The organism is Blautia acetigignens (assembly GCF_025566865.1).
Lineage (GTDB): Bacteria > Bacillota > Clostridia > Lachnospirales > Lachnospiraceae > Blautia_A > Blautia_A acetigignens.
The window spans coordinates 115343-162458 of record NZ_JAOQJM010000008.1 but is presented as its reverse complement, the minus strand read 5'-3'; the positions used below and the strand labels follow the sequence as shown (position 1 = coordinate 162458).

At 43.5% G+C, this 47116-nt stretch carries 40 protein-coding genes and 2 pseudogenes (1 of these 42 only partly in view); 29 read left to right on the top strand and 13 right to left on the bottom strand.

The features are described from left to right. Both OCV70_RS11535 and OCV70_RS20200 read left to right on the top strand, forming a co-directional pair. Nucleotides 1-1562, top strand: a pseudogene (locus tag OCV70_RS11535) (hypothetical protein); the annotation flags it as partial. A gap of 166 nt (nt 1563-1728) precedes the next feature. Beyond that, nucleotides 1729-1809: pseudogene (locus OCV70_RS20200) on the top strand (DUF6718 family protein); the annotation flags it as partial. A gap of 18 nt (nt 1810-1827) precedes the next feature. Here OCV70_RS20200 and OCV70_RS11530 read toward each other — a convergent pair. Beyond that, nucleotides 1828-2589, bottom strand: coding sequence for a PIG-L family deacetylase (locus OCV70_RS11530; protein WP_173767676.1), 762 nt, complete (start codon nt 2587-2589; stop codon nt 1828-1830). Nucleotides 2590-2841: 252 nt separating this feature from the next. Here OCV70_RS11530 and OCV70_RS11525 point away from each other — a divergent pair, with 252 nt between their 5' ends. The 4 genes from OCV70_RS11525 to OCV70_RS11510 all read left to right on the top strand — a co-directional run bounded on the left by OCV70_RS11525 (nt 2842) and on the right by OCV70_RS11510 (nt 8445). Continuing rightward, nucleotides 2842-3444 carry a hypothetical protein gene (locus OCV70_RS11525; RefSeq protein WP_173767678.1) on the top strand — a complete coding sequence of 201 codons (603 nt, stop codon included), beginning with the start codon at nt 2842-2844 and terminating at the stop codon, nt 3442-3444. Continuing rightward, on the top strand, nt 3441-4676 hold the full coding sequence (locus tag OCV70_RS11520) for a glycoside hydrolase family 43 protein (RefSeq protein WP_173767680.1): 1236 nt from the start codon (nt 3441-3443) through the stop codon (nt 4674-4676). Before OCV70_RS11525 ends, OCV70_RS11520 begins: the two co-directional genes overlap by 4 nt. Nucleotides 4677-4843: 167 nt before the next feature. Further along, on the top strand, nt 4844-6883 hold the full coding sequence (locus tag OCV70_RS11515; RefSeq protein ID WP_117849448.1) for a beta-galactosidase: 2040 nt from the start codon (nt 4844-4846) through the stop codon (nt 6881-6883). A gap of 227 nt (nt 6884-7110) precedes the next feature. Beyond that, nucleotides 7111-8445, top strand: a complete 1335-nt coding sequence (locus OCV70_RS11510; protein WP_021924779.1) for an ATP-binding protein — start codon at nt 7111-7113, stop codon at nt 8443-8445. Between the two features lie 51 nt (nt 8446-8496). On the opposite strand, the gene OCV70_RS11505 is transcribed toward OCV70_RS11510, so the two are convergent. Both OCV70_RS11505 and OCV70_RS11500 read right to left on the bottom strand, forming a co-directional pair. Continuing rightward, a complete protein-coding gene (locus OCV70_RS11505) occupies nt 8497-9618 on the bottom strand; it encodes a DUF362 domain-containing protein (protein ID WP_021924780.1) in 1122 nt (373 codons plus the stop codon). A gap of 97 nt (nt 9619-9715) precedes the next feature. Then, a complete protein-coding gene (locus OCV70_RS11500) occupies nt 9716-10255 on the bottom strand; it encodes a nitroreductase family protein (RefSeq protein ID WP_021924781.1) in 540 nt (179 codons plus the stop codon). A 316-nt stretch (nt 10256-10571) separates the two neighbouring features. On the opposite strand from OCV70_RS11500, the gene OCV70_RS11495 reads away from it, so the two are divergent. From OCV70_RS11495 to OCV70_RS11450, 10 genes are all read left to right on the top strand, one after another. Then, nucleotides 10572-11375 carry a GNAT family N-acetyltransferase gene (locus OCV70_RS11495; RefSeq protein WP_262579701.1) on the top strand — a complete coding sequence of 268 codons (804 nt, stop codon included), beginning with the start codon at nt 10572-10574 and terminating at the stop codon, nt 11373-11375. Beyond that, a complete protein-coding gene (locus OCV70_RS11490; RefSeq protein WP_021924783.1) occupies nt 11372-11908 on the top strand; it encodes a DUF3877 family protein in 537 nt (178 codons plus the stop codon). Before OCV70_RS11495 ends, OCV70_RS11490 begins: the two co-directional genes overlap by 4 nt. A 105-nt stretch (nt 11909-12013) precedes the next feature. Further along, a complete protein-coding gene (locus OCV70_RS11485) occupies nt 12014-12589 on the top strand; it encodes a hypothetical protein (protein WP_021924784.1) in 576 nt (191 codons plus the stop codon). Between the two features lie 95 nt (nt 12590-12684). Beyond that, nucleotides 12685-13077, top strand: coding sequence for a VOC family protein (locus OCV70_RS11480; RefSeq protein WP_021924785.1), 393 nt, complete (start codon nt 12685-12687; stop codon nt 13075-13077). A 70-nt stretch (nt 13078-13147) separates the two neighbouring features. Further along, nucleotides 13148-14953: a cache domain-containing sensor histidine kinase gene (locus tag OCV70_RS11475; RefSeq protein WP_021924786.1), complete on the top strand. Its 1806-nt coding sequence runs from the start codon at nt 13148-13150 to the stop codon at nt 14951-14953. Next, on the top strand, nt 14925-16538 hold the full coding sequence (locus OCV70_RS11470; RefSeq protein ID WP_173767682.1) for a response regulator transcription factor: 1614 nt from the start codon (nt 14925-14927) through the stop codon (nt 16536-16538). The genes OCV70_RS11475 and OCV70_RS11470 overlap by 29 nt, the downstream gene beginning before the upstream one ends. Nucleotides 16539-16682: 144 nt before the next feature. Further along, nucleotides 16683-17966, top strand: a complete 1284-nt coding sequence (locus OCV70_RS11465) for an ABC transporter substrate-binding protein (protein ID WP_173767684.1) — start codon at nt 16683-16685, stop codon at nt 17964-17966. A 72-nt stretch (nt 17967-18038) separates the two neighbouring features. Continuing rightward, nucleotides 18039-18923, top strand: a complete 885-nt coding sequence (locus tag OCV70_RS11460) for a carbohydrate ABC transporter permease (protein ID WP_021924801.1) — start codon at nt 18039-18041, stop codon at nt 18921-18923. Next, nucleotides 18920-19759, top strand: coding sequence for a carbohydrate ABC transporter permease (locus OCV70_RS11455; protein ID WP_021924802.1), 840 nt, complete (start codon nt 18920-18922; stop codon nt 19757-19759). Before OCV70_RS11460 ends, OCV70_RS11455 begins: the two co-directional genes overlap by 4 nt. Before the next feature lie 59 nt (nt 19760-19818). Further along, nucleotides 19819-21207, top strand: coding sequence for a glycoside hydrolase family 32 protein (locus OCV70_RS11450; protein ID WP_173767686.1), 1389 nt, complete (start codon nt 19819-19821; stop codon nt 21205-21207). Nucleotides 21208-21291: 84 nt separating this feature from the next. On the opposite strand, the gene OCV70_RS11445 is transcribed toward OCV70_RS11450, so the two are convergent. The 5 genes from OCV70_RS11445 to OCV70_RS11425 all read right to left on the bottom strand — a co-directional run bounded on the left by OCV70_RS11445 (nt 21292) and on the right by OCV70_RS11425 (nt 25177). Next, nucleotides 21292-22626 carry an amidohydrolase gene (locus tag OCV70_RS11445; protein WP_173767688.1) on the bottom strand — a complete coding sequence of 445 codons (1335 nt, stop codon included), beginning with the start codon at nt 22624-22626 and terminating at the stop codon, nt 21292-21294. Nucleotides 22627-22655: 29 nt separating this feature from the next. Next, complete coding sequence (locus OCV70_RS11440) at nt 22656-23117, bottom strand: hypothetical protein (RefSeq protein ID WP_021925173.1); 462 nt, start codon at nt 23115-23117, stop codon at nt 22656-22658. After that, nucleotides 23118-23933, bottom strand: a complete 816-nt coding sequence (locus OCV70_RS11435) for a DUF3100 domain-containing protein (protein ID WP_021925174.1) — start codon at nt 23931-23933, stop codon at nt 23118-23120. 183 nt (nt 23934-24116) lie between these two features. After that, a complete protein-coding gene (locus OCV70_RS11430) occupies nt 24117-25031 on the bottom strand; it encodes a LysR family transcriptional regulator (protein WP_021925175.1) in 915 nt (304 codons plus the stop codon). Continuing rightward, a complete protein-coding gene (locus tag OCV70_RS11425; RefSeq protein WP_243280810.1) occupies nt 25028-25177 on the bottom strand; it encodes a hypothetical protein in 150 nt (49 codons plus the stop codon). The genes OCV70_RS11430 and OCV70_RS11425 overlap by 4 nt, the downstream gene beginning before the upstream one ends. Before the next feature lie 330 nt (nt 25178-25507). Here OCV70_RS11425 and OCV70_RS11420 point away from each other — a divergent pair, with 330 nt between their 5' ends. Further along, a complete protein-coding gene (locus tag OCV70_RS11420; RefSeq protein ID WP_021925176.1) occupies nt 25508-26026 on the top strand; it encodes a nucleoside recognition domain-containing protein in 519 nt (172 codons plus the stop codon). A 20-nt stretch (nt 26027-26046) separates the two neighbouring features. On the opposite strand, the gene OCV70_RS11415 is transcribed toward OCV70_RS11420, so the two are convergent. Beyond that, on the bottom strand, nt 26047-28458 hold the full coding sequence (locus tag OCV70_RS11415) for a glycoside hydrolase family 3 protein (protein ID WP_262579698.1): 2412 nt from the start codon (nt 28456-28458) through the stop codon (nt 26047-26049). A gap of 251 nt (nt 28459-28709) precedes the next feature. Here OCV70_RS11415 and OCV70_RS11410 point away from each other — a divergent pair, with 251 nt between their 5' ends. Then, entirely contained in the window at nt 28710-29672 is a 963-nt protein-coding gene (locus OCV70_RS11410) for an AraC family transcriptional regulator (protein WP_173767692.1), read from the top strand. On the opposite strand, the gene OCV70_RS11405 is transcribed toward OCV70_RS11410, so the two are convergent. Then, the gene (locus OCV70_RS11405) at nt 29667-30407 is read right to left on the bottom strand and encodes a lysophospholipid acyltransferase family protein (RefSeq protein WP_173767694.1); all 741 of its coding nucleotides are present in this window, start codon (nt 30405-30407) and stop codon (nt 29667-29669) included. The genes OCV70_RS11410 and OCV70_RS11405 overlap by 6 nt on opposite strands. 186 nt (nt 30408-30593) lie before the next feature. On the opposite strand from OCV70_RS11405, the gene OCV70_RS11400 reads away from it, so the two are divergent. The 6 genes from OCV70_RS11400 to OCV70_RS11375 all read left to right on the top strand — a co-directional run bounded on the left by OCV70_RS11400 (nt 30594) and on the right by OCV70_RS11375 (nt 38162). Then, a complete protein-coding gene (locus tag OCV70_RS11400) occupies nt 30594-31004 on the top strand; it encodes a protease complex subunit PrcB family protein (protein WP_021925180.1) in 411 nt (136 codons plus the stop codon). A gap of 80 nt (nt 31005-31084) precedes the next feature. Beyond that, nucleotides 31085-32641, top strand: coding sequence for a DUF3794 and LysM peptidoglycan-binding domain-containing protein (locus OCV70_RS11395; protein WP_195587903.1), 1557 nt, complete (start codon nt 31085-31087; stop codon nt 32639-32641). Nucleotides 32642-32782: 141 nt separating this feature from the next. Next, nucleotides 32783-33637, top strand: a complete 855-nt coding sequence (ispE, locus tag OCV70_RS11390; RefSeq protein WP_021925182.1) for a 4-(cytidine 5'-diphospho)-2-C-methyl-D-erythritol kinase — start codon at nt 32783-32785, stop codon at nt 33635-33637. Nucleotides 33638-33649: 12 nt separating this feature from the next. Next, nucleotides 33650-34324 carry a GntR family transcriptional regulator gene (locus tag OCV70_RS11385; RefSeq protein ID WP_173767698.1) on the top strand — a complete coding sequence of 225 codons (675 nt, stop codon included), beginning with the start codon at nt 33650-33652 and terminating at the stop codon, nt 34322-34324. A gap of 242 nt (nt 34325-34566) precedes the next feature. Next, nucleotides 34567-36222, top strand: coding sequence for a spore germination protein (locus tag OCV70_RS11380; protein ID WP_173767699.1), 1656 nt, complete (start codon nt 34567-34569; stop codon nt 36220-36222). Then, entirely contained in the window at nt 36219-38162 is a 1944-nt protein-coding gene (locus OCV70_RS11375; protein WP_173767701.1) for a GerAB/ArcD/ProY family transporter, read from the top strand. The genes OCV70_RS11380 and OCV70_RS11375 overlap by 4 nt, the downstream gene beginning before the upstream one ends. A gap of 180 nt (nt 38163-38342) precedes the next feature. Here OCV70_RS11375 and OCV70_RS20195 read toward each other — a convergent pair whose 3' ends face one another. Beyond that, nucleotides 38343-38552 (bottom strand): hypothetical protein, encoded by a 210-nt coding sequence (locus OCV70_RS20195; RefSeq protein ID WP_470256049.1) that lies wholly within the window; start codon nt 38550-38552, stop codon nt 38343-38345. On the opposite strand from OCV70_RS20195, the gene OCV70_RS20190 reads away from it, so the two are divergent. From OCV70_RS20190 to OCV70_RS11360, 3 genes are all read left to right on the top strand, one after another. Continuing rightward, nucleotides 38535-38672 (top strand): DUF6783 domain-containing protein, encoded by a 138-nt coding sequence (locus OCV70_RS20190; protein ID WP_416795311.1) that lies wholly within the window; start codon nt 38535-38537, stop codon nt 38670-38672. The genes OCV70_RS20195 and OCV70_RS20190 overlap by 18 nt on opposite strands. Nucleotides 38673-38689: 17 nt before the next feature. Continuing rightward, a complete protein-coding gene (gene murI / locus OCV70_RS11365; RefSeq protein WP_021925186.1) occupies nt 38690-39511 on the top strand; it encodes a glutamate racemase in 822 nt (273 codons plus the stop codon). 118 nt (nt 39512-39629) lie between these two features. Next, complete coding sequence (locus tag OCV70_RS11360; protein ID WP_173767706.1) at nt 39630-40076, top strand: YwiB family protein; 447 nt, start codon at nt 39630-39632, stop codon at nt 40074-40076. Nucleotides 40077-40237: 161 nt separating this feature from the next. On the opposite strand, the gene OCV70_RS11355 is transcribed toward OCV70_RS11360, so the two are convergent. Both OCV70_RS11355 and OCV70_RS11350 read right to left on the bottom strand, forming a co-directional pair. Then, a complete protein-coding gene (locus tag OCV70_RS11355) occupies nt 40238-41692 on the bottom strand; it encodes a sensor histidine kinase (protein ID WP_262579697.1) in 1455 nt (484 codons plus the stop codon). A gap of 1 nt (nt 41693) precedes the next feature. Beyond that, nucleotides 41694-42398 carry a LytR/AlgR family response regulator transcription factor gene (locus OCV70_RS11350; protein WP_021925189.1) on the bottom strand — a complete coding sequence of 235 codons (705 nt, stop codon included), beginning with the start codon at nt 42396-42398 and terminating at the stop codon, nt 41694-41696. Nucleotides 42399-42781: 383 nt separating this feature from the next. Between OCV70_RS11350 and OCV70_RS11345 the strand changes: the two genes are divergently transcribed. Both OCV70_RS11345 and OCV70_RS11340 read left to right on the top strand, forming a co-directional pair. After that, nucleotides 42782-45547: a glycoside hydrolase family 3 N-terminal domain-containing protein gene (locus tag OCV70_RS11345; protein WP_173767710.1), complete on the top strand. Its 2766-nt coding sequence runs from the start codon at nt 42782-42784 to the stop codon at nt 45545-45547. 266 nt (nt 45548-45813) lie between these two features. Then, nucleotides 45814-47116: the 5' portion of a beta-glucosidase gene (locus OCV70_RS11340; RefSeq protein ID WP_173767712.1), read on the top strand. Its footprint extends 1733 nt past the window's final position; 1303 of the gene's 3036 nt are visible here — the first part of the coding sequence; the start codon lies at nt 45814-45816; its stop codon lies off the right edge, out of view.

Here is a 47116-nt window from a genome sequence, read left to right as displayed (position 1 = left end):
CTAAACAGATAAACGCTCCAGTGACCCTGCCGTCGGAAGGCCATGATTTAGTCAAGAGCGAGAGAAAAGAGGCAGGATGTACTGAAGACGGTCACGAAGAGTACTGGCAGTGCAGTAAATGCCATAGATTTTTCTCAGATGAGGAAGGAAATACAAGAATAAGCGAGCCGAAGGTAATCTCCAAAACGGGACATAGCTTAAAAAAAGTAGAGAAGAAAGAAGCAAGCTGTACCGAATCAGGCTATGAAGCTTATTGGAAGTGTCAGAACGAAACTTGCCAGAGACTTTTCTCAGATGAAGGCGGAAAGACCGGAATCAACCAGCCGAAAGAGATCAAAGCTACTGGACACAAATATGAAGAACCAGCATACATATGGAGTGCTGACAACTTGAAGTGTAACGCAGAAAGAAAATGTACCGCTTGCGATGATGTGGAAATGGAGACAGCAGATGCAACAGTTACAGTAGTACAGGAAAAGAACTGTATATTACCGGAGTTAACGATGTTCCATGTAACATTTAAAAATGATGTGTTTGAAGGTCAGACAAAAGAGAATGTAAAGACAGCAGAAGCTACTGGACATGATTTGGAAAAGGTCGAGAAGAAAGTTGCAAACTGTACCGAATCCGGCCATGAAGGCTATTGGAAGTGCCAGACCTGTGAGAAATTTTTCTCAGATGAAATCGGAACAGCGGAAATTAGCAATCCGATAGAGATCAAAGCAACAGGCCATAATCTGGAAAAGGTCGAGAAGAAGGCAGCTAGCTGTACAGAAACCGGATATGAAGAGTACTGGAAGTGTCAAACTTGCGGAAAACTCTTCTCAGATGAAGCTGGAACAGATGAAATTGCCAGCCTTGATGATATTCAGATTCCAGCAAAAGGTCATGAAGAAGGAAACGAATGGTTATCCGATGCTGAAAAACACTGGAAAGAGTGTGCTGTGTGCCAGGAAAAAACAGAAGAAGCAGATCATGTTTATGTCAACGAAACTGATACTGTCTGCGAAATCTGCGGATATGAACGAACCATAAAATCCGAGGTCCCGGAAATATTAGAAGGACATAATGGAAAATGGCAGATGAACTCAGGAAAAACACTTTCCTTCAGATCAAGTGCACCATTTGCAGAATTTATTAGTGTAACAATTGATGATGTGGTTGTCGATGAAAAGAATTATGACAAAGCAGAAGGAAGCACGATTATAACCCTGCATCCAGAATTCCTGTCAACCCTGTCAGTAGGAACACACACGTTAAGCATTGATTCAGCAAGTGGTTCCGCAGCTACAGAATTTACCATTGAAGAAGCTACGGCAGAGCCCTCCATCACAGAGACACCTTCCGTTACACCGACCACCGCACCTTCTGCAACCACCGCACCTTCTGCAACCACTGCATCTACAGCTGCCACTGTTACACCTACGCCTACAGCTTCTCCTGAAACAAAAGCTCCAAAAACTGGAGACGAAAGCAACGTGGCAATCTGGATGCTGCTCCTGTTCCTCTCAGCCGAAGGAATCATAGTAGCACTGCAGAAATCCAAAAAGAAAACCAGATAGGTAATTTCCCCACCGGGCGGGTGCTCCCAGACGAGCCACCCGCCTATTGCTATGTATTAATTTAAACTTTTTCAGATTGAGTTTACTCTCTAAGTGTGCCATAATGAATCAACAGGTAGCCACGAAAGGAATTCAATTGGTGACAATTAGCTGACCTACAGCTTATGGAGAGTATGCTCCATATACATTTATAGAGAGTGAAAAGGAATTTGAGGATTTGGTTCAAAAAATGGCAGTGGAGGGATAGCAAATATTATGCTATCCCTTATTTTTCTATGGTTGTCTCCTGCCAGTATTCATACGGCAGCATATGATACATCTTTCTTACAGTAGTCCGCTGGCTAGCGTAGAGTTTGGCTAGTTTGCGTTTTTGGATGTAGAGGTCTTTGGGCATTTCTTCAAGGTCGTAGGGGATCTTGTCGTTTACATAATATTTTCCAAAAGAATAAAAATCGGCATTGCAGTCCGTCTCTTTATAGGCTTCTTCTACAAGCTGGTGCATCATCTGGTGGTGGTGATGACCGTATTCGCCGTTTGCGTTGTGAGTGGCAACCTGTTCCCAGTTTTTGTAGTTCAAGACGGTGGCAATATCTGCTTCCATATCCTTTTTGCAGAAGTTCCAGCTGCTGCGATCTTTTCCGATTTTGTCCGGGTAGGAGAGAATCAGGTATTTGTCTCCAGTGGCTTCCATCACGGATTTAAACTCTGCGCTTCGCACAGGATCATTTCCCCGGGTCATGCACACTACCAGATAATCATCCTCAATCAAATGCCGTCCGCCCCAGAGCAGATCATCGTCCGGGTGCGCCACAAACATCACCTTGTCGTACCCGTCCAGATCAAGGGCATCCAGGTCGGCAGTTGTTACATGGGGCAGATTCAGATAAGGATAAAAAAGATAAAATTCATGTCCGGCAAAGGCAATCGCAGCCAGTATCACAATTGCAGCCAGCAGCCGTTTCCAGTGCCGCGCTAGCCAGGAAAGAATTCTGCCAGCGTTGGAACTGGCGGAAAAATGATTGTTCATGTAAGGTACTCCATTTCTGCTTTTATTAGTATGATATCAGTGTAAAAAGACCTTTTGGCATCTATATCATAACATTTATATAAACGAAATCAGATTTCATTATATTTCAAATAACTATCTCAATTATACTATATTCCCCATAAGTTACAAGGCGATGTTTGAAGTGCTCCAGCCATTTCAAAAAGATTAAGATAGTTTTTCCGAAGAAAGACTGTTATACTTAAGAAAGTACAATTTTTGAGGTAGCAGAATATGAGAAAAACGAATCTTGCATTTATAATTGGTTTTATTGTCTGCTTCGCGACGGCGTATCGGGGGATGGTGTTTAGTCCGTCTTTTACCATGATGTATGTGGTTGCGGGGATGGGACTTTGCATTCTCGGGGAAATATTGGATATGGCGCAGGCAGGGAAAAGGTTTGGCAGCAGAGAACAGAAGCTGATTGGTTTGTTAAGCAGGATATTATACATATTCGGAATGTTCTGGGCGTTCCCTGCGGTAATTATTTATGCCACAGGCGATGACTGGATGAACGGCTGTATGCGTGCGGCAGCAGTTGGAAGCGTAGTGCTGTGTGGGATTTGGCTGGGATGGATGTGGAAAACCAGAGGAATTCAGGAAGCAGTGTGGGGAAAAGCTCTGGAATTGCTGGTTTCACTGGCAGCAGCACTGTTGGCTGTATTTTGCGGAATCAATAGTGTGGCGTTGATGCCTTATGGAATTGGGCTTTTGATTCTAACAATAGCACGGCTGAAAGAAAATAACGACAGTCTTATAAGAAAAATATTGTTCTGTCTGGGGCTGGTTTTGATAGCTGCATTGCCTGTTCTGCCAGCATTGGGAGGTATATTTTGAAAAAAATAGGTGGTCTATTAGCTGTTTGTATAACAGCGTCTTTAACTTTAAGCGGCTGCGGACTCTATGACATCGCAGACCTGTTTTCCGGTTTGGGGAAGGGGAGTGCGCAGTTGTATGTAAATGAAGAATTACAAATGCCAGTGGATGGGAAAGACACAATTCTCCCTGGTGCCGCCTGGCTTGACACAGACGGTAATTCCATCCAGGCCCACGGCGGCCAGATCCAGCTCATGTCAGTGCCAGACGGCAACGGCGGAAAAACAGAGAAATACGTATGGGTAGGCGAGGATAAGTCCTCCGGCCATTTCGGCAACGATGTGGCAGTCTACACATCCGATGACCTGTACCACTGGGAATTCCAGGGCGATGTCCTTCGGGCAGTGGAATCCCGGAAACAGCTGGAGGAAGATTCCTATTTCCAGGAACTTTACCAGGATTACAGCCAGGAAGAACTGGACGAAGTCTATAACTGCATCAACAAAAATACCGTAATCGAGCGCCCGAAAATGCTGTACAACGAGAAAACCGACAAATACGTAATCTGGTTTCACAGCGATGACAGCACTGAGAAAAATTCCTACAAATATGACGTAGGAATGGCAGGCGTAGCCATCAGCGACTCCCTCGCAGGTCCTTTTCGTTTCCTTGGAAGATACCGTCTCAGTCAGTGTCCAAAAGGCCAGATCGACTGTTTCCCCTCATCCAAAGGCGAAGCTCGAGACATGAACCTTTTCAAGGATGATGACGGAATCGCTTACATTGTCTACACCAGCGAAAACAACAAAACCATGTACATTTCCAAGCTGAATGAGGAATACACATACCTGTCCGCAGACCCGGAGGAGGCAGTTTACAAGGAAGATTTCATCCGCCTTTTCCCAGGCTCCATGCGGGAAGCTCCAGTTCTTTTCAAGGGAGACAACGGGCGGTACTACTTTATGTCCTCCAGCACCACAGGATGGATGTCCAACCAGGCGCGGGTCTGGTCCGCAGATGAGATTTTCGGCGAATGGAAAAACGACGGAAACCCTTGCCTGGGAAAAGATGGAGACATTACCTTTGACACCCAGAGCACCTGCGTTTTCCAGACGAAATCCGGTCAGTGGATTTACTTCGGAGACCGCTGGAACAGCACGGATCTGGCAGATTCCAGATACATCTGGCTGCCTCTTGCTTTCAACGGCAATAAGGTAGAAATTCAGTGGGAATCAGAATTTATACTCCAATAAAGGTTCGAAGAACAGATTTTGTTCATAAAGAATATCTTGCGGCATGCGGCCAATGAACAGAAATTATATATGAGAAAAATGATAAATTGCTGAAATATATGATATAAACAGGAACCCAAATTTGTTACAATCAATAATAGCAAACGATGGAAAGATGGAGGATGAACATGAAAGAACTTCTTTACGGAGCAGCATACTACGACGAATATATGCCATATGACCGCCTGGACAAAGATGTGGAAATGATGAAAAAAGCAGGGATCAACACCGTTCGAATTGCGGAGTCTACATGGAGCACCTGTGAACCGCAGCCAGGCATATTTGATTTCTCCCACGTAGAAAGAGTAATGGACGCCATGGAAGCTGCAGGAATCAATGTGATCATTGGTACGCCTACCTACGCAGTTCCTACCTGGATGGTGAAGGCGCATCCGGAGGTGCTGGCTGAAACAGTAAGAGGAAGAGGCATTTACGGTGCCCGTCAGATCATGGACATTACCCATCCGGTGTATCTTTTTTATGCAGAACGGGTGATTCGTGAACTGATGAAACGCACTGCTCACAGAAAATGTGTTATTGGTTTTCAGGTGGATAATGAAACCAAGTATTACGGAACAGCAGGGAAAAATGTGCAGGAGCAGTTTGTAAAGTATCTTCGCGAAAAATTTCATGATGATCTGGATGCTTTAAATTATGAATTCGGCCTTGACTATTGGAGCAATCGGATCAATGCCTGGGAAGATTTCCCGGATGTACGTGGTACGATCAATGGAAGCCTTGGCGCAGAATTTGAAAAATTCCAGAGAACCTTGGTTGACAGGTTCCTTAGCTGGCAGGCAGATATTGTGAATGAATACAAAAGAGAGGATCAGTTTATTACACATAATCTTGATTTTGAGTGGCGTGGATTTTCTTATGGAGTGCAGCCAGATGTTAATCATCTCCATGCTTCCAGATGCCTGACGATTGCAGGAACCGATATTTATCATCCTACACAGGATAACCTTACAGGAACAGAGATTGCATTTGGCGGAGATCTGATCCGCTCCCTGAAGCAGGACAATTACCTGGTGCTTGAAACGGAAGCACAGGGATTTCCAGGCTGGACCCCCTATAAAGGTCAGCTGCGTCTGCAGGCGTACAGCCACCTGGCATCTGGCGCAAACTGCGTGATGTACTGGCATTGGCATTCTATTCATAATGCCTGCGAAACTTACTGGAAGGGGCTTCTCAGTCATGATTTCCAGGAAAATGCGACTTACCGGGAAGCCTGCATAATTGGAAATGAGTTTGCCCGTCTTGGAGAGCATCTGGTAAATCTGAAAAAGAAAAATGATGTGGCAGTGCTTGTGAGCAATGAAGCACTTACTGCATTGAAATGGTTTGGTATCCAAAACCAGGCACCGGGGGCAGCCGGAAACGGTGGAATCGGCTACAATGATGTAATGCGCTGGATGTACGACACTTTGTATCGAATGAATGTGGAATGTGATTTTATATGGCCGGAATCTGAGAATCTGGATCAGTACAAGGCAATTGTGGTACCTGCCCTTTATGCGGCACCGGACGAATTGCTGAACCGACTGAATCAGTACGTGGAAAATGGAGGAACTTTGATTGCGTCCTTCAAGAGTGCTTTTGCAAACGAAAATGTGAAGGTAAGCCATGAGGTACAGCCGCATATTCTGAGCAACTGCTTCGGAGTCCATTACGATCAGTTCACTTTCCCGAAAAATGTGGGCTTAACAGGGGAAATTATTCCGAAAAAAACAGATCAGAAAGGCAATGCACACCCAGCTGCGAATGTATTTATGGAGCTTCTGGTTTCGGAGGGAGCAGAAGTGCTGGCATCTTACGAGCACTATAATTGGAAAGATTACGCCGCTATCACCCGAAACCACTACGGAAAAGGCCAGGCCGTATACATCGGCTGCATGACAGATGAAGATACACTGAAGGCTGTTTATAAAGCCGTGCTTCCGGAAGCCGGTGTGGAAATCCCAAAGTATCATTACCCAATCATTGTGCGAAAAGGTACCAACGATCTGGGTAAAACTATTCGTTATTTCCTGAATTATTGTGCTGTGGAGCTGGAAATGCCCTATGAATATAAGAACGGCGAAGAACTGTTGGAAAATACATCCGTAGAAAAGGGGGCTGCCCTTCAAATGCCAGCGTGGGGCGTGAAAATTGTGGAAGAAGCATAAAAAGAAATCTTAAAAAAGTTCCGGCAAACGGTGGAAGGACATTGTTTGCCGGAATTTTTTTTCAAACACACTCTAGTCTGCTTGTGGCTGATAGGAAAGCGGATAAAGGCCTAAATAATTTAATATACATAAAACGTGATTTTTGTGCTAAAATAGTAATGAAAAACGTGATAAAACTGCGAATAAAAGCTCAAAAAACGTGATTGACTTTTTGAAGGGGTGAGGTTATGTATTTTAAAAGAAAGGTAGACAGTTACTTAAGGCAGTGGAAGGAGAAAGAAAACAGACTTCCGCTAATTATTAAAGGTGCAAGACAGATTGGAAAGACAGAATCTATTATTCACTTTGCAGATGAGAATTATGAGAATGTGGTTTCTATAAATTTTGTGCTGGAGGGGCAGTATAAAACTATATTAAGTGACGGATATAGTGTGGAAAATATTATAAAAAATATATCCCTCATTGATCCTTCTAAAAAATTTATTGCAGGAAAAACTCTGATTGTGTTTGATGAATTGCAGGAATTTCCTGATATTTCCACTTCTTTGAAGTCTTTTAAGATGGATGGAAGATTTGATGTAATCTGCAGCGGCTCTTTGCTGGGAATTAATTATAAAAAAATTCACAGTAACAGTGTGGGATATAAAACAGATTATGAAATGTTCTCTATGGATTTTGAGGAATTTCTCTGGGCAAAAGGCTACTCAGATTTACACATCGAACAAATTCTGGAACATATGTGTTCTGGGAAGGTATTCTCTGAAACGGAATTGTCTGTTTATAAAAAACTGTTTCTTGAATATTGCGTGCTTGGGGGGATGCCCGCAGTTATCAGGCAATATATAGAAACGAACACCTTTTCCGATACATTGGAAATTCAACGTCAAATTCAACTAGATTATGAAGAGGATATTAGAAAATATGCAGAAGGATTAGACCAAACGAAAATTGCCAGTGTATACAGAAGTGTTCCGGTACAGCTGGCAAAAGAGAACAAAAAATTTCAGTTAAGTAAAATTGAGAAAAATGCAAGAAGCAGAGAGTATTCGGGCTGTATTGATTGGCTGAAGGATGCGGGAGTTGTTTCTGTGTGCTATTGTCTGGATTATCCAGAATTACCGTTAAAGGGAAATTATGATGAATTGAAATTTAAGCTGTACTATCCGGATACAGGACTGCTGATTGCGTCTTTGGACGAGGAAGCCCAAGAGGACTTACGGGCAAATAAAAATATGGGTGTTTACAAAGGTGCTTTATATGAAAACTTTGTTGCAGAGGCATTTCTGAAACAGGGTTTAGGACTATATTATTACAAAAAAGAAAATGCAACTTTAGAAGAAGACTTTTTTGTCAGAACGAAAGACGAACTGGTTCCAGTTGAAGTAAAGGCAAATAATAATCGTTCAAAATCTCTAAGAAAGTTGATTGACAATGAAAACTACAGTGATATTAAGTGGGGAATAAAACTGGCTGACAGTAATGTGGGCATAGAAAATGGAATTTATACATTTCCATATTTTTGCTCATTTTTGATTAAAAGATATCTGGCAAAAAGAGGTTAAATATAAGGGGTACCGCATTGCTTAAAGTAATGCGGTACCCCTTATTAAAGTTTAAATCCTCTTCAGTTCATAATTTCTTGAACCAAGTCCAATTTTCTGTCCATGATCCAGAGTTGCTTCCCACTCAACATTCGGATTAGAATCCATAAAGTGATTGTGGTGGCAATGCCATTCCGGTTTTGCAAGGTTGTCACCAAGCTGACTGTTGCGGATTGGCTCAGCTGCAAGACATGCGTCTACACAGGCCTGGTCAAGGGCAATGGGATCAAAGCTTGCGAACATTCCGATATCCGGAAGGATCGGAGCATCGTTTTCAACGTGGCAGTCACAGTTCGGGCTGATGTCCTGAACCAGGGCAATATGGAAGCATGGACGTCCGTGACAGACTGCCTGTGCATACTCTGTCATCTTGCGGCAAAGGAGCTCATTGGAATTGCTGTGTGGATTGTGGATGGCATCAAAGCTGCAGGCACCGATGCAGCGACCACAGCCCTTACATTTATCATAATCGATAACAGCTTTTTTCTCAGGATATGTAATTGCGTCACTTCCGCATTCCTTGGCACAGCGTTTACAGCCACGGCACAGCTCTTCATTGATGACTGGCTTACCGCTGGCGTGCTGAGCCATTTTTCCCGCACGGCTTCCGCAGCCCATTCCGATGTTCTTAATTGCGCCGCCAAAACCGGTTGTCTCATGTCCCTTGAAATGGGTAAGACTGATGAATACATCAGCGTCCATAACAGCACGGCCGATTTTTGCAGTAGGACAATATTCTGCATTTTCTACAGGAACCTCCACATCATCAGTTCCTCGAAGTCCATCACCGATAATGATCTGACAGCCTGTGGTAACAGTATTGAACCCATTCAGATTAGCACAGTCCATGTGCTCCAGGGCGTTCTTACGGCTTCCCGGATAGAGGGTGTTACAGTCTGTAAGGAATGGCATTCCTCCAAGCTCTTTACAAAGATCTGCTACTACCTTTGCATAATTGGGGCGCAGGAAAGCAAGGTTTCCAAGTTCTCCGAAATGCATTTTGATGGCAACAAATTTACCATCCATGTCGATATTTTTGATTCCGGCTGCGATACACAATTTTTTCAGCTTGTCCAGCTGGCTTGTGCCAACCTTGCAGCGGAAATCAGTGAAATAAACAGTTGATTTTTCCATAATGTACCTCATTTCTGATTTTTATTTATCTTCATAATATTCTTGTAATTGCTTTAAGGTTAAGCTGTTTTGATGCTACCAGATTTTTTAATAGGCTTTAAAAAATTTTCAGAACATCCTCAAGCTCTCTGCGCTTCGGCCGACTTGGCTCTTCATCTGCTTTTCCTACTGCAATAACAGCGACAATAGTCTCAGCTTCCGGGATGGAGAGCATTTCGCGAATCTTATCTGCATTGCGAAGGCCCATGATCAGGGTGGAAAGACCAAGCTCTGCAGCCTTCAGGATCAGGTTTTCATTCTGAAGACCAAGATCATAGCAGCCCCAGCCATTACCGATTTCATTATCAGGTGTGCCGTCCTTCTGGAAGCCGGCGCGGTTATGTACAAAGGTAGTGACGATCAAAGCGGCATGCTCAGTTTTTATATCGTTATTAGCGTAACACAGACATTCCTTACGAAGCTTCTGCTTCATATCCTCTGATAAAACACAATAATAACGCCCTGTTTCAGTATTTTTCCATGATGGGGCTTCCAAGGCTGCCTTTATAAGCTGCTGGATCTGTTCTTTGGTAATATCCGTATTAGGACTGTATTTACGCACAGATCTTCTGTTCTCAATAAGTGTCTGAAATTCCATGAGAAAACCTCCTCAATCAAATTTTTTATTATTATGGCATTATTAAGAAGAAAAATCAATCAGTCAATTGAAAAAGTAATTATGAAAAGTATGGGGTTATTTTCATAACCAGAGTATTGACATTACTGACAAATTTGATGATAATAAGATTTGCTTTGTAAAGGTTACAGATGGAAAAGAGACCTTCTATTTAACTGTGAGATATAAGAACGGATACAACTTCTCCCCTGATAAGTATATAGAACCGTAGGCATTGCTTAACCAAATTAAGCAAGGAGGGCAAGGGGCAGAGCGTGATTCACGTAAGGAGTATAGCATGATTTGTGAATTAAAAGAAACAGGCAGAGCCAGTGCCCTCTTTGCAGGCTGGCAGGATAGTGTAATCTGGTCAGCGGTGCAGGGCGTAATGGGAAAAATATATGTGGATTCTCTAAAAAAGCCGGAGAGCGGTGCTGTTATGCTTGGAGATTTTTGTTTCCTGAGTGGAAGAACAAAATCGGAAGTCATTTTTGGAGTGTTGGAAAAAGGTGAATGCACAGAGCTGATTCTGGTGCCGCAAAACAATGACTGGGCACAAATGATCGAGAACTGCTATGGAGAGAAAGCTGAGAAAGCTATTCGCTATGCAATTAAAAAAGAACCAGGGATTTTTGATCTTGTCAAGCTTCAAAAGGCGGCAAACAGCTTGTCTGCGGAATACGAAATGAAACTGATCGACAAAGAGCTTTTTGAGGCTTGCAGGATGACCTCCTGGAGTAAAGATCTGGCTGCGAATTATGAAAATTACAGCAAATATGAGAAATTTGGTCTTGGCGTAGTAATTTTAAAAAATGGTGAGATAGTAGCCGGAATTTCTTCCTATTCCGGTTATGGAAGGCGAATTAACGAAAATCTGGGTTATCATGGTGGGATTGAAATTGAAGTGGTAACCAGGGAAGATTACCGCAGAAAAGGACTGGCTTATATTGGAGCCGCACGGCTTCTGCTAGAGTGTGATAAGCGAGGGCTTTATCCAAACTGGGATGCAGCCAATAAAATGTCTGTTGGGCTGGCAGAGAAGCTGGGTTATCATTTCAGCCACGAGTATGTGGTTTATAAAGTGAAAAAGGAGAAATTATGACGGGATTTGAAAAGCTGGAAAACAGTTTAATAGATGTAATAAAGGAAGAACAGGCCAAGCTTGGATTTAAAGAGGAGAAAATTCATTTATATTATCCTCTGTCTTCCCTGAATCATTTCTTTTCTGCCAAGGACAACGCAGATGAAATGGCTGCCAGATTATCACATATGCCGGAAGCGCTGGTACAGAAGCTGGGGCAGGTGACCACTACCCACAGAGGTGACCGCTTTTGCTTTTATATTCCGGAACCAGGCAGTGTGTATGTACATGAGAATATGAAAGAGAATGAGTTTATCAAGGTCCTTATCGAGCTGGTTCAGCAGCACGATTGTACGAAGGAGAAGCTGCTTAATCTGTTTGCGTCTTATTGGGAAAAAACAGAGTATCAGGATATGAATAACGGGGAGTTTGACTTTTATATCCGATTTGTGGATAAAGAGGACGATATGTATTATTATTGCTTTAAGGACGAAGGCTTTCACTTTATTTATCACAGATTTCTGCCGGAGGATTATGAGGAGTTCGGATTCTGACAGAGCAGATTTCCTGCGTATTTTCACAATTACATGTCCAAATGCATAGAAAAGTCTTCCTCACATAAACATATTATAAAATATGTTTGTGTGAGGGATTTTTTTATGATGAATTATCTTTGGGGCGGAATGCTTTTGCTTGGGGTGATTTACGGAGCATTTGCAGGAACCCTGGATGGGGTAACGGAAGCGATAATTAATTCGGCAAAGGAAGCCGTGAATCTGGTGATTGCAATTGCAGGAATCACAGCCTTTTGGACCGGTATTATGAAAATCGCAGAGCAGACGGGGCTGGTGGAAAAGCTGGCAAGGAGAATCCAGCCGCTTCTTCGATTCCTCTTTCCGGAATTAAAGAATCAGGAGAAAGCCAATTATTATATTTCATTGAATTTTCTTTCTAATTTTCTTGGGTTGAGCCACGCAAGTACCAGTTCGGGCTTGCTGGCATTTCAGGAATTGGACAGACTAAATGGCTACAGCACAATTGCCAGTAAATCCATGTGTACATTTCTGATTATCAATGTTTCCTCCCTTCAATTATTACCCATCAATATGATCGCTTATCGCGCTCAGTATGGCAGTCCGAATCCCGCTGCGATCGTAGGACCTGCCATTTTTGCCACCGGAATGAGTACGCTGGCAGCAGTGATATTTTGCAGGATTATGAATGGGAAGAAATAAATGAGCTGAATTTATAATCTTGACAAATAAGAAAACTTGTGCGTATATTGTAAAAAAGCTTTTCGAAAAAAATTTATACAAAGGGGAAATGGAAGATGGATTTGAAAAACTATTCAACAGGTGTCCAGCATATCGGAATTCCAACAAACGATATTGATAAAACCGTAGAATTTTATCATAAACTGGGCTTTGAAACTGCTTTTGAAACAGTTAATAAAGAAGCAGACGAGAAGGTTGTATTCCTGAAGCTTGGAACTCTGGTTGTGGAAACTTATGAGAATCACACAGCAGCTCTTCGTGCAGGAGCAATTGATCATGTTGCACTTGATGTTAAGGACATAGAAGAGATTTATCAGTACATTAACGAGGCTGGCTTGAATACCACACAGGACAGTATTCATTTTTTACCGTTCTGGGAAAAGGGAGTAAAGTTTTTCACTATTGAAGGACCAAATAAAGAGAAGGTTGAATTCAGTCAGTACTTATAAAGGATATTTACAACAGGAAGCCGGTACATTGCCTGAAACAATGTACCGGCTTTTATAGGGTGGATGAAAAATGAAACAGTTAAAAAAATGGTATCTGAATCTTTCAATTCAGAGAAAATATCTGTATTGTACACTTAGCATTACGCTGGTTGTGCTTTTGGCAGCCAGCTTTTTCCAGTTTATGTCTGCATCAGAAACTGTAACAGAGCAGACGGTGAAACAGTCAGCAGGAGTGATCAATGAGCTGTCTGTTAACCTTGATCATTATTTTGATATGGTGGAAAATTCATTTGAATATATCGCAAACAGCAGTATTGTACAGGAAGAACTGGAATCTGATAAACCATATAAATCCGATGGGTCCGAGCTTTATTCTTATTATTCAAGGGCCGGCCAGATCAGAAGACTGCTTTTGCAGGGCTATACAAGCATATATATAAATGATATTCAGCTGTACGGCTATAACGGTGCCAACCATCTTCTTTCCAATGACAGAGGGATTAACGAAGAAAGCTCCGAAATTTCCTGCGCAATGGCAGAAAATGCCAACGGACGCTGTGTTTACTATAATGCAGTGGACGAAAATCTGATCTATATGGCAAAACAGATAAAAGATGTATTGACTATGGAGCCTCTTGGAGTTTTGCGGGTTTCTATCAAAATCAGTTATTTAAAGAAAATGACACTGACGGCGCAGGAATCCTTGTCGGCTCATATATTTTTACTGGATCAGGATAACAATATTCTGCTGGAAAGTGCCGGGGAAAATATGGATCTGAAGGATCAGAAATGGGTGGATCAGATTAATGGAAATTCCGGAAATCTTTGGCTTGATCTGGATGGGAAAGCTTACAACCTTGTTTACCAGACAAGCTCAGAAACCGGACTTACAGTTGTCGGGATGATTCCAACCAGCTTTTTGCAGAAAACGGCCCGGGAACTGGAAAAAACCACTGTGATGTTGATAGGAATCAGTATTCTTCTGTGCATTCTTCTGGCTAATATTATGGCACGCGGAATTACAAGACCTATTGAAAAAACAAGTAATGCTATGAAAAAATTTGCAAAAGGAGATTTCTCAGTGCGCCTTCCGGAAGGAAGAGCAGATGAAATCGGAGCCATGAATTTGGTTTTTAACCAGACCATTGAGAAGGTTGAGAAGCTGCTGAAGCAGATTGTAGAGATGGAAATGGTAAATAAAGATATTGAATTTCAGGCATTACAGGCACAGATCAATCCCCATTTCCTTTATAACGTGCTGGATACAATTAACTGGATGGCCAGAAAAAAGGGGGAAGAAAATATCTGCCGGATGGTAACTGCAATCAGTAACCTTATGAGGGCAAGCATTAGCAATAAACGAAGCATGGTACGTGTGAAAGAAGAACTGAAATATATTGAAGACTATCTTTTTATTCAGGAAACAAGATACGGAGATAAATTTACTTCGTATATTGAGGTAGACGAGGAACTGAATGAACTGGAAATTCCTAAGATGGTAATACAGACGCTGGTTGAAAATGCAGTTGTTCACGGAGTCGAAAATGCCACCTGGGATTGTTTCCTCTATATTTCAGGAGAAATCCAGGATGACATGGCAGTATTTAAGGTAAAAGATGACGGTGTGGGAATTTCTGCAGAAAAGCTGGAAGCTCTTTTAAAAATGGAGGAAGAACCGGAGCATAAGGCGGAAAGAACACATACAAATCTGGGTATTTATGCAGTACAAAAACGTCTGGAATATGTATATCACGGAAAAGCCAAAATGATGATCACATCAGAAAAAGAAAAGGGAACTCTGGTTGTGCTGGAAATTCCTCTGAAAAAAGCGAAGGAGATTATGAAAGATGGAACTTCAGGTAATGATATTGGATGATGAGTATATTATTTTGGATGGTTTATGCTCTTTTCCCTGGTCTGATTATGGATATCAGGTGGCTGCTACTGCGAAAAATGGTCTGGAGGGACTGGAAAAGCTGGAACATATAAAGCCAGATCTGATTCTTACAGATGTCCGGATGCCTGGAATGGATGGTCTGGATTTTGCCGAGCGGGCTCACGAGATGTATCCAGATACAGTCATTGTAATCCTGACAGGCTATGACAGCTTTGCCTATGCCCAAAAAGCAATCAGTATTGGTGTGAAGGAATATCTGCTGAAGCCCATTGATTACGATGAATTAAAAAATATGGCAGCCAGGCTTGCTGAAGAAATACGTGCAAAAAAAGAAGAACAGCAGGAGGTTCGGGATTTACAGAAGTATTTTAATCAGTCTGTACCGGAGCTAAGGTCTAAATTTGCAGGAAATCTTCTCTATGGAAGGCTTCAGGGAAAAGGAGTGGTGCAGGAGCAGGCGAAATCCCTTAAGCTGACCATCGAAAAATACATTGTATGTGTTGGAAGAAAGGTAGTTGGGGAAAAACAACTTCACGAAGGCGACAAATGGATTGAAGAATTTGCCTGTATTAATATTTTTGAGGAAATTTTCAACAATTACAACATACAGGTGTTGAGTGATTATAATACGGCTACAGCTGAGTATAACTTCATACTTTTGTTTGCGAAAGAGGAAGAAAATCAGAAATGTATGGATCTTGCACTTCAGGCCTGTGGGAAAATCCAGGAAGAAGTGGAACGGTATTTGAATGCACGCATGAATTTTGGAATCAGTGATATTTCGGAAGACGAATATCAGGCAAATGCCCAGTACCGCAAAGCTCAGAAGGCTTGCAGACAGTGCATTTATCTTGGAATGAACATTATCCTGAAATATGAAGACCTGCAATACGAGGAACAGAAGGAGTTTGTGATCACACAAGGCGAGAGAATGCATTTCATGATGACACTGTTTCAGGAAAGCTTCGAAAAGGCGGAGGAGGAATTGCGCCAGCTTTTTGCCCAGGCACCGGAGGATGGGGCAGCTGTTAAATTTGCAGCGATGGATCTGCTGTTTGGGTGCATGAAGTTTCCATACACCTGTGCGGTGGACAGTGAAATACATAATAAAAACTGGAATTTTTCTGTACTTCAGGATGGAGTGAAACGAATTTCCCAATGTGAAACTACAGAAGAAGTCCTGAATTGTATGTTTAATCTGTTTGGAACATTGATCAAGCAGAATACAGAAGGATCAGATGAGCGGAACCGGAAGCTGGTTCAGAGTATATTATCGTATATTGAGAAAAATTATGCCACGGATATTTCAATGGATGATCTTACAGAAAAATTTCATGTGAGCCGAACCTATATCAGTCGGCTTCTAAAGAAATATGCAGGAAAAAGCTTTCTGGAATATCTGACAGATGTGCGTTTTAAGCATGTGGAGAAGCTGATAGCAGATGATCGCTATAAGCAATATGAAATAGCAGAAATGGTAGGATATAAGGATTTCGGATATTACATTAAGGTGTTTAAAAAGCGATACGGCATTACCCCTAATGAGTTCCGTAAACATATCTAAAAGCAATGGGAGATTTGTGCACAAAAGGAAACTGTGTACAAATCTCCCATTTTTACTTTTATTTCCAATTGTTTATAAAAGCACCAGAAGGTAAAATAAAATCATCAAAAGCGAGGAAACCTAAAATAAAAGGAGGAAAATGAAATGAAAAAAATGAGAAAAATGGTATCTCTGGCGTTGACAGCAGCTATGACAGCTGGTCTTATGACAGGAATGGGAGCGTTAACAGCTTCAGCAGACAGCGAGAGAACCAAGATTACTGCACTGTTAAAAGGAACGGAATCAACAGAGCAGTTTCAGACCTTTGACTATCTTCTAAAAAACTTCTGTGACGAGAAAGGCCTGGATTATGAAATTGAACTTGTAAACGATATGCAGGACTATTTCACAAAGCTGCAGATGTATATCAACAGTGATACACTTCCAGACATCTTTGGATGCCCGAATGGAACACTTTCCGCAGCCTGCAAGGATATTGATGCACTGGTTGATGTAGGTGCAGAGCTGGAAAGAAACGGATATGCAGATAAACTGAACGGAGCAATCCGCGATTTCCTTACTGATGCAGATGATGGAAATCTGTACCTGTTTCCACAGGGTCTGTACTGTGAATACTTTATGTACAGAAAAGACATTTTTGAAGATGCAGGAATTACAGATGCACCAACAACCTGGGAAGAGTTTGAAGAGGATTGCCAGAAAATAGCAGATTTAGGTGAGATTCCGGTAATTGTAGGAGGTTCCGATGCATGGCAGCTTATGAGATACCTTTCCTTCTCTCCATGGAGAGTAACAGGTCCTGAATTTATTCAGGGATATCAGGCAGGAACAGATTCCTTTAGTGAAAATGAGTCTGCAAAATATGCAGTAAATCTTCTTTCTGATCTTGGAACAAAAGGATATTTTGAGCCTGGATTTGCAAGTGTAGACTTTACATCCGCATGCAACCTGTTCTTCGGTGGTACAGGAGCAATCTTCTATACCGGCTCAGGACAGATCAGCCTGGCAGAAGAGATGTATGATAACGGAGAACTCGGATTCTTCCCGGTACCGGATACAGAAGGTATGGATAATATGGCTACCAATGTACCGATCCATGCGGGATTTGCAGAAGGCTTTAATAAAGCTACATATGATGATACAATGCAGGAATTCTTTGATTATATGTGCGAGAACTTCTCCGATGCTTGCTACAATCAGGCACATGTATTCTCTCCATTTAACGAGGATTCTCTTCCAGAAGGACTTCCGCAGCTGTACTATGACACTCAGCCAATGTTCGAGGACGCAGAAACAGCATGGACTTCCTGGGATGACAAGCTTGATTCTGATGTAATGACAAAAATTGTTGATGAACAGCAGAAGCTGGCACAGGGAATCACCACACCAGACGAATTTATTGAAACCTGTGATTCTTTTATTAAATAAAGAATTTTAAGTGTGCAGGAATGAGACTGGCGGAAAATTTGCCAGTCTCTTTTAAAGAAAGGAGAGAGTCTTATGCAGAAAGCATTTGGAAAGAAATCAGTAATTTTTATGTTTCTTTTTCCTGCATTCCTTATCTATACTGCATTTGTTATTGTGTCCATTGTATGGGCAGGTTATTACAGCTTTTTTGACTGGAGCGGTGTAGGCGAGAAAATATTTGTAGGATTCAAGAATTATGTGGAGCTTTTAACACAAGATACCGTGTTCCGCTCTACAGTATGGCATACAATTGTTTATACGATTATCAATGTGGCAATTCAGGTATTTGGAGGCTTACTGTTTGCAGTCCTTCTTTCCCGAATCAAAAGAGGCAGAGTTGCTTTACAGACTTTGTATTATATTCCGGTAGTAATTTCATCAGTTGCAATCTGCCAGATTTTTACAAAACTGTTCTCTGTAACACCAATTGGAATCGTGAATCAGATTTTATCCTTCATAAACCCTTCATTCAAGTTCATGGAGTGGATATCAAATCCGCAGATTTCACTGTACGTAACAGCGTTTGTAGAGGCTTATAAATATCTGGGACTGTATATGGTTATTTTCTATGCAGCACTGATCGGTGTACCGGATGAACTTGGTGAAGCAGCATTGATTGACGGAGCAGCAGTATGGCAGGAATATCTGTATGTGAAAATTCCATACATCAAACCGGTTATCATTGCCAACTGTCTTCTGGTATTAAATGGATCCTTAAGATCCTTTGAGTTCTCATACCTGCTGACACATGGCGGACCTGGAAATGCATCAGAGCTTATGACAACCTATATGTACAAACAGGCCTTCAGCAGTATGAAATATGGATACGGAAGTGCCGTAGCCATTATGATCGTAATTATTTGTATGGTAGTAGGATTATTATTCCGTAAATTCTCAGGAGAGGGGGAAGACGAATGAAAAAGAAAAAAGTTTCCATTCCCAGCATTATTAAATGGGTCATTGCGTTATTCCTGGTTATTATGCAGGTGTATCCCTTCTTTTATGTATTTACCTCCAGCTTTAAGTCATTAGATGACTTCAGAAAGCTTCCGGCATATGCGCTTCCATCTAAGTGGATATTAACAAACTTTATTAATGTTTTTACAAAGAGCCATATGCTGACTTATTTTAAGAACAGTATTATTGTTTTGATCGGTGTATTAGTTCCATTACTTTTATTTGCACTGATGGCTGGATTTGCACTTAGCAAAATCAAGTTCAGAGGAAGAAAAATAATCCTGAACTATTTCCTGCTCGGATTAATGCTTCCTATGCAGGTTGCCTTAATTCCACTGTTTAGTATTTTTAACAAAATGGGATTGATCAATACATATCCGGCGATTATTTTACCGCAGATTGCATTTTCATTATCCTATTCCATCCAGCTGTTTTACTCCTTCAATAAATTCTTCCCGGAGGAAATGCTGGAAGCTGCTATTATTGACGGATGCTCTCCGATGGGCTGCTTTTTCAAAATGGTAGTTCCGATGTCTTTGAACTCCATCATTACAGTAGCTACCATGCAGGCTGTTTTCTGCTGGAATGAATATATTAATGCTTATACATTTACAAGATCCACAGATATGAAAACAATTACACTGGGTCTGAATGACTTCGTGGGAAGCATGGGACTGACAGACTGGGGCGCAACCTTTGCTGCGATTACAGTTACAGTACTCCCGGTATTTATTTTCTATTTCTTCAGCAGCAAGAAGATGCTTGCAGGTATGACCGCAGGCGCTGTGAAGGGATGAGTAAAAATTAAACAAAAATGGCGATATATGAACGCCTGTAAAGAAAAGGAGAATATATTATGCAGAAATTATACTATCAGTTTCCAGAAACATGGTTTGGTGATTGCATGCCATTCGGACATGGAGATAAATTTTATTTATATCATCAGAGAGATACCAGAAAACCGGGACCATTTGGAGAGCCATTTGGCTGGGATTTAGCAACAACCTCGGATTTTGTTCACTACGAAGACTGTGGTGTGGCAATTCCAAGAGGAACCGACGAAGAGCAGGATCAGTTTATTTTCGCAGGAAGTGTTTTTGAAGCAGAGGGACAGTATCATATTTTCTATACCGGCTACAACCGTGATTATCCGGCACTTGGAAAACCGTCTCAGGTACTGATGCATGCATATAGTGATGATCTGGTTACCTGGCACAAAACTCAGGATGCTCTTACCTTTACCCCACAGGAAGGTTATGATCCGGATGACTGGAGAGATCCGTGGGTGATCCGTGATGAGGAAAATGATCAGTACTTACTGATTCTTGGAGCAAGACTGCAGGGACCGAAAACAAGACAGACCGGTAGAACTGTTAAATTTACTTCCAAGGATCTGAAAAACTGGAAGTTTGAAGGCGATTTCTGGGCACCGGACCTTTATACCATGCATGAAATGCCAGACCTGTTTAAAATTGGTGACTGGTGGTATCACATTGTAACAGAATACAGTGACAGAAGCAAAATGGTTTACCGCATGAGCAAGAGTTTGAACGGTCCATGGATCGCACCAAAGGATGATGCATTCGACGGCAGAGCTTATTATGCAGGACGTACCTTTGAACTGAACGGACAGAGAATCCTGTTTGGTTGGGTTGCAACAAAAGACAAAGACGATGACGATGAAAACTTTATCTGGGCAGGAACCTTTATGGCACATGAGGTATACCAGAAAGAGGATGGCACTCTTGGTGTAAGAATTCCGGAAACAGTATGGAATGCTTTTGACAAAGAGGAAAAGAAGGATGATTTCGTTATCGACACACCAACCAAGAGCTCAGAAGTAGTTGTTGGAAGAAATACCGGTGACATTTTCAAATTTGAAGCAGATGTGGAGTTCTCTGAGGGTACAAGAACATTTGGCGTGAGATTTTATGAGGATGAGGACAAAGCAGAATCTTATCAGTTTGTATTTAATGTTACAGAGAACCGTTATGTATTTGAGAAGAAACCGAACTGGCCATGGCCCGCAAATCAGAATATCGGACTGGAAAGACCAATTGATCTGATTCCGGGAAAGAAATACAACATCCGTATGATCGTGGATGACACAATTGCTACCATTTATGTGGATGGTGTGGCTTTAAATGCACGAGCATACAAGAGACCAGGAGAAAGCTTATCTCTGTTTGCTTCTGAGGGAAGCATGAAGATTACAAATTGCAAGGTGACTACTGGATTGAAGTAATTTAGTGCAGCTGAAAAGAGCCTGGTGGAAGTAAAACTTCCACCAGGCTCTGATAAATTCTGGTATAGCAGTCTTTTGCTTTTTTTAATAAGCTCTCTTTATGATTTCATTCATATGCTGTGTAGCTTCAAAGCGAATTCGCTCTTCATCTAATGTAAGTACCTCACGATTTTTCATAACAAGCTTTCCATTGATGATGGAATCGATTACATCATGTCCATTTGCAGCATCTACAATAGTATTTACAAGATTCTGAGTTGGTGTAATATGCGGCTGATCAATATTTAAAAGAATCAGATCAGCTTTCTTTCCTTCTTTTACAGATCCCAGAATATCGCCATGTCCGATAGCATTTGCTCCTCCCTGAGAAGCCATTTTCAAAAGAGTCGGGCAGGTCATAACTACCGGATTAAAAGAAGGAAGTCCCCAATAAGCCAGCATAGCATAACGCAGAACCTTCATCTCATCGAAAATATCCAGGTTAGAAGGAGCTGCTCCATCACAACCTAAACCTACACTTGCACCAGCTTCCAGAATCTGCGGAGCCTTCGGGAAGCCATGATTTGCCAGATTGGCTCTTGGGCAATGGATCATTTTTACTCCTCGTTCTGCCATCAGAGTAATATCATGGTCAGATAGCATAACATTATGTGCAGTCAGAAGATTTGGTCCCAAAATTCCCATTTCATCTAAAAACTCAGCAGGACGTTTTTGATAATTTTGTAGGCAAAAGCTCACTTCATCTTTATGCTCACATAAATGTGCATGGATGCCTGTATGAAGCTCTTTGGCACATTCACCTACCATGGTGATGAGATCTCTGGAGCAGGTCATTACCTGACGAATAGCAAACCAGATATCCACACGGCCGTCGCCGGCTCCCTGATAGTTCTTATACAACTCTTTTGTATGGTCTATAGCTTCAGAAGCAGTTTCCTTCATTGCGCCTGTAATAGCATTGCCCATATCCATTGTGGATTTCGCTATTGCGGCTCTCATACCGGATTCTATAACTGCATCAGCCACATGCTCCATATGTACACCGCCGGAATCAGCAAAAGCAGTAGTTCCGTTTTTGATCATTTCCAGACAGGCTAACTGTCCGCTGACGTAAGAATCTTCCGGGAGAAGATTGCTTTCAAAGGGAACCAGGAAACGAGTCCAAACCATAGGATATTCATCAGCAACACGACCTCTTAACAGCTGCTGACAGGTATGGGTATGACCGTCTATTAAACCTGGCATAACAAGCTTACCTTTTCCATCAAGTGTTTCCGTGGCAACACTATCAGCGAATTCATCTGCTGAACCGATTTTCTTGATCCAGGTGTCTTTAATTCCTACTGAACAGGTGGATGAAACGCTCATATCAGGATTCAAAACCTGACAATTTTTGATTAAAATATCATAGTTTTCCATAAGCTACCTCATTTCATCTCATATGTTTGTTAAATGGCTCCTGTCATTTTCAAAACAACGTCTGCAACAAGAGCGGAGAATATAAAGGTTCCGGTAATTACAAATAAAGTGATCAATACCAGCTTCCATCCCATTTTTGCAAAATCCTTTAAATCTTTTCCCAGAGAAATACCGGCAAATGCACCAAGTGCTGTAGCCGGTGCTAAAAATGCAACAGAAGATGTAGTTCCAACTACGATATCTTTTACCGGTGAAACAGGACATGCAAGAAGCAGTCCGAGAAGGGATACATACATCATAGAAGGAAGCTTAACAAATCGGCTCATAAATTTACTTATAGTAAGACCGATAAGAGAAATAGCACTCAGTAAAAGAACTCCAATAATGGAATCTTTTACAGGCATTTTGTAACCAATTACATTTGTAAGTATTATAATCACAGACACCATGAGAAGCAGTCCAAGCTGCTGTACGAAGTATTTTCTGACCATTTATTTAACCTCCTGATTATTTTTGCGTCCAATCTTAGGCTCTAAAATTGCGTATAATTTTTTTGCAAGAGGAAGACCTACGAAGGTACCCATGTAAATTCCGGTAATACCGGTCAGCATATCACTGGCACCACCCATGATCATAATATTTTCTGCCTGCTGTGGGTAGATTTCACCTAATGTTCCGGCAGCAGCAGTCATCATGGATCCACTTCCTACTCCACTGGCCATACCAAGAGCAATAGGATCGAAAATATTCCAGGAAGCTACAACGCTTGCAAGAATGCTGATAAATACTGTTCCGATTACAGAACCTACAATGTAAACTGCAAAGGTTCCTTTTGTTTCCGGAGCGTCCGGTCCAAAAATATCTGTGGTCAATCCAAGGTTTGAATCACGGTTAATTGAGTAACAAGCACCAATAGATTCCTTCTTTAAACCAAGTAATAATGCGAGCGGCATAGATAAGAGAATCGTTCCAAGATTTCCGAATTCCTGAAGAAGCAATGCAGGACCCACTGAAACCAGTTTTGCAAGATTTGCACCGGAAGAAATGCCCATTTTTGCCATAAAAGGTGCCAAAACCACAAGAACCAGGCTTCCGCCTATTTTACATTCCTCAGTTTTGAATACTTTAAAAATATCCGGTCCTAAAAGCCCTCCGAATATGACGGCAAACACCATCGGGAACAGAGTAAGTGTACCAACGCCAATGTTAAGCTTAACAGTTCCGATCAGATCACAGACTGCGGAAATGACCAGAGCGGCAAGGTAAATTTTCCAGTACTTTTTGATGACAATCTTTAGTTTTTCCATATAAGAAACTCCTTCCTTTTTTTCTGCACAGGTGCGCAGCAATTTATGCTGTAAGTATAACATGAGAGCTGATTTCTGCGAACATACCAAAAAGCGATGGGAAGCCATCGCTTTTTTCGCTATATCAAGAAAGGTGTTTTCTCACTGCATTATTTTTTTATAAGAAAATCGTCGGATCTTTATCTACATAGAAACAGCCTCATTCTGCATTAAAAGCTCCACAAAACGGCTGGCTGTATCAGAAAGCGTATGCTTTTGACGCAAAATCCATCCTATTTCAAGGCGGACTCCATTTTTGACAGGCAGAGAAATAATGTCACTGTAATTATCATCAAAAGATCTGTAACCACTTCCAATAGCAAACCCCTGGCAATAACGCATAGCAGAATAGGATGCTGCCCGGTCAGAAACATGGATTATTTTTTTTACCTGATAATTAGGAATGATAAGATCAGTATAAGCAGGGTTGGTGTCAGGCGAACGGTCATAAGAAATGAAAGGATATTGTATCATTTCTTCAATATTAATTTCCTGGCTATTGGCAAGTGGATGGTTTTGGCATATGTAAGCATGAGCTGTCTGATAAACAATGTGATTAAAAATAATACCACGATTTCTTAATTCCTGGATCATCTGTCCTTTGCTATGCTCTGTGAAAAAAATAATTCCCAAATCGTCCAGTCCACGTTCTACGCGATCCAGTACTTCTGAGGTACGGCATTCATAAAAACCACAGTGATAGGAACCATAGCTTTCGTTTAATTTATTGATGACAGAAATAAAAGAGGCCATGCCGCAAATGTGATGCTGTGCAGAAACGGACAGACCTAAAGGTCGTTTTTTGGAACCGTTATATTTCTCATCCAGGTAGTCAAGACGGCTTAAAATTCCCTTAAATTCAATTAAAAGCTCTTCACCGCTTCTGGTAAGACGCACACCTGTGCTCTCTCTTATAAATGCAGTAATATCATATGTATTTTCTATTTCCTTAATAGCACTGGAAATGCTTGATTGCGCTGTAAACAAACGCTTGGCTGCTTCACTGATAGAGCCGGACTCAGCTACGCTGATAAAATATTTTATTTGCTGCAGTGTCATATAAGGTCTCCTTTTTTTATCATCTGGATTCTCTTACGGTTGTAAACCAGATGCAGATACATGGCATCCTGTGCCCGGAGTGGTTCATGAGCTGCAATGGCATCTGCAACACAGGAACCAGTCTTGGAACTACAATATTTTTGCATTCAGACGTTCCGACAGAATGGTTTCATTAGGCAGCTTATTTCCTATGATAATGTGTTTCAGGTTCAATGTCAAAATGCTAAAATGTACAAAAACAGATATAGAAATTTAGACAAAATTCCAGTATTGCATTTTGACCAATAGAATATCCGATAAATACATCAGATGAATCAAGGGGCGGGATCAATACAAAAAATCTTGAAGAGTATCTTTCCTGGATAATCATTTATTTCAATGTCTGGCATACCTTATAAAGTATTTCTGAACAGATTTTTTTGATCTTATTCAGAATGAATTATAGTATCAGTTTTACCTGAAACAGGAGGTTCCAGATGAAATTCATGTTATATCTGTCCGATCTTATGATCCCCTTTCTTTTATTTGGAATCATTGGCTTTGGTCTTTTGTCCGGAAGGGATGTTTACCAGGACTTCCTTGATGGTGCCCGGGAGGGCTTGAAAACAATTGCATCAATCTGTCCAACCTTAATCGGACTTATGACTGCAGTTGGAGTTCTTCGTGCCTCTGGTCTTTTGAAATATATGGGAGATTTTCTTGGGAAAATCCTCAGTCCCCTTGGAATTCCCGGGGATATTGTCCCTCTGGCACTGGTCCGTCTTTTCTCATCCAGTGCAGCGGCAAGCCTGCTTCTGGATATTTTTAAGGAATATGGAACAGAGTCAACCACCGGCTTTATGGCAGCCATTATCCTAAGCGCAACGGAAAGTGTATTTTATTGTATGAGCGTTTATTTTGGCATGACAAAGGTGAAGAAAACTCGCTTCACCTTTCCTGGAGCACTTTTTGCTACGGTTGTAGGGATAATGGCTGCTATTTGGATCGTAAATTAAAAAGGCTTTTGGTACATTTATCAGTCAATTTTCAGAATCAGTTCCAAAACACGTTTTGCGCAGTGCTTTAGCTCAGCACGTCCAAGCTGTCCCATTTCCATAGCTTTTTTTACACGTTCCGGAAATCCGGTTCCCATTTTTACATCGTTTCCGGCTTTGATTTCCTTATAGTGTTCTCCCCTGGTCCACCAGTCTGTGGTAACCATACCTTCAAATCCCCATTCGCCTCTTAGGATGTCTTCCAGAAGCTCATGGTTCTCGGATGCGCGATGTCCGTTTATGGCATTATAAGAGGACATAATGGTCCATGGCTGTGATTCTTTTACTATGATTTCGAAGCTTTTCAGGTAGATTTCGCGGAGAGCTCTTTCGGAAACACGGGAATCGCAGTGCTTTCTGTTTGTCTCTTTGTTGTTCGCTGCAAAATGCTTTACAGAAGCACCGATATGCTGGGACTGGATACCCTTTACCATTGCTGCGCCCATTTTTCCGGCAATGAGCGGATCCTCGGAATAGTACTCGAAATTTCTTCCGCACAGAGGATTTCTGTGAATATTTACTGCAGGAGTCAGCCATATGGCGATATTGTTTTCTTTCACTTCTTTTGCACCAGCCTGTCCGACCTGCTGTACAAGTGCAGGATTCCAGGTGCATGCAAGAAGGGTCGCACAAGGCCATGCAGTTGTGTTGATGACGCAGTCGCCGCTGATACGAAGTCCGGCAGGCCCGTCAGCAGTCATAATAGACGGAACTCCATAATCCGGAAGGTTGCCAAAGCCGAAGGTATTTGCAACGCCGGTATTTGGCTGTCCGCCAAGGAGGTGGATCAGATCATCATCACTTAACTGAGCCATGAATTCATCCAGGGAAAGCTTTCCTTCTGCTACATCGATAAACTGTTTTTTGCCATAGTTGTCAAAAAGAGCGCCGCGCGCGCAGCCGCGAACACCAGGTTTAAGCCCCTCCTCGGTTCCTGGCTCCATCTTCTCAAATACGCATGCGTTCATATCATTGCATTTCGTCTGCGGAAGTTCCTCGAAGGTTCCGTCGGAAAGCATACGCTCCTTCAGACTGCTTGGAACCATGTGTGCAGCAAACTGTCTGGTAATCACGTTTTCGGCAAGTTCCATAGTCTGAATGCCTTCTTTGGTATCCCTTACTGAGGTTCCGATGAAAAATTTATAAGTACCTTTTTCCAGGATATATGCGGATTTCTGGATTTTTCCAAGGTCATCATAGGAAGCCATGTCTGCTTTTGCAAATGCAAGGCGGATCAGCTGAGTTTCACCTGGCTGCAGAAGACGAGTCTTAGCGAAGGCTGCCAGTTGGCGGGATGGCTTTTTCAGAATTCCCTGGGGTGCCTCAAAATAAAGCTGTACAACCTCTTTACCAGCCATATCCCCTGTATTGGTTACCTGAACCTCTGCGAAAATCTGGTCTTCGGTTTCCCACATTGCGGTTGTATCAAGTGTGAAGGTGGTGTAGGAAAGGCCGTATCCAAATGGATAAACCACTTTTTCCTGTGCGCCCGGGATGGTTTCAAAATAGCGGTAACCTACATAGATGTCCTCGGTATAGTTTACATAATCAAATGATTCGTGGAAGTTTGCAGTAGACGGATAGTCGTCAGCAGATGCTGCAAAAGTATCAACCAGCTTGCCGGACGGATTGCCCTTTCCGGTAAGAAGCTCTGCCATGGCAAGTCCGCCTTCCATGCCGCCCTGCCATCCAAGAAGAGCAGCACCAATCTGGTCATCGTTTTTTATCCAGGAAAGGTCGATGACGCCGCCGATATTGAGAACAACAGCGATGTTTTTGAAGCGCTCCTTTACCATAGCAAGCATTGCTTTTTCGCGGGCGGTGAGGTAGAAATCTCCATCTGGGAAAACTTCTGCGGAAATTTTCGGCATAGTGGTTTCATTGTCCCATGGATTGAATTCGTTGTTGCATTCCACGCTGGAACGATCCCAGCCTTCGCCGGAAAAACGGCTGATTACAACCAGGGCGACATCCGCAAAGGCTTTGGCACCGTCAGCAAGCTCTGCCGTCAGCTCCGGTTCTACAGTCATTCCGGGAACAGCACCTTTTTCATACTGGTGCTGGATGTCTGCCTTGTAAAATGCAGATAATGGTTCATAAATCTGTACGGCATTTTTCTGCATTTTCAGTCCATCATATGGATTGTGTACATAGGAAACCATAACGTCGCCGCTTCCTCCGCCGCCTTTTACATAGTCGAAGCTTCCCTTGCCGAAAAGTGCGATGCGGGTGCCTTCTGCTAACGGGAGAAGGTGATTTTCATTTTTCAGAAGAACCATACCTTCCTTGGCTGCTTCTTTGGAAAGCTGGATGTGTTCTTTGCTTGCGGTTACGCGGCCGCTTTCTTTTAATGGAAGGTTTGGCTGAAATTTAACTCGGGTCCATTTATTCATGTTAGGATGTCCTCCTTGGGATAAAATATTTTTTATGCAATTTTTAAACGTTTGTCTGGCAGTTTTGTATTTTGTAGGATTATTGTACTGGAAAATAGTTGTATGTGCTAGATGGTTTATTGCTTCTTTTGTAGGGCTTTCTTGATATTTTACAGGAAATATTGTATAGTTTATTTGAAAATAGAGGGTGTATTTTGACTTTAGCAAAGTGAACAGAAAATTTTTAAACACGCTGTGGAAAAGACGGTGAAATGATGAACGCGGAATATGAAAACGTGCTGGACGATCATCCTGGAAAACTTCATTTTACATTTGTAAATACCTGGGATCAGCTTCTGCCGGCTCACTGGCACGAACACCTGGAAATTGTTTACGTGACAGGCGGGGCGATTACAGCATCTATTAATGATGTGAGCTATGAACTGAAAAAAGGGGACATCTTTCTGGTGAATTCCAATGATATTCATTACACTTATACCCATGAGGATGCCAGGTATTTTCTCCTTCAAATCCCGCCTGTTCATCTGGAGCGAGTTTCCCCCAGGTGGAATTCGCTGAAATTTCAGGAGTTTATACCGGGAGATCGAAGTATAAATGAGCATAACCTGGAGAAGGAGAGGGAATCTTTTCAGGAACTGAGGATGGAAGACGGTCAGAAATTAATACCGGAAGATTCTGCGGATGGTGAGAAACATAGAGACATGGCAAGAGCGAGTTTGAATTTTAAGATGGCAGAAATCTTCCACGAGATAGACGGACTTTACCAGGAAAAAAAGGAGGGCTATCATCTGCTGGTTCTGGCTGCTGTTTATCGCTTGCTGTTTCTTCTTTACACAGAAGGAATCCGAACAGAGGAAGAGGCTTCCAGCAGCCACGGGGCATTGCGGGATCTTGAGCGGATGAAGCTGTGCATGGAGTATGTGCAGGCACATTACGGCGAAACTATTTCCCTGGCAGATGCGGCAGGACTTTTATCCATTACCCCCGAACATTTCTGCCGTCTTTTCCGCAAATACACTGGACAGACCTTCCTTGTTTATGTAAACCAGATCCGCATGGAACATTTCTATAATGACCTCCTGGAAACTGACGAAAACATCACATTCCTCCTGGACAAAAACGGAATCACCAACTACAAAGGGTTTCTGCTGAAATTTAAAGACCGCTACGGCCAGTCACCGAAAGCGGTGAGACGAAAAAACAGGGCGTTATAACTGCGCCCTGTTTTTTACCAGCATTTCGTGAATAATATTCTGGGTGTAAGCGCCCAGGTGCTTTTTGTCTTCTTTTTCCAGCTGGTCTACGTAGATTGGTTTGCCGTATTCAAGAATGACATGGGTCTTCTTGATCCTTGGGAAATGGCTTTCCCAGATGTCGGCGGAACCGCTGATGGCCATTGGGATAATCGGACAGTTTGTCTTGGTGGCAATCTTGAAGCTGCCCTCATGGAACGGAAGCATGTCCAGCTCATCCTCATTTTTGCTGCGGGTACCTTCTGGGAAAATGCAGATGGAAATGCCGGATTTCACCTTCTCAATAGCCGCGAGAATAGTCTTTAGTCCCTGCTTAATATCCTTGCGGTCAAGGAACAGGCAGTGGAGACGCTTCATCCATGTGGAAAGCAACGGCACCTTTTCCATCTCTTTCTTGGCTATGTAGCCTGTGCGGATGGGACAGCGGGGGTAAGTAATCGGTACATCGAAAAAGCTTCGATGATTTCCAATATAAAGAACCGGAGTGTCCGTTGGCACATTTTCTTCCCCAATGACCGTAAGCTTCACCCCGGCTACCCACAGGATGAACCGAAAGACCGCCTGAACGATCCGAAGAGAACTGATCTCTTTCGCCATGGGATTGAACTTGCCGATAATCCATTCTACAAGAAGAATCGGAATGGATAAAATCAGGAATCCAACCACGACGATCACGCATAAAATAAAACGAATCATATGATATTTCCCTTTCTGTATTCTGTGCCAGAGCCTTTTAGAGCACGCTCTGCTGCACGGTGTTTACGTCTATTATATGTAATTTGAAAAATTCTTGCAATAAATCTTTTTTATTCCACATAGAATAAAATAAATGGAGGTTGCTGTGAGCAACAAAGCAGTAACAGGGGAGACTGAGGTGACCGGATGAAAAAAACAGCAGCAGTTCTGGGGCTGATTCTATGGTCGCTGCTTTTTCTTGGAGGATGCCGTTTTATTAAGATCGAGGAAGAGCCGCGAAAGCCTCTGGAATATTCCATTGTAAAACAGGAAAATCTGCCCGCAGAACTGACGGCCCTGATTGAGGAAAAGAAGGGAAAAGAATTTCAGATGACCTATCAAAGCGAAAAGGAGCTGTTTCTGATAAAAGGCTACGGACAGCAGATGAGCGGAGGCTACAGTATTCAGGTGGAAGAACTGGGTGTGACCTCCCAGGCCATATTTTTCAAAACAAAACTGATCGGACCGTCAGATACCAAAATTACCTTAAGTCCGCCGTCTTATCCTTATATTGTGGTAAAGATGGCTTACAGGAAGGAACCTGTGATTTTTGAGTAGAAGATATCCTGGGGAGGCTTTTTGACAGATCGCAAAAGTTTATATGGGAAATTTTAATCAATCAAAAGGAGTGGAGAGCCGTGGAATTAAGAAAAGAAAGTGTACAGATGCTTCATGTAAAAAGCCGGGCAACCAGCCAGGTAACCTTTGACGCGGATTACAATGTGCCGGACGCAAAGCCGGATATGGGAAGGCTGATCCAAAGCAAAGGCGATATTGTAATGGACGAGGTGCGCCTTAGCGAAGGCAAGGCTTTTATCAGCGGAAACCTGAACGCGGATGTGCTCTATGTGGGGGAAGAGGACCAGAAAGTCTGCAGCCTGGCGGCAAAGCTTCCCTTTGATGAGACCCTGAACCTGGAAGGAATTGCAGGCGGTGACAAAATGTGCCTGAAGTGGGAAATTGAAGATCTCAGCGTGCACATGATCCATTCCAGAAAACTGAATATCAAGGCAATCGTCACCTTTTACGCAGTGGTAGATGAGATGACAGGCATCCAGCTTCCGGTAGAAATCAGTGAGGATGGCATTTCCGTGAAAAAGAAAAAGGTACAGCTGATGAGCCTGATGGTACATAAAAAGGATACCCTGCGCATCAAGGATGAGGTGACCCTGGCTTCCAACAAGCCTAATATCGATATGCTTTTGTGGAACACCATTGAGGTGCGCGGGCTTGACCTGAGACTGGAAGACAACATGATAAAAGCCAGGGGTGAGCTGGCAGTTTTCGTCCTTTATTCCGGCGAGGATGAGGAAAATCCCCTTCAGTGGGTAGAGTATGTGCTGCCATTTAACACAGAGCTGGACTGCACAGGCTGCACGGCTGACATGATTCCCAACATTGCGGCTTCCGTTATGCACCAGAGCATAGAGGTGAAGCCGGACGCAGATGGGGAAGAGCGGGTTCTTTCTGTAGATGTGGTTCTGGAACTGGATATGAAGCTTTACCGGGAAGAAGAGCACGACCTGATCCTGGACGTATATTCTCCGCTGAAGGAGTGTATTTTACAGGGAAAAGAGGAATGCCTGGAAAGCCTGCTGGTGCGAAATGATTCCAAGTGCCGTGTTTCTGACCGGATCGAGCTGAAGGAAAGCCAAGGAAAAATCCTGCAGATCTGCCACAGCCAGGGCAGAGTCAAAGTGGAAAAGACAAAGGTAGTGGAAAATGGAATCCAGGCGGAAGGCGTGGTATTCCTGAAAATACTTTACATCACAGGAAATGATGAGATGCCATTCTATTCCGTTGACGGCATGCTGCCATTTTCCCATGTGATAGAGGCAAACGGAATCACTGAGGACAGCACCTTTTTCCTGCAGGCAGATCTGGAGCAGCTGTCCACCTCCATGATCGACAGCAATGAAATCGAAGTGAAAGCCGTGATCAGCCTGAATGTGCTGGTGCTTCAGTGTGAAAAGAGGATGATCATCAGCAAGGTAGAGGAGCAGCCCCTTGACATGCAGAAAATCCAGGCAATGCCTGGAATCACGGTTTATGTGGTAAAAAGCGGGGACACTATGTGGGATATTGCAAAGCATTTTTATACAACGGTGGAGGAAATCTGCACATTAAACGAGCTGGAAAGCGACCAGGTAACACCGGGAATGCCGCTTCTGCTGGTGAAAAAAGTGGAAGGATAGCCTGTTTTTCAAACGTTTCAGAGCGTAATGATAAATTTCCCCAACAAAAATCCTCCGCATATGTATTGAAAAAAATACAAAAATATTTTACAATAAGAAAAGTAAGAGATTGTATACAAAGTACAAAAGCGGAGGGGAATTATGCGATTACGTGCACTTGCAAAAATAAATCTTGGACTTGATGTAGTTGGGAAGCGCGCTGACGGCTACCATGAAGTCCGCATGATCATGCAGACCATACAGATGTATGATGTGCTTGAAATTGAGAAAAAGGCAGAGCCGGGAATTACGCTTACCACCAATATCCCGTATGTTCCCACAGATGAAAGGAATCTTGTCTATAAAGCAGCCAAAATGCTGATGGATGAATTTCATATTGAAGAGGGACTGACGATGAATCTGGAGAAATTCATTCCGGTGGCAGCCGGTATGGCTGGGGGAAGCTCTGATGCGGCAGCAGCTTTCGTGGGAGTGAACCGGATTTTTGGTCTCGGCCTTTCTGAGGAAGATCTGATGAAGCGCGCTGTGAAGGTAGGAGCAGATGTGCCATACTGCGTAATGCGGGGAACTGCTCTTGCAGAGGGAATCGGTGAGAAGCTGACCAGGCTTCCAAGAGTTCCTCAGTGTTATGTCCTGGTAGGCAAGCCAGGAGTAAATGTTTCCACTAAAACAGCTTACGAGAATCTGAAGCTAGATGATCCTGCCGTAGTGCATCCGGATATTGACGGGATGGTAACTGCCATCCGTGAAGGTGATCTGGATGGAATGATTTCCAGAATGGGAAATGTATTTGAGCCGGGAATCATCGGGAAGTATCCGGTTATTCAGGAAATCAAGGATCTGATGGAGAATCACGGTGCCCGCAAGGCAATGATGAGCGGAAGCGGCCCTACCGTTTTTGGAATTTTTGACAGCAGAGAGAAGATGGAACAGGCGGCAGCAGTACTTAGGGAAAGCAAGCTGGCCAAGACTGTTTTTGCGACGGAAGTCTTTTAGGAGGAAATACGAATGACAAGTGATTTCACAGTGCATATGGATGAGTATCTTCCATTGCGCGAGGTTGTTTTTAACACACTTCGCCAGGCAATCCTGAAAGGGGAGCTGAAGCCGGGCGAGAGACTGATGGAGATTGCCCTTGCGGAGAAGTTAGGAGTGAGCAGAACTCCCATCCGTGAGGCCATGCGTAAGCTGGAGCTTGAGGGCCTGGTGGTGATGATCCCAAGAAGAGGTGCCCAGGTTGCCAACATTACGGAGAAGGATCTGAACGATGTTCTGGAGGTAAGAATCACTCTGGAAAATATGGCTATTGAGAAGGCCTGCGCCAATATGACAGACAAGGATGTGCGGAAACTGGAACTGGCAGCACAGGATTTCCAGAAGAGCACAGCCGAAGGTGATCTGGTGAAGATGGCCGAAGCGGATGTGAATTTCCACGAGGCTATTTACCGGGCAGCAGATAATAAGCGTCTGATGCAGGTGCTGAATAATCTGAGAGAGCAGATTTATCGGTACCGTGTGGAGTATCTAAAAGAAGATGAGGCGAGAAACCGTCTGGTGAAGGAGCATGAGGAGATTACCGATGCAATCCGCAACCGGGATGTGAAGAAGGCGCAGGAGTTGTCCTTCGAGCACCTGGAGAACCAGAGGATGGGAATCATCCAGGCAATCAGAGCGGAAGAGTGAATAGAATTTTATAATTGGGAGACACTGGGAGAGATACCTGGTGTCTCTTTTTTATTGTAGTACAGCAAATATTAGGAAATTACCATAATGACTTGCAGGATATCCATATATTACGGCTATGTAGATTGTCGTAGTCGCTGTAACACATTCTTAGTTTATCTTGTATATGAAAAAATCGTCCTGTGTCAATATGACAGATACTTAATTTTCAGTGTACTATGAAATTATATATGGTGATTTAAATGAACAAAAATGATAATATTGTTATGATTTCAAAGGATATTCGTGTAAATGAGAAGCATGTAAGGGAGCGCCTGCAGGACTGCGGGGATATTCAGATCAGGCGGATGCGCCTCGGCGAGGAGCGCAAGGTGGACTGCCTGATGGTTTACATTGAGGTGGCGACTTCCAATATGATGCTGGAGGATTCCGCACTTGGAAAAATGATCGGGCACTTCTGGGAGATTTCGCCGGCGCAGATTCAGGAATTTGCGGAATATAACAGTCTGGGAATTGCAGATGTGAAAAAGCTGACGGATATGGAGCAGGTGTTCACCGGGGTACTTTCTGGAGATGCTGTGTTCTTTATGGATGGCTTTGACCAGGCAATGAAAATTTCCAGCGCCGGATACCCCAGCATGGGTGTCACGGAAGTGGAAATGGAAAAGGTGCTTCGTGGTTCCAAAGAGGGCTTTTCCGATTCCGTGAAAACCAATTCCGCCCTGATTCGGAAACGTCTTCGGGATACCCGATTGAAGGTGGTGGAATTTTATATAGGGGAACGTTCCCATACATTGGTGCAGATGGTCTATATGGAAGATCTGGTGCGGGAGGAATTTCTGGAGCAGGTGAAGGAACGGCTGGAAGCATTTCGGATTGACGGGATTCTGGATAGCGGAATGCTGGAACAGCTGACAGAGGATTCCTGGTTTTCCCCTTTTCCCCAGTATCAGACTACGGAGCGGCCGGACCGGGCATCCAAGGAAATCCTGAATGGAAAAGTGGTGCTGTTGTGTGACAACTCGCCTTCTGCGCTGGTTCTTCCGGGCGTATTTAACAGTTTTATGGAAAGCAGTGAGGACTGGTACAATCGGTTTGAGATGGCGTCCTTTCTCCGGGCACTGCGGTATGTGGCACTGGCGGCGGCAACCTTGCTTCCCGGGCTTTATCTGGCGGTGATCCGGTTTCACACACAGATTTTGCCTACGAATATGATTCTGTCTTTTGCCCAGGCCAGGGAAGGGGTGCCTTTTTCCAGTATTGCGGAGCTGGTACTTCTGGAATTGTCCTTTGAGCTGATCCGGGAAGCGGGAGTGCGGATTCCGGGAGCACTGGGAAATGCAATGGGAATTGTAGGCGGCCTGATCGTGGGATCTGCAGCTGTGGAGGCAAATCTGGTCAGCCCCATTGTGGTTATGGTGGTGGCAATCACAGCTCTTGGCTCGCTGGCGATTCCAAATGAGGAGTTTGCGTCGGCTTTTCGGCTTTTGAAATATTTCTTTTTGTTCCTGGGGGGATATCTGGGGATTTTTGGAATTGTGATCGGGGTGTATCTGACAGTGTCTCATCTGGCGGGACTTCTCAGCTTCGGGGTGCCCTATCTGGTTCCCTTTGTGAAATATAAGAGGGAAAACGGGACGGGAACAGGAATCCTGAGGGTGCCTTTTCGGAAAAGGTGGAAAAGGCCGATGTATGCCAAAGAGGATGAAAGTGTGCGGCTGCGGAGGACGAGATCTGCGAAGGAAGAAGAGGGACAGAATGAGTCAGAAGAAGGTTCTGGAAATTGGGCAAAAGAAAAGCTGCGAAAGAATGAAGTAGAGGAAACACATAATTCGGGAAGTCAAAAAGATCCGAAAGAAAGAAGCAAGGTTGGTAAGAACGGAGGCGAGAGTGAATGAAATTTGCAGAGAATAACCGGATTTCACAGCGGCAGCTTTATCGGCAGATCGTGATCGCCTTCATTGCGCCATTTTTGCTTTGCCTTTTCCGTGGGAGGCGGAATCAGGGACTTAGCGGATTGACTGGAACTTTGCTGGCGGTTGCGGTATTTTTGTTTTATGTAATTTTTCTTATTCGGCTGGGCTATGCTTTCGCCAATCCGTGTAAAACTGCGGGGAAAATCTTGGGGCGGCTGATGGGGATTTTTTATCTTGTTTACTGCATTTTGGGAGCGGCGTTTCTGCTGGATCTTCTGGGAGAGATTGTATCCGTAAGTCTTGGTACGGGAGTGCAGAAAGTGTGGCTGTGTGTGATTGCGCTGATCGTGTGCAGTCTTGGTACTCACCGGGGAATCCAGCGCAGAGGGCGGATTGGAGAGGTATCAGGCGGACTGGTGCTTGTGGCGGTTGTGCTGATGCTGCTTTTGTCAGCCGGACAGGGAAGATGGGAGTATTTCCAGGAAATGCTGTGGAACTCTGAATTTTCCGGGAGAAGAATTTTGCAGAGCGGATATTATGTGATCTGTGCATTTTCCGGACTGGGACTTTTGCCATTTTTGCTGGAGCATGTAGACAGGAAGAAGAGCACGGAAAATGTAAGGATTGTAAGAGAAACGAGAAATTTAAATGTTATAGAAGAAGGCAAGGCTGCGAGAGAAGTGGACAGAGCAGAAAATGAGAAGGCTGCAAGAGAGAAAAAAAATATAAGTTACCGGAGCGAGATTCGATATGTGGGCAGCATCGGAAAAACGGTGGCCCTGGCGGTGGTTACGCTGGGGGTACTGCTGATTCTCGCGGAGCTGCTTCTGCCGGCAGTCTTTGGCTGGGGACGGCTGCGATATGAAAATTACCCCATTTTGCCGTTGCTTGCAGGCGCGGACCTGCCAGGAAATGTGTTGGCGCGGTTCGATGTACTTTGGATGGGATTTCTGCTGTACAGTCTTTTGTTCTCTGTGGGAAGTTTTCTGCATTACGGTCATTTAATTGTGGAAAAGACCGGGCTTGGGACCGGGCGGGTGTGGATAGGTTTGCTGGTTTTCGTTGCCATGGTGACTGAAGTTCGCGGCATTAGAATCCGTGATTATTTTGAAATGTACTTGGGCTGCATTTTTGTACCAGGGATGTTAATTATTCAGATCATCTTTTTTATAATGGGAAAAAAGCGGTGGAAGAAAAAAGCAGAGCCCAGTAATCTTAAAAAAAGAAATAGAGCAGGATGGGGGAAAAATTCGATTAACATAGCTCGGCAGAGAAAAGCAGCAGAGGGATTAAACTTAGGTAATTATGTAAGAAGGTGCAGCGCAGTTGTAATTATATTGGGGATATCGCTTTTTACGTTGTCGGGCTGCGGCGGCGTGGAGCCGGAGAAGCGGATGTATCCGCTGGCTCTTGGCGCGGATATAGAAGATAGAAAATTTCAGCTGACCTATGGCGTACCCGATTTGCCAAAAGCAACCGGACAGGAGAAAAACGGAGAAGACCAGGGAAATGCAGCGCCTTCAGTTAGTGGAGATTCCTTTCAGGAGATAGAGCAGCTTTACAGCCGCACCCAGGAGAAATATCTGGACATGGGACATCTTGAAATTCTGGTACTGGGGCAGTCTCTTCTGGATGGCGGGCGCTGGGAACAGGTGCTGGAATACCTGAAACAGGAGCCCACCATAGGAGAAAATGTATATGTTTTCCGTAGCAGCAATGCGGCGGAGGCGGTAGGCTGGGGCAGTCCCCAGGAAACATCCCTGGGAGAATACCTTCTGGGACTTCTGGAAAATAACCCAGACGGCAGCCCAAGCCAGGCCGTCACTCTGCGAGAGCTTTACCACGAAATGTACGACCGCGGCGCCCTTCCCGCATTACCAGATCTGATAATTCAAGGGGAAGAATTGGAAGTAGTGTTTTAAAAGTTTGAATACAGACACAGAATCCCGGGAATACTCCTGTTAATAAGCGATTGCGGTATTAGAGCTTTTTTCAAACATGCTCTATGCAACGCAATCGCAGAATTTATTTTGCGGGGTATTCCTATGTTGTATTTAAGAAAAATAAAATATCATGTATTCGTTGCCATTTTGTCTGCTTCACTAATTTTCCCAGTGATAGGAAATGAAAAGCAAAGCCCGGAGCTTCTCGCCTGGTGGGGAACCATTTATCCCCAGTTCTGTTTTATGGAGAATCCAGATGAGAATGAGAAAGAAGCAGCAAAGCCGAGAATTCATTTCTGGATTATGGAGACTTTCCAGAATCTGGTAAAGCGATGATGCTATTGCTAAATTTTGTCTGGCAATCTGCACGCTCCACTTTGCGGTATATTTCACCCGAATTCGGTTGTCGTAGCTAGTGCCGGGCTTACAAGTGCTTGCAAGCCCGGTGCTTTGGTGTTAAAATGGGGGAACAGAATGGAAGAAATATAGAATTTGGAGATAGATGAATGAAGATAGACCGAGACGCCCCTGTAGGCGTATTTGATTCCGGTATCGGCGGACTGACTGTTGCCCGCGAGATCATGCGGAATCTTCCGTCAGAAAAAATCGTATATTTCGGGGACACCGCCCGTGTTCCATATGGAAGCAAATCCAAAGAGACTGTTATTCGCTATTCCCGCCAGATCATCCGTTTTCTGGAAGAGCAGCAGGTGAAGGCGATTGTAGTTGCCTGCAACACTGCCAGTGCGTTTGCCTTGGATGCAGTAAGGGAAGAATTTGATATTCCTATTTTAGGTGTGATCGAAGCTGGTGCGAAGGTAGCTGCGCAGGTTACCAGAAACAAGCGTGTAGGTGTCATTGCCACAGAGGGCACCATTGAAAGCGGAACTCATGCCAAGGTTCTGAAGCAGATTGACCCGGAGATTACGGTAATCGGCAAGCCCTGTCCCTTGTTTGTTCCTCTTGTAGAAGAGGGATGGACACACGATCCAGTGACAGTGGAGGTTGCCAGCAGATATCTGAAAGAGCTTCAGGAAAAGGATATTGATACACTGATTCTTGGATGTACCCATTATCCTCTGCTTCGTTCCACTATTGGACAGATCATGGGGGAGGGTGTTCAGCTGGTGAATCCGGCATATGAGACAGCTCTTGAGCTTGGAAAGCTTCTGAAGGAGCAGAATATGCAGAGTACAGGCCAGGGCCAGTCCGATTTCCCATATCGCTTTTATGTAAGCGATTTAGCGGAGAAATTCAAAGGTTTTGCGAACTCAATTCTGCCGTTCGATGTAGAGAAAACACAGAAGATTGATATTGAAAAATATTGACAGCTACATGTAGAACCTGGAATCAATACTATTAGCAGAAGCTTAGGTAATTATACAAAAGAAAACGAATCTGAATTCAATTCAGATTGCACTGTTAGAAAGAAATGGATAGAAAATCATGGAAAAAGAAGTTTTAATTCATGTGAAAGGGTTACATATGATGGACACCCCGGAAGGGGATGAGCCGATTGAGATTGTGGTTCCGGGAGAGTATTATTTCCGCAATGGCAGCCACTATCTTCGTTATGAGGAAATGCTGGAGGATCACGGAGATCCCACAGTAAATTATATCAAGATTTCCCCGAAAGGAATGGAAGTTCGCAAGAAGGGCCAGGTAAATACCCACATGGTATTTGAACAGGGCAAGCGCAACATGGCGTTCTACACGACTTCTTTTGGAACCCTGGAAATGGGCATTTCCGCTACCAATCTGGAACTGAAAGAGAGCGACAGCCGCCTTGATATGAAGGTGAATTATTCCCTGGATTTAAACCAGGAGCATGTGGCAGACTGTTGTCTGGATATTCACGCACAAGGCAAAAGTGCCGCAGGATTTGTGCTGTAGGAAATAATGAAGCCAATTTCCCACAGGTGGGGTTTTCAAGATAATAAAACAGACCAAACTTAAAGATATCAAAGTAGACGAAAGACAAGCAGCAAAATTTGTTCACAAAAAACTACAGCCAGAAATCTCTTCAAAAATAGAAGTGCTTTCTGGCTGTATTGTTATATTGCAGTATTGTTATTTTTTTCCCTGGCTGTATTTGCAGCAGCTTTCGTTGTCTCTGTGGCTGCAGTCGCAGCAACTGTGTTCACTGTTTCAGCAGCTCCGTCCGAACCCGCCTTCGCCGTCTCCGTCTGCGCCGGCATTGGAATCAAAATCTTCAAATGAAACCAATGATCATTGGCGCTCACATCCACCGCGCCGCCATATTTCTGAGCAGTATACTGCACACTTTTCAGTCCATACCCATGGAACTGCGCATCCTTTTTGGTAGTTTCCGGAAGCCCGTTCCCCAGCTTCATATCCCCTTCATAATAATTATCGAACAGAATAATCAGGAAGTTCTTTCTGGCATGCGCATTAATATGGATCAGCCTTTTCTCTTTATCTGGAATCTTCAGCTCGCATTCTATAGCATTGTCCAGCGCATTTCCAAAAATAGAACTGATATCCATCGCATTCATAAAATCAAAAAGTGTACCATCAATAACGCTGGTCATGGTAACACCATGCTTCTGGCAATACAGTGTCCTCAAAGTAAGCATAACATCCAGCACATTATTTCCGGTTTTATTCTGTGCCTCGTAATTCTTCAGCTCTTCTTCCATTTGATTCAGATAAGCATTGCGCTTGTCCATATTTTCCTCTGCACGCAGGGCAATGATGTGATACTTCAGATCGTGATACTTGTAGTTGATCAATTCCACTGCCTCACGGGCCTGCTTATACTGTGCATACTGATTGTGAAGAAGATTCTGGACACTTTCCAGCTCATAACGCACGCGAAGATCCATACGCTGCACATGGTAAGCATACATAATGGCAACGCCTCCCAGATCCACCAGGGTTCTTACGTTATAAATCTGGTCAGAGTAATTTCCATAAAAAGGAAGATCAGGAGCTACAAATCCAAGGTTGCTCATGCAGAAAACAGCCAGTCCGATAATGACATAGGAAGCCAGTTCCTTGCCAGTAATATTTAAGGCCTGTTCCTTTGATTGGTAGCGGCTGTATAATCGCTCACATATCCCAAAAAGAATGGTATAGCAAACAATCAGAATCAGAAGACTGCTTCCTGTGGGGGTGGGAGTAAGTGGAACATTTGGATGGAAAAACAGATCCACCTGCCATTCAAACGAAGCAACAAATTCTGCAATTACGAAAGAGCGTATGGTGTAATAAGCGGCATCTCGCCAGTTTACATCTGCACACAGATAAATAAAAGCATACATCATAAGTCCGGCAGCTGACATACATAAGATCCAAAGTAAATCATCCAGTCCTGGAGTTAGATAAAGAAAAACAGATTGTAGGAATAAGATTCCTATGGAAATAAGTACGAACCTCCTGGTATTCACACGATGCTTCACTTCCCGGAGACACATCATACAGGCCAGCCACTCTGCAATTGCAGTATAAAGTCTTGGTATATTCGGAGATATGGATAATGGTGACATATTAATTTTCTCCCCAATATTTGGTAAGATCCTGAAGGAATGCATTCTGGCGCGGGCGGCTTAACTGCAAGCTCTCGCCTTTGACTTGAGCACATTTGTCCTGGATTCCATCTACGTGTGCCAGATTGATCAGATAGCTTTTGTTTCCACGGGAAAATCCATAGCTTGTGAGTGCTTCTTCCGCTGCATTCATAGTTCCGGAGGCTGTGTAAACTCCGGTGCAGGTGTGATAGATCAGATTATGTCCCTGGCTTTCGATATAGTAGATATCGGAGGTATCAAGACGAATAATTCCGCCCTTCACAGGAATTACAACATAATTGCTGCTTCTGTGCTTCAGCTTGGAAATTGCCTGATTGAGGCGTTCCTTGAATGCGAAATAGGAGATCGGCTTCAGAATATAGTCCATAGCCCCCACCTTGTATCCCTGTATTGCATACTGGGTCATATTGGTAATAAAGATAATGACAACGCTGGAATCAACGCTGCGGATCTCTTCTGCGGCAGTCATGCCGTTTACGAATTTCATTTGGATGTCCATCAAAATAATATCAAACTGAGATTTATATTTGGAAGTGATCTCATCTCCATCCCGGTATACGGTTATGTCAATTTCTTCATTAGAACTTTTCTGGTATTCCTGAAGATATTCCGTTAACTGCTGTACGTATTGTTCTTCATCTTCCACAATTGCAATTCTGATCATATATTTTTTCCTTTTCTGTTCGTATAAATATAATAAAACCAGAGTGAAAAATGGTTATCTGGTTATTCTTTATCAGATGTTATGTTCATGCTTTTTCCTATTATATATAGTTTACGCAGGGCGTGCAAGTGGTAAAAACCAGCCAGCCCTTTTAACATCATAGTACAATTGCAAAATGAATGAAATTAGAAATAGTGCACAAAAAACAAACCACACAAATGTGCACAATAAACAAAAGACATAACTAACCAACCGGGACTTCTAACAATTAATGCAAAAAAACAACAATTTGTGCAAGAAACGTAAGGGATGAATTGATTTGTGTTATATTCTTGTCACAGCGAAGAACAAAGAGATGTTCTGAGAAAAAGGAGGACAAAGATATGAAACAGAGAACCAGACGTTTGATGGCGTTAATGCTCACTGCAAGTATGGCAGCAACTGGCGTTGCAGTTCCGGTAGCAGCTGCAGACGATCCATACAAACAGGCTGAAGCAGCCGCAGATGATCCGTACAAGCAGGCAGCAGCCGCAGATGACGATCCATACAAACAGGCAGCAGCTGCAGATGATGATCCGTACAAACAGGCAGCAGCCGCAGACGACGATCCATACAAACAGGCAGCAGCCGCAGATGATGATCCGTACAAACAGGCAGCAGCTACAGATGATCCGTATAAGCAGGCAGCAAATGCAGATGATCCATATAAGCAGGCAGCAACAGCTACAGATGATCCGTACAAGCAGGCAGCAAATGCAGACGATCCATACAAACAGGCAGAGGCAGCTTCTGATGCAACAGATGCAATTGGCGGAATCGTTCCAAGTGCAGATGCAAAATATACAATCTCTGTTACAGAAGACGGCTGGATCAAGGTTGAGAACGAAGATGGAGATACTCTTGGTCTGGCAGCTGATTCAGCAGTAAAACTTCTTGAAGTTGACGGCTATGCATTCAAGGATATGAACCAGAACGGTGAGCTTGATAAATATGAGGACTGGAGACTTTCCACAGAAGAGCGTGCAGCTGATCTGGTTAACCAGATGCAGGGCGAGGAAATGGCAGCAGTCCTGACACATGGTGGCTGGGGCGATTTCACAACAGAGCCTCTTGCAGAAGATGATGGTTCTTATACTTACCTGATGCAGGGCGGACGCGGTGGCGTTACCCGTAACATTAAACAGGGCGGAACTGCTCATGCAAAATGGGCAAACGCAATTCAGGCAGTTGCAGAGCAGAGCTTCTACGGAATCCCGGCTATGATCTCCATTGACCCGGCTAATATTTCCGGTCTTGTTGAGACTCTTTCCCTGGCATCCACAATGGATACAGAGCTTGCAGCTGAAATCGGCCAGGAAACAGCAAAAGAATATCGTGCAGCTGGTGTGAATGCACTTCTCGGACCGCAGGTTGATATCGCTTCCCCGATCATGTATCGTGCAGGCGGCACATACGGTGAGGATCCGCAGCTTACACTTGACATTGCTACCGCATATATCAATGGAATGCAGTCCACATATGATGAGAACGGTGAAGACCTTGGATGGGGCGATGAGTCCGTATACTGCTTCACAAAGCATTTCTCTGGTGACGGTTCCACAGAAGGCGGACGTGATGACCATGCAAATGGCGGACGTTACGCAGTATTCCCAGGAAACAATCTGGAAGCACAGCTGATCACATTCTTTGATGGTGCATTCAACCTTCCTGGAAAAACAGGCTCCACAGGTATCATGACACAGTATGGTATTGATGTTGACGCTGACGGAAACCCATACGGCGGAGAGTGGGCTGGTGCTTACAATACATATCTGAACGGTATGCTTGATGAGGCTGGCTTCGATGGCCTTAAGATCACTGACTGGGGTGTATATCAGTTCGCTGGTGTTTGGGGAGCTGAAGACCTTGAAGAAGCTGACCGTATCGCAACAAGCTGGGAAAATGGTGTAAACCTTCTTGGCGGATACAGCGATATCGACAATGCAAAGGCAGCTTATGGTGTTCTTGTTGACCGTGACGGCCAGGACAAAGCTGATGAGATCATGCGTGCAGCAACAGAGAAATTCGTTACTGTAATGATGAACCTTAACACATTCGAGAACCCATATGTAGATACAGCTTATGCTGATACAATCATCACAACAGACGGCTCCAGCGACTTCGCAAAAGAAGGCCAGAGAGAATCCATCGTTATGCTTAAGAACGACGGAACAATCAGCGCTGACGGTGCTGCTTCTGAGAAACCAACCGTATACGTACCATATGTATACAACACAGGATGGAGCGCAACCTGGATGCGTGGTATTGCTGATGGAACTCCAACATGGACTCCGGGAATGGATATTGACAAGCTTAGCCAGTACTTCAATGTTGTAACAGATACCCTTGGCGATCCTACCGGTGAGGCAGACGCTGAAGGAAATGCAACTTATACAAAAGATGACCTTACACGTGCAACAGCAGACGAGATCGCAGCTTGCGACTATGTACTTGTTGGTATGACAAATGCATATGCTCCTTCCTATGAGTCTCATATGTCAGGCGCATTCGGCGGCGAGCCGGTTGCTGATGATGTTGAGGAGGTTTGGTATCCGGCATCTCTTCAGTATGGCGAGTACACAGCTGATACAGCTCGTGAAGTTTCCATCGGTGGAAAAACTCTTGAAGACGGAACAAAAGAGAACCGTTCTTATAAGGGCGTAACAGCACACGAAGTTCCAAACTATGGCGATCTGGAAGCTCTTCAGTATGCAAACGAGAACGCAGGTGATGTTCCGGTAATCGTTTCCATGAAGATGGAGCGTGGAATGGTTTGGGATGAGGTTGAGCCTCTTGCAGACGTAATCCTTGTAAACTACAACCAGCAGCGTGAGGACATTGTAGCAGAAGTTATCCTTGGACAGACAGAGCCAACTGGTCTCCTTGTATTCCAGCAGCCTGTAAACATGGAAGCTGTTGAAGCTCAGCTTGAGGATGTTCCTCGTGATATGGAATGCTACACAGATGCAGCAGGAAATACTTATGACTTTGCATTTGGTCTTAACTGGTCCGGAAAGATCGATGATGACCGTACAGCTAAATATACAGCAGAGCCTCTTACAAAGGTACAGAACTTTGATTACTCTGCATATGAAGCAGCAAACAAATAAATAAAATATTAAGCTAAGCCTTGGTCAATGCTTAGTATGGCCCGGCAGAGAGAAATCTTTGCCGGGCTTTAAATTTACGTAAGATAACAGTTTAATCGAAAAGCAGATGCTTGGCTGGCTGTCGCAGACAATTCATGCAAAAACACAACAATTTGTGAAGTAAAGTCCTATATAATACGAATTTATGGTAAAATTTAAGTTAAAAGTAACAACCGCCAATGAGCCATATTTTTATGGCCGCGTGGATAAAATGAAGGAGGAGAAAAATGGTTGATTTATTAGTAAAGCTTCTTGGACCAACCCTGTACAATCTCGGTGTCAGTGAAGCGGATCTCATCTCTTACCTTACACAGCTGGAAGGCTATATTTATGCAATTATTGCCGCAGTTGTTGTATTGGTAGCTGTGATGTTCCTTGCTCACTTTGCGAAAAAGGGATTTCGCTGTGCAGTTCGTCTTGAAGCATTCATGGCATTTCTTACTGCTATCCTGATCATTGTGAATTCCATTTGCTATGGTCCGATGTATGCAAACGTTTCAGGTTTCCTGAATGCATCAAAAGCAGAATTCTCTGAGGAGACAATCCAGCAGAGCAAAGACACAATTGAAAAAGTAGGAGAAGAAGGTATGGTTCTTGTAAAGAACGATGGTCTTCTTCCGTTATCTTCTGATGTAACAAACCTGAATGTATTTGGCTGGGATTCCACCTGCCCGATTTATGGCGGAACCGGTTCTGCCGGATCTCATTCTGATGGAAACGTGAGCATTCTGCAGTCTCTTCAGGATGCAGGCTATAAAACAAATGAAACACTTTCCAATATGTACACAGAATACTGTGCAGAGCGTCCGACTATTTCCATGTCCGCTCAGGACTGGTCACTGCCGGAGCCAAATATGAAGCATTACACAGACGATATCATGAACGAAGCAAAAGACTTCTCTGATACCGCAATGGTTGTACTTGGACGTCCTGGCGGTGAGGGTGCAGACCTTCCTACCAACATGAGCGCTGTTATCAACGGCACTTACAATCAGGGACTTGCAACCTCCAATGCACCTGCAAACTGGCGTTACATGAATGCAACCTATACAAACAACGGTTCTTATGATGATTTCGAAGAGGGCGAATCTTATCTGGAGCCTTCTGTAACAGAAGAACAGCTGATTGAAAAGGTTTGCTCCGAATTTGACAATGTAATCGTTGTAATCAATGCAAACAATACAATGGAGCTTGGCTGGGTTGATAACTATGAGCAGATCAAATCTGTTATCCTTGCTCCTGGAGCCGGAGAGACTGGTTTCACAGCACTTGGTGAAATCCTGAACGGTACTGTAAACCCATCCGGAAAAACAGCAGACACTTATGTTAAGAATCTGCTTTCCACACACTACATTAACAATATCGGAAACTTCCCATACACAAACGTAGATGATCTGAAAGCACAGGCACTTGCAGCAGATTCTTCCTACAAGGGAAATGTTTCTTTCGTAAATTATGTAGAGGGAATTTATGTTGGTTATAAATTCTATGAAACAGCTGCCGAGGAAGGTCTGATTGACTACGAAAGCA

Excerpts from the sequence above, each read along its gene's own strand:
- OCV70_RS11445 (WP_173767688.1), bottom strand. The coding sequence starts at position 22,626 with ATGGAAAACTATGATATTTTAATCAAAAATTGTCAGGTTTTGAATCCT.
- OCV70_RS11470 (WP_173767682.1), top strand. The coding sequence starts at position 14,925 with ATGGAACTTCAGGTAATGATATTGGATGATGAGTATATTATTTTGGAT.
- OCV70_RS11380 (WP_173767699.1), top strand. The coding sequence starts at position 34,567 with ATGAACAAAAATGATAATATTGTTATGATTTCAAAGGATATTCGTGTA.
- OCV70_RS11355 (WP_262579697.1), bottom strand. The coding sequence starts at position 41,692 with ATGTCACCATTATCCATATCTCCGAATATACCAAGACTTTATACTGCA.
- OCV70_RS11505 (WP_021924780.1), bottom strand. The coding sequence starts at position 9,618 with ATGGAAAAATCAACTGTTTATTTCACTGATTTCCGCTGCAAGGTTGGC.
- OCV70_RS11525 (WP_173767678.1), top strand. The coding sequence starts at position 2,842 with ATGAGAAAAACGAATCTTGCATTTATAATTGGTTTTATTGTCTGCTTC.
- OCV70_RS11480 (WP_021924785.1), top strand. The coding sequence starts at position 12,685 with ATGGATTTGAAAAACTATTCAACAGGTGTCCAGCATATCGGAATTCCA.
- OCV70_RS11440 (WP_021925173.1), bottom strand. The coding sequence starts at position 23,117 with ATGGTCAGAAAATACTTCGTACAGCAGCTTGGACTGCTTCTCATGGTG.
- OCV70_RS11345 (WP_173767710.1), top strand. The coding sequence starts at position 42,782 with ATGAAACAGAGAACCAGACGTTTGATGGCGTTAATGCTCACTGCAAGT.
- ispE (WP_021925182.1), top strand. The coding sequence starts at position 32,783 with ATGCGATTACGTGCACTTGCAAAAATAAATCTTGGACTTGATGTAGTT.
- OCV70_RS11385 (WP_173767698.1), top strand. The coding sequence starts at position 33,650 with ATGACAAGTGATTTCACAGTGCATATGGATGAGTATCTTCCATTGCGC.
- OCV70_RS11515 (WP_117849448.1), top strand. The coding sequence starts at position 4,844 with ATGAAAGAACTTCTTTACGGAGCAGCATACTACGACGAATATATGCCA.
- OCV70_RS11455 (WP_021924802.1), top strand. The coding sequence starts at position 18,920 with ATGAAAAAGAAAAAAGTTTCCATTCCCAGCATTATTAAATGGGTCATT.
- OCV70_RS11510 (WP_021924779.1), top strand. The coding sequence starts at position 7,111 with ATGTATTTTAAAAGAAAGGTAGACAGTTACTTAAGGCAGTGGAAGGAG.
- OCV70_RS11465 (WP_173767684.1), top strand. The coding sequence starts at position 16,683 with ATGAAAAAAATGAGAAAAATGGTATCTCTGGCGTTGACAGCAGCTATG.
- OCV70_RS11500 (WP_021924781.1), bottom strand. The coding sequence starts at position 10,255 with ATGGAATTTCAGACACTTATTGAGAACAGAAGATCTGTGCGTAAATAC.
- OCV70_RS11350 (WP_021925189.1), bottom strand. The coding sequence starts at position 42,398 with ATGATCAGAATTGCAATTGTGGAAGATGAAGAACAATACGTACAGCAG.
- OCV70_RS11450 (WP_173767686.1), top strand. The coding sequence starts at position 19,819 with ATGCAGAAATTATACTATCAGTTTCCAGAAACATGGTTTGGTGATTGC.
- OCV70_RS11435 (WP_021925174.1), bottom strand. The coding sequence starts at position 23,933 with ATGGAAAAACTAAAGATTGTCATCAAAAAGTACTGGAAAATTTACCTT.
- OCV70_RS11430 (WP_021925175.1), bottom strand. The coding sequence starts at position 25,031 with ATGACACTGCAGCAAATAAAATATTTTATCAGCGTAGCTGAGTCCGGC.
- OCV70_RS11405 (WP_173767694.1), bottom strand. The coding sequence starts at position 30,407 with ATGATTCGTTTTATTTTATGCGTGATCGTCGTGGTTGGATTCCTGATT.
- OCV70_RS11495 (WP_262579701.1), top strand. The coding sequence starts at position 10,572 with ATGATTTGTGAATTAAAAGAAACAGGCAGAGCCAGTGCCCTCTTTGCA.
- OCV70_RS11400 (WP_021925180.1), top strand. The coding sequence starts at position 30,594 with ATGAAAAAAACAGCAGCAGTTCTGGGGCTGATTCTATGGTCGCTGCTT.
- OCV70_RS11360 (WP_173767706.1), top strand. The coding sequence starts at position 39,630 with ATGGAAAAAGAAGTTTTAATTCATGTGAAAGGGTTACATATGATGGAC.
- OCV70_RS11460 (WP_021924801.1), top strand. The coding sequence starts at position 18,039 with ATGCAGAAAGCATTTGGAAAGAAATCAGTAATTTTTATGTTTCTTTTT.
- OCV70_RS11530 (WP_173767676.1), bottom strand. The coding sequence starts at position 2,589 with ATGAACAATCATTTTTCCGCCAGTTCCAACGCTGGCAGAATTCTTTCC.
- OCV70_RS11375 (WP_173767701.1), top strand. The coding sequence starts at position 36,219 with ATGAAATTTGCAGAGAATAACCGGATTTCACAGCGGCAGCTTTATCGG.
- OCV70_RS11425 (WP_243280810.1), bottom strand. The coding sequence starts at position 25,177 with ATGCAAAAATATTGTAGTTCCAAGACTGGTTCCTGTGTTGCAGATGCC.
- murI (WP_021925186.1), top strand. The coding sequence starts at position 38,690 with ATGAAGATAGACCGAGACGCCCCTGTAGGCGTATTTGATTCCGGTATC.
- OCV70_RS11410 (WP_173767692.1), top strand. The coding sequence starts at position 28,710 with ATGATGAACGCGGAATATGAAAACGTGCTGGACGATCATCCTGGAAAA.
- OCV70_RS11420 (WP_021925176.1), top strand. The coding sequence starts at position 25,508 with ATGAAATTCATGTTATATCTGTCCGATCTTATGATCCCCTTTCTTTTA.
- OCV70_RS11475 (WP_021924786.1), top strand. The coding sequence starts at position 13,148 with ATGAAACAGTTAAAAAAATGGTATCTGAATCTTTCAATTCAGAGAAAA.
- OCV70_RS11415 (WP_262579698.1), bottom strand. The coding sequence starts at position 28,458 with ATGAATAAATGGACCCGAGTTAAATTTCAGCCAAACCTTCCATTAAAA.
- OCV70_RS11490 (WP_021924783.1), top strand. The coding sequence starts at position 11,372 with ATGACGGGATTTGAAAAGCTGGAAAACAGTTTAATAGATGTAATAAAG.
- OCV70_RS11485 (WP_021924784.1), top strand. The coding sequence starts at position 12,014 with ATGATGAATTATCTTTGGGGCGGAATGCTTTTGCTTGGGGTGATTTAC.